This is a genomic window from Bacillus cereus group sp. N31 (assembly GCF_016483245.1).
Classification (GTDB): Bacteria; Bacillota; Bacilli; order Bacillales; family Bacillaceae_G; genus Bacillus_A; species Bacillus_A toyonensis.
Genome location: NZ_JAEHCH010000027.1, coordinates 1 through 57,671 on the forward strand (window position 1 = coordinate 1; position 57,671 = coordinate 57,671).

A 57,671-nucleotide genomic window follows, 5' to 3' on the forward strand; every position below is an offset into this window, starting at 1 on the left:
GTCTCGTGGGCTCGGAGATGTGTATAAGAGACAGGGCTGGGGTGGAGGCGGCTCATGGGGCGGCGGATTTTTCCCAGGAAGTTTTGCGGGAGGTATGTTAGGTGGGCTTACAGCAGGTGCATTAACGGGTGCAGCAAGTGGAGGTTATTATCCAGCACCGTACCCAGTAACATATCCAGCACCATATCCAGCACCATACCCAGGTTATCAGCAAATACCATATCAGTATTAAACAAAAAAGAGGTTATCCTCTTTTTTGTTTAATACTATATTTATTTATGAAATACTTCCAAAATAAAGGTAAAAATATGTTAATATTTTATTATTGTAATTCAAAAACATATATACCAATTTAAACTTTTATATTATTATTCGTGAATAGTTGTATAGTATGTTCTAATGTCTATTTTGCTATTAAAAAGCATAGAGGTTAGACGCGAGTGGAATGAGTAGGAAACAAGGGTTGCATAGAGCAAGTTAAAGGAATGCGGTATAATAAGGCAAGCTAATTAGGGAGATGAGAAGCTACTAATTATAATTGGAACGGTATTATATTGCTTTTTTTTACAAATAATATTATGTTATTTTAATCGGCATAATTCAAAATGTGATGTATGTAAAGGGTTATTATTAGAAAATGAAATATCTCTATTTCTATGAAAAGAAACAAGTTGTGTTTTAGTTAGATAGGAAGCAAGGAGAGATGCGCATGCTAGAACAAAGAGGTCATGCATTATATGACTCTTCATTGCGAGATTTAAAGTTAGCATTAGATGAGTCTTCAATTGTTGCAATTACAGACCGAAAAGGTCTTATTACATATGTAAATGATAAGTTTTGTGAAATCTCCAAATATAAAAGAGAAGAGTTAATAGGAAAAGATCATCGTATTTTAAATTCAGGATATCATCCGAAAACTTTTTTTCAAAACTTATGGAAGCGTATTTTGAATGGAAAAGTATGGAGAGGTGAAATCCAAAATCAAGCAAAAGATGGTACATATTATTGGGTTAAAACCACAATTGTTCCATTTTTAAACGAAAAAGGAGAGCCGTATCAATTTATCGCGATCCGAAATGACATTAGTAGTAGAAAAGAAGCAGAACAGAGATTACGATTGAGTGAAAGCCGTTATAGGGAACTTGCATATCATGATGCTTTAACGAGTTTACCGAACCGATTACAGCTAATAACGACTGTTAATGAGCTGATTGCAGGGAAAAAGGAATTTGGCATAATATACTTTGACTTAGATCGTTTTAAATTAGTAAATGATACGTTAGGTCATATGATAGGAGATTTACTTTTAAGCGAAGTTGCTTCACGGTTGCATTATGTGTTAGGAGAGAAAGATGTTCTGGCCAGGCTAGGTGGCGACGAATTTGTGCTGTTAACAAATGAACATACACAAGATGAGATGCGGCAGTTAGCGACATCGGTATTGTCATGTTTTCAGGCACCATTTATGCTTGAAGGTCATGAAGTATACATTTCAGCTAGTCTAGGACTTTGTTCATATCCACAAGATGGACAAGACGTGGAAACACTATTGAAAAATTCGGATTTAGCTATGTATAGTGCGAAAGAACAGGGAAGAAATGCGGCGTGTTTCTTTACAGATGAGTTACGTGCAAAAATAAATCGTAGAATGAAAATCGAGTTTGCTTTGCAAAAGGCAATTCGTGATGAAGAATTAGATGTAGTATTACAACCTATCATTGATTTGAAAACGAAGAAATATACTGGCATTGAGGCTTTAGTGCGCTGTATGACAGAAGAAGGGCCTATTTCACCAAGCGAATTTATTCCAGTAGCTGAAGAATCTGGACTTATTATAAAATTAGGAGATTGGGTATTAGAAAAATCGTGTCGCCTGTTTAAAACATTACCGGATTACCAAGAAGGATTAAGGTTATCTGTGAATTTATCCATACAACAATTAATGCAGAAGCGTTTTATTTTGTCTGTACGTAGCATCTTAAGGAGAACTGGTTTTCCTCCGAATCGTTTAATTTTAGAAATAACGGAAAGTATTGCTGTTCGCCATTTTGATTATATTATCGCTACATTACAAGAATTAAGAAGTATGGGCGTATTAATTGCTTTAGACGATTTTGGAACTGGCTATTCCTCATTGTATTATTTAAAACAATTGCCACTTGATATCGTAAAAATTGATCGTAATTTTATTCGTGAATTTCATTATGATCATGCACAGCCAGAAAGAACGATTGTAAAATCTGTTATTGAAATTGCCCATAGTTTAAATTTAGCAGTAGTTGCTGAAGGGGTAGAAACGGTAGAACAAGAAAGTTTATTACAATCCTTGGGCTGTGACTATGTACAAGGATTTTATTATGCAAAACCTTTATCCGTAGGAGAGTTAAAAGAAAAGTTAATTACGGATTTTTAAAAGAAAAGAGAAGCTAAAAGCTTCTCTTTTTTTAATTCGTTTTTTGTGAGTTTTTCATTAATACGGGATAAAGAATAAGACCTAATATAAACAATCCAATTCCTAAGAAGAACGTTTTTAAATCAGCAGTTCCCGTTTTGATAACCCAAATAGAGTATACAAATGCTAATGTAGTAATAACCCCGTCTTTTATTCGAGATCCTGGCATTATATCATACGTTTCTCCTGTAATAACCAATTTAAATTGGTACAGAGTAGAAACAAGGTATGGAATTAAATAAGCTAATGTTGCTACAACGATAGCGAAATTATATGCTTCTGAAACAGTGCCAGAAATCGTTGAGAATAAGAAGATTTGTGTCATCACATTTGTAATAAATAATGATTTTGAAGGACTACCCTTTTTATTTGTTTTACTGAAAAACTTAGGGAAAAGTCCATTTTTGGCAGCCTGGTAAGGTACTTCTGAACTAACAACAATCCAGCCAACAGTAGATCCAAATAAAGATACAAGTGCTAGTAACGCCATTATATATGCGCCTTTATTGCCGATTGCTAAATTTAATGCGTCTACTAATGGTTTTTGAGACTCTTTTAAAGCTTCTTGCGAGAGAGCTCCCATTGTAAGTAAAGTAATTGACATGTAAATAATAAGAGCAATAATTAGGCCGGAAATTGTAGCTTTTTTTACATCACGCTGTGATTTTGCGCGGTTAGAAAGCATAACTGCTGATTCGATGCCGATAAACGCCCAAAGTGTTGCAATAGCAGCTGAATTGATTTGTCCACCTAACGAGATAGATTGTCCAGCTTCATTCATAAATGTTTGACCGTCTCCGAAATTAGAGGCGTTGAAAATGAATAATGTAATCACAATAAACATTGTAAATCCGATAATTTTTGCAATGGTAGCAAGAAGATTCATATTTCCAGCTCGATCAATATTTTGAGAAAGAATATATTGAATTCCCCATAACATAAGGCTACATACTAGAAAAGTTAACCCTTTTCCTAGTTCTAGTGAAAATCCATTTATTGAAAAGAGAATTTGCTTACTTTGTAAAACTGGAAAAAATGTTGATAAATATCCAGCAAAGGAAATAATAACAGATGCTGTTGCAGCCCAGTTCGCAGCCCAATATCCCCACGCCATACTATAACCTGCAACTTTACCTGCTTTTTTTGAAGGAAACATCGCTTGAGCGTAACTTTGTGGTCCTGCTTTTAATTCTGGTTTTCGAATTGCTAAATTTCCAAATACGAGTGCAATCATAAATACGCCAAGTCCTGTAATACTCCATGCGAGTGTAGAACCCATTGGACCTGATACTTGTGCTAAATTTGCTGGGAGCATAAATACGCCACCGCCAACCATATTCCCGATAACAAAAGCTGTTAAAACCCATAATCCCCATTTTTTCGTTTCCATTTTTGTTAACTCCTTTGTAGTAAGATTTGCTTAAACATCATTTTTTACTAGCTTTTTGGCAATAAAAAAAGAGCCATGTAGATAAAAAATACCTACATGGCTCTTCGCCAAAGCGTAGGTACAACGGGAATAACCCTTGTACCTACGCGTAAATTTTCCGCTAGGTTTCAAGGGTTACGTATGATGATGATGTTTTTGTGCAAATGTAACTACAATTGTTGTATAAGTAAGCATAGTTCTTTGCTCCCTTTCTCCTCTGATTTTGAAGTTAGTATACTACATGTTTTTTTGAATGAAAAGAAAAATATAAAAATTTTTATAAAAATACGTTTTAGAGATTAAATATTTACCTATATTTTTCTTGGACTGGAAAATAAGTGAGAGATTGGCAGAAGAGTGTAGCATGGTATAATATATATAGAATTAGAAGGTGACAAGGGGCTATTGTAGATGATGAGTAAGTATGAGCAAATTTATATAGAAATCAGTAAGTCTATTGATAATAAGCACTTAAAAGAGGGATGCAAAATCCCATCAGAAACAGAATTAATGAAGCAGTATGAGGCAAGCCGAGGTACTGTAAGAAAAGCAGTAGATTTATTGCAAGAGCGTGGATATGTGCAAAAAATTCATGGAAAAGGTGTTTTTGTATTAAAGCGAAAAAATATTGAGTTTAACTTCGGTGGCATTGTAAGTTTTCAAGAAGAAAATGAGCGTCTAGGACGTCATTGTATTACAGAAGTCGTGGAAATGGAGAAAGAAGAAGCGACAAAAGAGGTTGCAAAATTATTAAACGTGAAAGAAAAAACAGAAATAGATCATATTAAACGTGTACGAAATATTGATGGAGAAAAAGTAATTTTAGATATAAATCATTTTGTATCGGAGTTTATTCCAGGATTAACGAGAGAAATTGCAACGGCATCAATTTATAAATACATTGAGAAAGAATTAGGGCTACATATTAGTTATTCGCAAAGGGTAATTGAAGTGCAGCCGTGTACAGATGATGACCGAAAGTATTTAGATTTAAATGGCACAGATTATGTTGTCGTTGTGAAAAACTTTACTCATTTATATGATGGGAGTCAGTTCGAATATACGGAATCACGTCACCGCTTAGATATTTTTCACTTTTCGGATGTGGCGCGAAGAAAGTAAAGAGGTGAAACGAAATAACGTTTCATCTTTTTTTTATAAAAAAAACAGAAACTCGTATATACGAGTGTTGACTAACTTATATATACGAGTTAATATGTAAGTGTAAACGGTATCAAAAAAAGAAAAGAGGGACGGGAATATGGGGAAAGACTATCGTAAAACAGCAGAGGAAGTGTTGCAGTATATTGGTGGGAAAGACAATATTGAACAAGCTGCGCACTGTGTAACGAGGCTCCGTATCGCTTTAAAAGATGAAAGTAAAATAGATAGTGATAAATTACAGTCTGTTTCATTAGTAAAGGGAGCGTTTCATAATGCTGGGATATTTCAAATTGTAATTGGTCCAGGGGATGTAGATCGTGTTTACGCTGAATTGATAACGCTTGCAGGCATGAAGGAAGCGACAGTGGCTGACGTGAAAGATTCTGGAAATCAAAAGTTAAATCCAGCTCAAAAGTTTGTAAAAGTATTTTCAGATGTATTTATGCCGATATTACCAGCGATCGTAACAGCTGGTTTACTAATGGGGATTAACAATTTATTAGGGGCAAAGGACTTATTTTTTGATGGTAAAAATTTATTAGATGTTTATCCGAATTTAGGTGGGCTTTGGGATTTAATTAATATGATGGCCAATACAGCATTCGTATTCTTACCAGCACTTGTCGGTTGGTCAGCAACGAAGCGTTTTGGTGGTAGTCCAATACTAGGTATTGTTATGGGCTTAATGCTTGTGCATCCGGCCTTATTAAACGCCTGGGATTATGGAAAAGCAGCGACTGGTTTAGAGGGTCAAAAGATTGAGTACTTCAATATTTTAGGATTGTTTCAAATTGAAAAGGTAGGATATCAAGGTCAAATTTTACCGGTGTTAGTAGCAGCATTTGTATTGAGTAAAGTAGAGATTTTCTTAAAGAAACATGTACCAAATGCAATTCAATTATTAGTTGTACCAATTACAACAATCGTTGTAACAGGTGTATTAGCATTAGGAATTATCGGTCCAGTTACACGTCATATCGGAGATTTATTAACAGCTGGATTAGTAGGCGTATATGAAACAGTACCAGTAGTTGGAGCAGTATTATTTGGAGCATTATATGCACCGCTTGTAATTACAGGTATGCATCATATGTTTATTGCAATTGATCTACAATTAATTGCACAACACGGCGGTACATTTATTTGGCCGATGATCGCTCTTTCTAACATTGCGCAAGGTAGTGCGGCACTTGCAATGTTCTGGATTTCTAAAAATCAAAATGATAAAAGTATGGCATCGACATCAGCAATTTCCGCGTACTTCGGTATTACAGAGCCAGCGATGTTTGGTGTTAACTTACGGAATAAATTCCCGTTTTATGCAGCAATTATAGGATCTGCTGTGGCAGCAATATTCATTACATTAAATGGTGTATTAGCACCGGCTATCGGAATTGGCGGATTGCCAGCATTTATTTCGATCATTCCGAAATCGATTCCAATGTTTATTGTAGGAATGATTATCGCAGTTGTAATCCCATTTACGTTAACATGGTTATTTGCGAAAAGAGTTAAACAGAAGTAGGAGGAAGTTAAACATGAAGGATTGGCATAAAAGTGTAGTCTATCAAATTTATCCGAAGAGCTTTAATAGTTATTACAATAAAGAAACCGGTGATATAAAAGGAGTTACAGAGAAACTAGATTATTTAAAAGAACTCGGAGTGGATTATATTTGGTTAACACCGATATACCAATCACCACAAAATGATAATGGGTACGATGTAAGTGATTATTATAGCATTGATCCATCTTACGGAACGATGGAAGAGTTTGAAGAGCTTCTAGAAAAAGCGAAAGAACGTAACATTGAAATTATGCTTGATATCGTTGTAAACCATAGTTCGACGGAGCATAAGTGGTTTAAAGAAGCGAAAGAAGATAAAAATAGTCCATATCGCAATTATTACATTTGGCGTGATGAAAAAAATAATTGGCAGTCTAAGTTTGGTGGATCGGCTTGGAAGTACGATGAAAAGACTAAGCAATATTTTTTACATCTATTTGATGAGACACAAGCAGATTTAAATTGGGAAAATGAAAAGCTTCGTGAAGAAGTGTACGATATGATGCGCTTTTGGCTTGATAAAGGAGTAACTGGATTCCGCCTTGATGTTATTAACTTAATTTCAAAAGACCAACGTTTCTTAAGCGATGACGGAAGTACTGCGACAAGTGATGGACGTAAATATTATACGGATGGTCCGCGTGTTCATGAATATTTACAAGAGATGAATCGAAATGTATTTGAAGGGAAAGAGGTAATTACAGTTGGAGAAATGTCATCGACGACAATTGATAATTGCATTAAATACTCAAACCCTGAGCGCAATGAACTGAGTATGACGTTTAGTTTCCATCATTTGAAAGTAGATTATCCGAATGGTGATAAGTGGACGAAAGCTGATTTTGATTTTATTAAATTAAAAGAAATTATGTCTAACTGGCAAATTGAAATGCAAAAGGGCGGGGGATGGAATGCATTATTCTGGTGTAACCATGACCAGCCTCGCATAGTGTCACGCTTCGGGGATGATGGGAAGTACCGAAATGAATCTGCGAAAATGTTAGCGACAGCTATGCACATGCTGCAAGGAACGCCTTACATTTATCAAGGAGAAGAAATCGGTATGACGAATCCTAAATTCGAGTCCATCGAGCAATATCGTGATGTGGAATCGTTAAATATATATGATATAAAGCAAGAAGAAGGCTTATTAAAAGAAGAGATTATAGGGATTTTAAAACAAAAATCTCGTGACAATTCTCGTACTCCGATGCAGTGGAATGAAGAGGTGAATAGTGGTTTTACAACAAGTACCCCTTGGATTTCAGTAGCTGAAACCTTTAAAGAAATAAACGTAGAGAAAGCATTACAAGATAAGGAGTCTGTATTTTATCATTATAAAAAGTTAATTGAACTTAGAAAAACTTACGATGTTATTACAGAAGGAGAATATGCTATTTTAGATGAAAATCACCCTAAGATTTGGGCGTATACACGTACTGTAAATAATGAAGTATTACTTATTATTAATAACTTCTATGGAGAAGAAATAACGTATTCTGTACCAGCCCATGTTCAATTAGATGGAATGAAACAAGAAGTACTACTGTCGAATTATAAAGATTCCAGCAAGGATATTACAAAACTTAACTTAAGACCATATGAATCAATTATATATCGATATACGAAATAAAAGGTTGTATGCCCACGCGGCATACAACCTTTTATTTTAAGACACCACTATACAAAATACTTACTTCTACTTCAGGTTTGAATTTTACTTTTGCATAATCTTTATTCCAATTTTTTTTCTTCCATAAGTCAGGATGATAAGCGATAAGGTGTCTTCCAATACCGAAAGCATCACAATTTGCTTTTTGTAGTTTGCGTGTTATTTTTTTCGCTTCTTTCGTGAGTTGTTTAGAAAGTTCCTTATTTAGTTTTTCTCTATCGTCCATTGTATACACATTATCTCTCGGAGATTCAAGTGCTATAACTTTTAATTGGAGCTTAATGTGAGCATAAACATTTCCTTTTTTATCTGTTGTTATTTTTAAGTCTCGTTTTAACTTTCGATTGCTAATTTCCATTGTTAAATAATCGGATGTTTTCTCTGATTCATCGCTAGTAAGTTTCTGGGTTATACGGGCATCTGTCCCCATTTTTCCAGTTAATAATACGAATAAAACAGATTGTTTCAAAGGTAAATGCCCAGTTAATTTATCATTGTTAAATAAAGCTAACCCGTTTGTAACTACTTCTTTTCCCTTTATTTTTATAGAAGGGAGGGTAAAGTCTTTACCGGGATCTAACATTTTTGTAGCAGCTGTTTCTAAAGTTTCTTTTGGAAATACACTCATATCTTCTAAGCTTTTCACTTTTTTCTTTAGAAAATCTCCAATTAGTAAATTTCCTATTTTCTTTTTTTCGAGTATCTCCGATGTTTCGCCATCTACTGCAATAAGTTTTACTAAAGCAGTTGGGTTTGTTGGGTCTCGAAAGCTGACATCTAAATAGGGGAGTATACCCTTTTTTAGAATTTTGGTTCCGAGTAATTGAACACCATATTTGAAATAACGAATATTCCCAGTCACATTTTTTTTTAGGGCATCGCTTGTATCCATTATGTTATGCCCGGTTGCTGAATATATTTCATTCTCGAATGAAGATTGCTCTCCGCTTGAACTCTTTACGAGCTCGATTGTTTGCTGGAGTTTATTCTCTTCCGTAATATCAGCTCCAATGCTATAAGCTAAACTTGCCTCCCTTAATGGTTCTTGATCCCAACAGCCAGAAAGGAGGGAACTAGTACATAATATTAAAATTAATTTAACTCTTTTTTTGAACATACTGTTCTCCTTTCTTCTTTCTTATTACAGAATAAAGTAGAAATAAAAGAGGAAGGACAACGATGAAAATATAGGTGAACTTATCAGTGAAATTTGCAATTACTTTTAATTCTTCAGGTGTATCTATAAATAAGGCTACACTAAAAGCAATAATACCAACGATTGGAACAGCCTTTTTATGATTAGCAAGATTGAATATATGTCCAATTCCTATAGAGGCGGCACAGTAATAACTAGCAATAGAAGCTACGACAGTTATCATCCAAATTGGTATGAATAGTAAATCAGTTCGGTCTATAATTCCAATATGAAGAGAGCGTAATAAGTAAGCAACTGGTTCTGGAATAAGCTCAACTTGCTTTGGACTAAATACGATAAAGCAAATCCAAACAGTAAAAGCATAAAAGAGCGTTACAAATCCATTAGCGATAGAAATGGCCTTCAGTTTTGCCATAGAACTTCCGTTTACTTTTGGAAAAGCGATAAGAATAATTTCAAAACCATACATGGCTGTAATTGTTTCCTTGGATGCTTGAATTATATTCCACCATCCGGCTTCTGTAATAGGAAAAATATAAGAGAAATCAGCTCGGGAAAGCCCTAGGGCAATTAAAAGGGCCATTGGAATAATGAGAATAGAGGCCATGACATAAAATCGTACGATGACTTTAAATGTGTTATAAGCTACATAACAACAAGCTACTGTACATAATATGAGAATTGCAGACCACGGAGTTGCGTGTAAAACCCATACTTTAATGACGTTACAAGCATTCAACATAACCGTCATACCGATAAGGGTAAAATAAAAAACATAAGAAAAGCCCAATAGTTTTCCTAACTTATTACCAAATAGCATACAAACACTCTTATACATATCTGCATCAGGAAATCGTTTTAAGAAAAGCCACATAAGTAAAATAATAAGTTGAATCGCAAGCCCCGCGATGAGCGCAGAAATCCAACCACCACCTTTTGCTATCGGATGAAGCCGGTTAGGTAGAGATAGTATACCGACCCCAATTTGGCATTGAATAACGAAAAAGGTAAATTGAACAAGTGAAATTTTACTTTGCGTGTTTGTCACCGTCCTCATCCTCTCTCGTTACATGTTGGCGCTGCATTTTTTTCGGTTTTGGATCATGTGGTCTTTCCCAAAATGACCAAATTGGTAGTCTTACGAAAGAATCTTTCATATCTTTAATCCGCATCGGGGCAACAGGAGAAAGATATGGTGTATGAAATGAATGTAGTTGACATAAGTGAACGAAAGTTATAATGAGACCGAATGATATTCCTACATAACCGAATATAGCAGCAAGGAGCATTAATGGAAAACGAAGAATCCGAACAGCTGAACTCATATCGTTTGATGGAACGAGAAAAGATGAGATTGCAGTTAAAGCTACAACGATGATCATTGTGTAGGAAACGAGTCCAGCTTTTACAATTGCATCCCCAATTACTAACCCCCCAACAATACCGATTGTTTGTCCAACGCGGCTCGGCAAGCGAATACCAGCCTCTCGTAACAATTCAAAGATTAATTCCATTAAGAGAGCTTCAAAAATAGGAGGAAGAGGTACTTTCTCTAATGAAGCTTTAATCGTATACACAAGTTCGAGCGGCAACACATCGGGATGAAAAGCGACAGTTGCAATATATAAAGCTGGTAAGAGAAAGGCAATTAAAAAACTTACTAAGCGAATCATTCGGACGAAAGAACCGACAATCCAGCGGTTATTATAATCATCTGGTGATTGATAAAAAGCGAATAACGTAACCGGTACGATGAGTGCTGTTGGATCTCCGTCAGATAAAATAGCAACGCGTCCTTCCATTAAATTAGCAACAGTTCTATCTGGACGCTCTGTATTTAATTGCTGCGGAAATGGCGAGAAAGACGTATCTTCTATAAATTCTTGTATGTATCCTGGTGACATAAGTGCATCCGTTTTAATAGTTTCTAATCTTCTTTTTACTTCTGTAACTAAATCGTCATTAGCTATATTTTGCATATAAGCAATTGCCACTTTCGTGTGCATTTCTTCACCGATTGTAAAATACTTAACAACTAAATTTGGACTCTTAATGAGTTTACGAATAGAGCTTAAATTAGTTGCTAGATCTTCTACAAAACCAGTATGTGGACCGCGCACAACTCCTTCATTATCAGGCTCTGCTATATCTCTCTTTAAAGATAAAGCTGTTTCGAAAATACAAAAACTGTCGACTTGTTCATGAAAATATAATGATTTTCCTTGTAATAAAAGCTGCACACCATAATTTAAATTCGTTTCTTTTTTCATATTTAATGTGGCAAAAACTTTATTTAAAGACAAATCCGACCGAGTTAATAAAGGCTCAAGAGCTAATTGGTGAATTAAATTTGGGTCTGCTAAAGATTCGATATATAAGATTGTTCCTTTGCCACTTTGAAATGGGACATCTAATTTTTTTATATCATCTGAGTGACATAGCTTATTTTCAATGTAATTAATATTTTCCGGAAGCGATGGAAACATATGCTTTTGATTTTCACTCTTTTGTTGTTCTTTTTGCTCTGTCATAATTTCCACCTCTTTTAGAATAAAGTCGCTTCTGTTAATTTTTGCTTTTTGTGAGAAATTTATGCTTGGATTATTTGAAAATAAGTAGCTTGAAAGTTATGTTACGTCATCTTTTAAACTAAAGAAAATGAGAAGTAGGGGATGGAAAGAAAGTATATATTAGATTAGCGGTGTTGATATAAATCTTTTGTACTATAGAGGATAAGCCTAGCGGTATAAATAATTACATCATTCGATGAATAGGAAATTTATGAAAGGCAATTTATACTATTAGTATTGTGTCTTGCCTTTTTAGGTGCAGTACACAGCCGGTGATTGGCTAGTGGAGGTTCTTCCATTTTGCCAGTGCCGGTTTTTTATTGGATAATAGAGAAAATAAAGTTCTATAAAGAAAGAAGGGGTTGTTTTGAAAGCTGTAAATTCTATCTTTATGAGAGAAAAGATTGCTAGTTCTTATCTTTATTTTATTTCTTTTTTTGGTTTGATTACTATAACTATATCTTTACTTGAAATTAAAATCCCTTCTCATCCAACAATACTAATATTGTTATTAATATTTATGGGGATTGCAGAGTATTTTCCTGTACGATTTTGGAGAGGGACTAGCTCGCTTACTTTTCCGATAATTTACGCTATGAGTTGGCAGTTTGGAATCCATATAACTATTATTTCTATTGTACTCGTTACGCTAATTATTCACCTGCACCGCCGTTCACCGATACAAAGAATGTTATTTAATAGTACTCAGCATGCACTTAGTTTAATCTTGGCCGAATGGTTTTCAAACAAATGTATGTCCTTATTAATTAACAAAATAGATATATCAGTTCTGTATGGAAATTTAATATCTTTGTTATTATTTTGCGTGTTTTTTTGTTTTTTCAACAATCGTTTTTACGATTTGTTAATGATACTCCTTCCGCAGCCATATTCAATCTATCAGTGGTATAAAAAAACTGTAACGGTATTTCTTTGCGAAACTTTTGGTTTCTCTTATGCGGCACTGATGCACGTATTAATTAGTACATATAGTGTGGAAGTAAACGAGATTACAGTACTGTTTTTCTTTTTTCCACTTGTAGCAACTTCCGTTATTAGTTCTTTTTCTGTACGGATAAGGATGGAGAAGGAACGATTATATGAGTTATTTCTTATTACGACCGAAATTAGTCGAGGATTAACCGGAGGAAACTTGAAACATATTAAACAAGCACTTAAAGGTTTTTTTGGCATACAAGCATATGTAATATGGACAAAAGATGATGGGAACTGGAATATTCTATTAAAAGATGGGAAAGTCCGCCTAGATGTATCTGATGATTCAGAAAAGTATGAGGCGTTTGAGGAACTTTCTAAAAATCTTGTATTTAATGATTGGAAAATTGGTACGGCTCCTGGAGATGAAATATTTGATAGTGTTATACGCTCACTTGTATATTTTCCTCTTATAGTAAATGATGAATTAGTCGGAATGTTTGTTGCAGGGAAAAGTAGAAATGCGGGTTTCTTTCCGGAAGATGTACAGTCGTTAGCTACATTTTCTAACCAATTAGCTAACGTTGTTAAAACAAGGATATTGATTTCTGAACAGGAAAAAAGAATGATCTTAGAAGAAAGAAATAGAATCGCCCGTGAAATTCACGATGGTATTGCGCAAACATTAGCCGGGGTGATATTCCAACTAGAATCCGCGCAGAAAAAATACCGTGATAAACCAAAAGATATGCAGCAAATAGTAGAGAAAAGTATAAAAGATTTAAGAGGAAGCTTAGGAGAAGTTCGCTATTCTATTTATGCTTTAAAACCATATCCGACACAACAATTAGGGCTAAAGCAGGCGATAGCAAGTAAAATAAAATTTTTAAAACAAGAATATGAACTAGATATTACATATCATGAAAGAGGTCATGCACGTGCGCTTAGCTTTTCAAAAGAAAGGGTTATTTTTGATACATTACAAGAGAGTTTGCAAAACATTGTAAAACATGCACAAGCAGACAAGACTGATGTTTTACTTAGCTATCAAAGTGAGCACGTGCTTTTAAGGGTTAAGGATAATGGGATTGGCTTTTCACTATTTGAGTCTATGGTTAAAACGAAGAATGAGCCACATTATGGTATATTACATATGAATGAACAAGCTGAACAATTAGGGGCTACTTTACAGATTGATAGTTCTGTAGGGAAAGGGACAAAAATTACACTATTAATTCCAGATTCACAAACAAGGGGTGCGTAAAATGATTAAAATATTAGTAGTGGATGATCATGCTTTTTTACGAGACGCAATTCGGAACATACTAGAGGATGAATCTGATATGGAAGTGGTTGGAGAAGCTAGCTCTGGGGACGGAGTATTGGGAAAAGTAGAAGAATGCAGACCAGATTGTATTTTGATGGATATTAATCTTCCAGGGAAAAATGGGATTGAAGCTACAGAGTTGGTGAAAAAAAATTATCCGAATTGCCGAGTACTTGTGTTTACAATGTATGAGCATGATGAGTATTTAATGGATGCACTCCAGGCTGGTGCTGATGGTTATTTATTGAAAGATTCATCATCGGAGCAGGTAGTAGCAGCAATTCGGATGTTATATCGAGGCGATTCAGTTATTCATCCGCGTATGACTAAAAAATTAATTACATATCATCAGCAAAAAATGAAATTAGAATCAAATGAAAATGAACTGACGGAACGTGAAAAGGAAATTCTTTTTGAATTAGTAAAGGGACTTAGTAATAAAGAAATCGCTGAAGTTCTATATATTAGTGATAAAACAGTTAAAATTCACATCAATAAAATTTTTAAAAAACTAAATGTGAAAAGTCGATCGCAAGCGGTGATTTATGCTGTTCGAAATCAATTGGTTCCGTTGGATTAAATAAGAAATGTTTAAAAGAGCTATCATGTTTATTTATTCTATATTACAAAGAATAAAGAGCAAGATAGTTCTTTTGTACTATGTAGGTATAGAATCATTAGAAAAAAGATACTCCTTTTGTTCAATTTTCAGAAAAGTCAGAACGTGAAATAATAAATATAGAATTATATTTTAATCCTATTAATAATTCATTTTGTGAAAATCTTTTATTGAAAATAAATGATGGGGGGCTTTTATAGAGAGAGTAAAGTAAGTGATTAGCTATATAGGGATGGTAGTAGTGTTGAAAATTCTTAATGATGCAAAATAAAAGTTTAAGATTAATAGAATTTTCAATGCTAAATGGGAGCTTAAGAATCAATTTGGTTAGAAAAATAATTTTAATAGTGGGGAGATGCAATATGAAACGAGGGAAATTTGGAAAGGTTCTTATTGGAACACTAACAGTTGGAATATTATTGTCCCAAGGAATTCCATATAACGTATTAGCTGAAGAGGTAAATACATCTAATTTAACTGGAATTGATGATGTAAATGCTATCTTGAAAGGTCTTACAAAGGAACAACGTAATGCTTTGAAAACGTTAGATACAAAACCGGGTTTTGTTATTTCACCAGGTATCAATACAGCAAGCCCTAATAATGTGAATGTAATTATAGAATTTAAGCAAGCACCTAGCAAAATTGAGGTATTAAAACAAGCGGCTAAAGGAAAAAAGTTAGCTCTTTCAAATGCGGAGCAAAAGGTAGAGGCATCACATAAAGGGTTTAAAGCAGAGCTTGAACAGCTTCAAAAAAATAAAGATAAAGGTATAAATTTAAAATCTGTAAAAATAACAAAAGAATATAAGAATGCTTTTAATGGTGTAGCAATGTCGTTACCAGCAAATATGATTGAAGACTTAGTTCGTACCGGTATTGTTAAGCGTGTATGGGAAGATCGTGAGGTCAAAATTGATTTGCCAAAAGAAACAGCTAAGGCAGGTATCGAGCCAAAAATGGCAGATAGTGTACCACAAATTGGTGTGGACAAGCTACACGATGAAAAAATAACAGGTAAAGGAATTAAGGTGGGGGTATTGGATACAGGCATTGATTATAACCACCCTGATTTAAAAGATGCATATAAAGGATATCGTGCAAAGCAAGGTGAGGACCCAAGCAAAATAGATCCGAACTCCATAAAAGGATGGGACTTTGTTAATAATGATGCTGATCCAATGGAGACAACGTATAAGGATTGGCAAAATTCTGGAGGCTATCCTGAGTTTTATAATGGAAGTGCGTATTATACATCCCATGGTACTCATGTAGCTGGGACAATTTCTGCAGACAAAAAGAATAATGTAGATTATGCGGTTAAGGGCGTTGCCCCAGATGTAGATTTATATTCATACCGCGTATTAGGTCCATATGGAAGTGGGCAAACAAGCGGTATTCTTGCTGCGATTGATAAAGCAGTGAAAGACGATATGGATGTTATCAATTTATCACTAGGTGCGTCTATTAATGATCCTTTATATCCTACTTCTGTCGCAGTGAACAATGCGATGTTGGCTGGTGTTGTTACAGTAGTAGCAGCTGGTAATAGTGGTCCGGAAGAAGGTACTATTGGATCACCTAGTGCAGCAGCACTTCCAATTACAGTTGGAGCCAGTGACGCTGCAATGACTATCCCGACGTTCTCCGTCGATGCAGGTGATTTACATGTGGATAAGATGATGCTACTTGGAAAAAGCTTTACTGATAAGATTGAAGATTTGAAAGGTCAATCCTTATCGGTTGTATATGCAGGACTTGGGAAAACAGATGATTTTACAGGGAAAGATGTAAAAGGAAAGTTAGCTCTTATTCAACGCGGTGAGCTTACATTTGATGAAAAAATTAAAAACGCTAAGGAAGCAGGCGCAAAGGCGGTAATTGTATACAACAATGTAGATGGGGAAATTACAAGTTATCTTGGAGAAAGTACTTCATCTATTCCATCGTTCCGCTTAACAAAAGTAGATGGTGAGAAATTGCAAGCAAAAGCTGTACAAGGAGATGTGTCGTTAGCATTTGGAGAACTTAGTAATATAAAAACAGAGGGAGATCACTTAGCTGATTTCAGCTCCCGCGGTCCTGCAACTAAGACGGATGATATTAAGCCGGATATTGTAGCGCCAGGTGTGTCTATTTTCTCAACTGTTCCTGAATATATTAATGATCCAAAAGATGGAGAAAATTATCCGGTAGCGTATGGGCGTATGTCAGGTACATCTATGGCAACTCCTCATACTGCAGGGGTAGCGGCACTCATTTTACAAGAACATCCAAACTATAATCCATTTGAAGTAAAAGAGGCACTTATGAATACCGCAGTTGACTTAAAAGAAGAGCGTTCTGTATTTGAGGTGGGCTCAGGACGAATTGATGCATATCGTGCAGTTCATGCAGATACATCTATCGAGGTTGTCGATAAAACATCAAACGTTGTAGATGATGAAGAAGTAGAAATTGAAGAAAAAACAGGCTCTATTGCATTTGGGTATAAAAATCAACTTGAAAATGGACCTATTAAAGATAGTCGAAAAGTCTTAATTAAGAACAGCAGTAAAACTGATGGGAAAGAGTTTAAATTAGAAGTAGAGTTTTCACCTACAAGTGTAGGTGTGCAAGATGCAGCGAAGAATGGTGTGAAGCTAAACGTAAAAGATTCTATCAAATTAGCTCCTGGTACATCAGAGGAAATTAGCCCTGAAATTATGATTCCAGAAAACGCTGAATTTGGTAGATATGAGGGATATATTCATATTTCAAATAAAAACAATGAAAAAGAAGTATATCAAGTACCATTTGCAGTTAAATTCACAGAAAAAGGGATTGCGTCTGTGGATTTACTGAGAGATGCAATGGCAACAGATGCATCTAAATTCCATCCATTTATGGAAAGACCTAGTTCGCCTTTGACATTTAAATTAAATAGTCCTCTTGAAACCATTGATGCAGTTGTGAAGGACCGAAAGACAGGGAAGGCACTAGGAGTCGTTGGTACACTTAATGCAAGTAGTCTAACACCAAATATTGAGTATATGATGTTTTCTGGTATGGGAGGGTATGTACTTCCATTCACAGGAGATCCAGCGCATCCAATTGGGGATAAACCTGTTATGTTGCCTGATGGAGATTACGAATTGAACTTCGTTGGATATGATAAAGAAGGGAAATCGTATACAAAAGGCGATAGCATAATCATTGATAATGTAATACCTGAAATGAAATTTAAGGATGTACAACCTGGTATACATGAAGTCAATGATTCCATGTTTAAAGAAGAAGACGGCCAACGTGCATTATGGGTGCATGGTAATATTTATGATTCTACAGTAGATGCATTAAAGGCAAAAGGCTTGCAGTATGATCAAAAAGCGAATCAAATTGTATATTATCAAAACTCAGCCTTCCCATCAGGTTGGTTGAATACAATTCAAGCAAATGGTGATTTTAAATTTGGAGTACTTCCAGAGGAAATAAATGAGCCGTTAAATTTAAAATTATTTGGATATGACCTCGCAACTGCAGGGAATATGGCAACTGGATATAAAGATTATGTCTTTGTAAAAGAAGGGACAGAATACGCTGTTCCAAGTTATGACAAAGATAAAATCAAATTAGGAGAGAAAATTACGTTAACTTTGAGTCTTAATAATGTAAAACAACTTATGTCAGGTACATTTGAAATTCCTTATTACAAGCAGTTATTTAAATTTACAGACGTGAAACCAAATCCAGCACTTACGGAATATGTAAAACAACATGGACTGAACCTTAAATTAGAAGATCCGAAAATAAATGAAGAAGGAACTTGGGAAAACAAGGTGAAAGTTGGCGCGTCATTGGAAGGAAAAGAATTTAAAGGATTAGATGGAGATACACCATTTTTAGATGTTACATTCGAGATGACGAGTGATGAATACTTTAATGATTTAACTGCATTTGGAGTAGATAAGTTCTCTTATACAAAAGTTGGTGCAACAGAAGGCAATGAGATTCCTGTGTTTAAAGATAAACCTTTTGCTATTGTTTCAAAACATTCAACGGTTACAGGATATATTGGTCCGGAAGCTTTCTTGAATGAAGAGGGGTATTTAGGTAAGAAAGACTATACAAAACTAGGAGCAAAAGTGTACGCAGTTGGCAAGGATGGAAAGAAATATACAGGAACGATTAATGAAAATGGACAATTTGAGATTCATAGTGTTCCAGTAAGCGATAAAGAATACGATATTTTCGTAGAAATGCCAGGTCATTTAAATAGTAAACTGGCAACCAAAATAGGGAAAATGCAAGACGGAGAATTAGTGGGACAAAACTTTAGAGCTGATATGGATGATAACCTTGCAGGTGATGTAAACGGCGATAAAATGGTAGATATTCAAGATGCTAGAATAGCAGCTTTATCGTATGGAAAAGGAAAAGTATCTGTAAAAGATGGAGATATAAATCAAGATGGTGTTGTAGATGAAACAGATATTCGTTTTATCGAGAAAAACTTCTTGAAAAAGGGTCCAGATGCTAAAGAAAATCAGAAACCGAAAGAAAATGTAGGGCCAGTGACGTTAGAGAAAATCTTACGCTCGATTGGTTTAGAGCCAAAAAAATAAGGGGATACACTTCTAAGGGAAACTAAACGATAAAGCAATGAACACAGAAAAAATGGTTTTTGCTAACAACGAACCGGTAATGATTCACTGTAACATTACCGGTTATTTAAAAAATAGCTATTTGAGTACATGAAGAAAATAGTTTAAAGCTAGTTTGCTTTCGTTATGGGACAAGGTGGTTGCTTAATTAATATTGTTTGTGGGATGAAAATAAGGTTGTTGTTTGAACTTTAAAATAGGGGGGCTTGTGAAATGAGTATTAAGAAAAAACTTGGTATGGGTGTTGTAACTGCAGCGCTTGGTCTATCTTTAATTGGTGGGGGAACATATGCGTATTTTAGTGATAAAGAAGTATCACAAAGCGCGTTTGCAGCGGGTACTTTAGATTTGAGTGTTAATCCTGAAGTTGTTATTAATGTCGACAATATTAAACCGGGTGATGAAATGGAGCGCGGTTTTCAATTAGTTAACAAAGGAACCTTAGCGATAGGAGACGTGAAACTTCTTACAGATTATAGTGTTATTGATGCTAAAGGAGATAATGGAAATGCTGATTTTGGTGATTATATCCGTGTTGATTTCTTATGGAATTTGGATAAAAATGAGGTTCCAATTTGGTCTACTACATTATCTGAGTTAAAGGTAGCTACGCAAAATGGAAGTATTCCTGATCTTGTACAAAAAGGTGTTGTAGACCGAGAAGGAAATGGACTTGCTCCTGGTGATGATGATACTTTCTATGTAATGTTTACATTTGTAGATAATGATGAAGAACAAAATGTATTTCAAGGAGATTCATTGAAATTAAATTGGACCTTCAATTCAATACAGACAAACGGTGAAGAGAAATAAAGGTAAATGTTATATATAAGAATGAATTGATGAAGAATTAAGAAATAGTATTTTTAATAGTGTAAAGGTTGATTTAGTGAATCAGCCTTTTTTGTTTTTAGATTTCTTTATGTGTAGAGATTGCATTTTTATAGTAGGCATAACGGTACTTTTCACATTCATAGCAGTACTTCTAACATTTATGTCGAATTAAGAAGATATATAGGAGGGATACATATGGAAATATCTGTAGAACGAGTTTTTACAAAAGAGATTTTAACAAGAGCTGCAAGTTTGTTTCATGTGACTGTAGAAGAAAAGCCACTTGGAGATTTTGAAAATTACATTTTTAAGGCGAAGGGTGATAGTGATGAAGATTACGTATTACGTTTAACGCATTCTTCCCATCGTTCTAAAAAAGAGGTAGAGGCTGAACTAGATTTTTTACGATATGTTGCGGAGAACGGTGCAAAGGTAGCGGGACCTCTTTACTCAACATCTCAAAATCTTGTAGAAGAAATTGTAGTAGAGGATGGAACTTTCTTTTTTGCTTCCTTATTTACATACGCAAAAGGTGAGCAAGTAAAAGGAGAAGGATCGCCATATTGGGGAAATGCTTACTTTGAAGCGTGGGGAAAAGCGATTGGACAATTGCACCGCCTTACAATGAATTACCCTAAAACTGACTACCGTGATACGTGGGAAGAGGATGAAAGTAGTATTGTTAATGAATTAGAAGATGAGAACGTGAAAGAAATTGCAGCTGTATTAATGGAGGAAATAAATGCTCTTCCAATTGAAAGAGAAACATTCGGCCTTATGCATGGTGATATTCATCCAGGCAATTTTCACTATGATGGAAAAGAGTTAACAATCTTTGATTTTGATGATGCGGCCTATAATTACTTCATTCATGATTTGGCAATGGTTCTTTATTACTCTGTTCTTTTTACACCGTGGACAGTGGAAGAAAAGACGACATTCGCTCGTAAACAGTTACAAGTGTTAAGAAAAGGGTACGAATATGAGCACAGGCTGGCGGATAGTTGGTATGAATCGTTACCTTTATTTTTACGTTTACGTGATATAGGTTTGTATGGCACGCTCCAAAAGAAATTTAAAGGGAAAGATATGCCAGATCATTTCAGAGAATTAGCTGAACAACTCTATGAAAGAATTATAAAAAGAGAAGCGATTGTGAATATATAATACATTCATGTTAAAACAAAGTATATAAAATAAATATATACTTTGTTTTTTTATACAAAAATATGTTTATTTTATTAAAATAATATTGTTATAGATTCGGTATGCACGTATAATTTTATGTATATTCTGAATATTCTTTATAAATGAGGAGGGGGAATGTTGGAAGCAATCGTAAGTTGGATCAATAATATTGTTTGGAGTCCAGCACTTGTTTATTTATGTTTAGGAGCAGGTTTATATTTTTCTATTCGAACGAGGTTTTTACAAGTAAGGCATGTAGGAGAAATGGTGAAGCTTACATTTCAAGGAGAAAAATCGGATGCTGGTGTTTCTTCGTTCCAGGCGTTAGCACTTTCATTATCAGGGCGCGTTGGAACAGGAAATATTGCGGGTGTTGCAACGGCTGTTGCATTTGGTGGTCCAGGAGCTGTCTTTTGGATGTGGGCGGTAGCTTTTCTAGGAGCAGGTTCTGCTTATGTAGAATCAACGCTTGCACAAATATATAAGACGAAGCATCAAGGACAATTCCGTGGTGGTCCAGCTTATTACATTGAAAAAGGGCTAGGAGTTAAATGGTATGCATTAGTATTCGTTGCAGCAACAATTCTTGCAACGGGGATGCTGTTACCGGGTGTTCAGGCGAATAGTATTGCTGTAAGTTTGGAAACAGCTTTCGGTATTAATACTTCTGTATCTGGAGCGGTATTAGTAGCGGCATTAGCGCTTATTATTTTTGGTGGAGTTAAGCGAATTGTTAACGTAGCACAAGTTGTAGTGCCGTTTATGGCGCTTGGTTATATTTTAGTAGCTTGTGTAATTGTAGCTATGAATATTGAAAAGTTACCAGATGCTTTCATGTTAATTTTAAAAAGTGCATTTGCATTAGAAGCAGCTTTTGGTGGGATTATTGGTTTAGCAATCTCTTGGGGAGTAAAACGTGGTATTTATTCCAATGAAGCAGGGCAAGGAACTGGGGCACATGCGGCGGCAGCTGCTGAAGTATCACACCCAGCTAAACAAGGGTTAGTACAAGCATTTTCCGTTTACATTGATACATTATTCGTCTGTTCAGCAACAGCATTTATGATGATTATTACAGGCATGTATAACGTATTTGATGCAAGCGGAAAAAACTTTATCGTCAATAAATTAAACGGTGCACAGCCGGGTCCTGGTTATACACAGGCAGCAGTAGAATCTGTTTTTCCTGGATTTGGAAACGGTTTCGTCGCAATCTCGTTATTATTCTTTGCATTTACAACAATTATGGCGTATTACTACATTGCAGAAACGAATATTGCATACTTAAATCGTGATAAAGACCGTCCTTGGATGTCCATCGTACTAAAGTTTGTATTCTTAGGAGTCGTATTCTATGGTTGTGTAAAAACAGCTGCAACAGCGTGGGCTTTAGGTGACATCGGTGTAGGGATTATGGCATGGGTCAACATTATCGCGATTTTACTACTACAAAAACCAGCATTGATCGCCTTAAAAGACTATGAAAAGCAGAAAAAAGAAGGGAAAGATCCAGTATTTGATCCGCAGGAATTAGGAATTAAAAATGCTGATTTCTGGGAGCATGAATATGGGAAAGATAAAAAAGAAGAAGTATCTTAATAGGATAGGAACGAAGGAGCAAAGGGAACGACCTTTGCTCTTTTTTTATGGACAAAATGAAGCTGAAAGTTATTTTTTTGCCTATTTTTGAATATAAAAAGAATGTACATGCTTTGTTAGAGGAAGGGGGGAGTATGGTGATTGAGTTTCGTAATGTAAATAAATATTATGGTGACTTTCAAGTTTTAAAAGATATTAATCTGCAAGTACAAAAGGGTGAAGTGGTAGTAGTTGTTGGACCTTCAGGGTCAGGGAAAAGTACATTGCTTCGGTGTATAAATCAATTAGAGACAATTACAGATGGGGAATTAATTGTACAAAATACAGAGGTACACAATAAGAAAACGGATATGAATGAATTACGCCGAGATATCGGGATGGTCTTTCAACATTTTTATTTATATCCACATAAAACGGTTCTTCAAAATATTACACTAGCGCCTATTAAAGTAAATAAAGTTTCAAAAGAGGAAGCTGAGAAAACAGCGATGTTTTATTTAGAGAAAGTAGGAATCCCGGAAAAGGCTAATGTATACCCGCATCAATTATCCGGAGGTCAACAGCAAAGGGTAGCGATTGCTAGGGGACTTGCGATGCAGCCTGAAATTATGCTGTTTGATGAGCCTACGTCTGCTCTTGATCCGGAGATGATTGGAGAAGTGCTTGACGTTATGAAAACGTTAGCTAAAGAAGGGATGACGATGGTTGTCGTTACGCATGAGATGGGATTTGCGCGAGAAGTAGCAGATAGGATTTTATTTATGGATGAGGGCCAAATTATTGAGGATACAACACCAGCAGCATTTTTTGCAAACCCAGAACAAGAAAGAGCGCGTCTATTTTTAAGCCGAGTGTTAAATCATTAGAGGAGGAATTTTATGCTTAAAATGAAAAAGTTGTTTACCTTAATCGTATTCTCATGTTTATTCGTACTTGTCGTTGCCGGGTGCGCAAGTAAAAAAGATGAGGCGAAAGAAACGAATACGAAGCAAGGCGGGGCCATAGAGCAAATTAAGAAGCGCGGGAAATTAGTAGTTGGAGTGAAGAATGATACGAATTTATTTGGATTGAAAAATCCTTCAACAGGGCAAGTAGAAGGATTTGATGTTGATGTCGCAAAGGCACTTGCGAAAAAAATTCTTGGTGATGAAAAGAAACTAGAGCTGAAAGAGGTAACGTCTAAAACACGTATTCCAATGTTGAAGAATGGTGATATTGATGCAATTATTGCGACAATGACAATTACGGAAGAACGCAAAAAAGAAGTAGATTTTTCAGATGTATATTTTAAAGCGGGACAATCGTTACTTGTGAAAAAAGGAAGTAATATTAAGAGCATTGATGATATAAAACAAGGCGTTAAAGTGTTAGCGGTAAAAGGCTCAACATCTACAAATAACATTCGTCAAAAGTCACCAGAAGCGACTGTATTAGAATTTGAAAATTATAGTGAGGCATTTACAGCGTTAAAAGCAGGTAAAGGCGATGTTTTAACGACAGATAATGCGATTCTTTACGGAATGGCAAAACAAGATGCTAATTATGAAGTTGTAGGGAAAATTTTTACGGATGAACCGTACGGAATTGCTGTGCAAAAAGGTGCAGATGATTTAACGAAAGAGATTAATAACTTACTAAAAGATATGAAGACGAGTGGAGAGTACGACAAATTATATGAAAAATGGATCGGTCAAAAACAAGAGAAGTAAAGTGAAACTTTATTTCTCGTGATAAATAGTAAGAGTGAGAGGATGAGAGTACTCATCCTCTTCTTGTAAAGAAAGAGGGGAGAATATGTGCCTGATTTTTCTATATTAACGAATAACATTGATATGTACTTAGAAGGGTTTAAATATACGGTTATGTCTAGTGTAATTGCGTTAATAGGTAGTTTTATTTTAGGGGTAATTTTGGCGGTAATGCGTATTGCACCGATTCGTATTTTAAATTGGGTGGGATCCGCTTTTGTAGAGTTTGTAAGAAATATTCCACTCGTATTAATTGCATTTATATTTTATTTCGCTTTACCTGTAATAGGAATTACTTTAAATGGTTTTGTAGCAGGAACAGTTACGCTTACCGTATATACTGCAGCGTTTATTGCGGAAGTCATTCGAGCTGGCATTTTATCAGTTGCAAAAGGGCAAATGGAGGCTGCGCGCTCTTCAGGGTTAACGTATGTGCAGGGAATGTATTATATCGTCTTACCCCAAGCTATGAAAATTGTAATCCCTCCTTTAGGAAACCAATTTCTCAATTTAGTTAAAAACTCCTCAATACTCGGAATTATTGCTGGTACTGATTTAATGTATCAAGGAGACTTAATTTCAACGAAGACATTTGTTACGTTCGATGTGTATATATTTGTCGGGATGTTTTATTTAATATTAACAATTCCGCTCAGTATGCTAGTGCGTTATTTAGAAAAACGCTTGGCAAAGGAGGCGGTATAAATGGATTTTAAAGGAGCAATAACAGGTGATCATATCCTCTTTTTGTTAAAAGGATTACTTATAACGTTAGAGGTAGCGCTCGTAGCAATTGTACTTAGCTTTATTATTGGTAGTGTAATAGGAATATTGCGCTATACGAAAATACCTGTCGTTTCACAAATATTAGGATTTATCGTGGAAGTGATTCGAAATTTACCGCTACTTTTAATTATATTTTTTACGTATTTTGCACTTCCAGAAGCGGGATTGAAGTTAGAAATTATAACAGCTGCAATTGTTGCTTTAACAATATTTGAAGCGGCAATGATATCTGAAATTGTTCGAAGCGGTCTATTATCTATCGAAAAAGGGCAGATTGAGGCTGCAAGGTCTTCAGGATTAACGTATGTGCAAGCGCTTTGGCATATTATTTTGCCGCAAGCATTAAGAAGAATGGTCCCCCCGCTTGTTAGTCAGTTTATTTCATTGCTAAAAGATACGTCGCTCGCAGTTGTTATATCATTGCCAGAGCTTATGCATAACGCTCAAATTATTAGCGGGCAAAATGTAAATTATATGATTCCGACTTTTATAGTAGTGGCTTGTATGTATTTTATAGTGAATTATAGTTTATCAATTTTATCGAGAAGATTAGAGCTTCGTTAACTCTTACAATATATGTAAGGGTTTTTTCCTTGTTTCTCCTTATTTTCCTCTAAATAGTATCTAAATCTTGCAATAATTCGATTTTTATATTATTTTATCAGAAAAGTGTTAATTTTATATAGAAATTGTAATCGCTTTCGTGTATATTTTTATTATCAGAAAATTTTAAAAAGAGATAGGGGTACTTGTAGGGGGAGGATTAAGATGCAGCAACCAACAAATGAGAAATTACATCGTACGATGAAGAGTAGACATTTATTTATGATCGCACTTGGTGGTGTAATCGGAACTGGTTTTTTTCTAGGTTCAGGTTACACTATTAATCAGGCTGGACCAGGGGGGGCCATCCTTTCATATTTAGTGGGCGGATTTATTATGTATTTAACAATGCTTTGTCTTGGAGAACTAACAGTAGCAATGCCAGTTTCAGGGTCTTTCCAAAAGTATGCGACGAAGTTTATTGGACCAGGAACAGGCTTTATGATCGGCTGGCTATATTGGCTTGGCTGGGCAGTAACAGTAGGACTGGAATTAACATCGATCGGTTTAATGATGAAAAGATGGTTTCCAACTGTTGATGTTTGGGTATGGTGTCTCGTATTCGGAGTTATTTTATATGCTTCAAACGCTATCTCAGCGAAAAGTTACGCTGAATTAGAGTTTTGGTTCTCTAGTATTAAAGTAGTTACAATTATTGCATTCGTTCTACTTGGTGGTAGTGCATTACTAGGATTTTTACCATACGATGGAAAAGAAGCGGCACCTCTTTTCTCTAACTTCGTAAGCGATGGTGGGCTTTTCCCGAATGGACTAGCTGCCGTATTACTTACAATGATTACAGTTAACTTCTCATTCCAAGGAACAGAGTTAATCGGGATTGCAGCAGGAGAAAGTGAAAATCCAGAAAAAACAATTCCACGTGCGATCCGTAATACAGTATGGCGCATTATGTTATTCTTCATTTTAACAATGACGATTTTAGTAGGATTAATTTCTTGGAAAGAAGCAGGGGTAATTGAAAGTCCATTTGTAGTCGTATTTGATAAAATCGGTATTCCATACGCAGCTGATATTATGAACTTCGTTATTATTACAGCGTTACTATCTGTAGCGAATTCAGGATTATATGCGGCAACTCGTATATTATGGTCACTTGCGAATGAAGGAATGGCACCAACATCTTTCCAGAAAGTAAATAAGCGTGGTATTCCAATTACAGCACTAGTCGTAACGATTGCGGTAGCTGGATTATCTCTATTCACAAGTTTCCTTGCAGAAGATACAGTATACATGTACTTATTATCGATAGCTGGTTTATCGGCTGTTTCAAGTTGGATCATTATTGCTCTATCGCAACTTCGCTTTAGAAGTCAGTATATAAAAGGTGGAGGAAAGTTAGAGGACTTAAAGTATAGAACACCACTATACCCGATTGTTCCAATTTTAGCTTTAATTACAAATAGTATCGTTGTTATTAGTTTAGCGTTTATTCCTGAGCAAAGAATGGCGTTATACTGTGGTATTCCATTTATCATTTTCTGCTACATATATTATTATATGAGTAAGAAACGGAAGAAACCGATGAAAGTGGAGATGGAAAAAACAAATGAAACTAACAATCAAACACGATGATATAGAAGCAGATTTATCGTATGGTCAATTAGCGATTGGAAAAGAAAACGGGTATTCACCGTTACAATTACTCATTTCTTCTATCGCAGGATGTAGTGCAATTGTCTTCCGAACAATTTTAGAAAAGAAACGTATTACATACGATACGTTTACAATTGAAGCTGAAATTGAGAGAAGTGAAGCTTTATCAAAACCAGTTGAAAGTGTTCATTTACATTATAAAATTAAAGCAGAAAACATTACAGAAGAGCAGTTGGACAAGGCGCTGCAACTTGCAGTGAAAAATTGTACGATTGTTCAATCTGTAAAAGATAGTATAAAGGTTACGGAAACGATTGAATTAATAGGGTGAAACATAAAAACGTGAGACTACGGCTCTCACGTTTTTATGTTTTTAATAAAATGGAACAGTCAGGAAAATTCGAATAAACAAAAGCCCAATTTCTCAGTTAAAATAGAGAAATCGGGCTTTTGTTTATTCTATTATTAAATTTTATCTATAAAAAGATTTTGCAGTGTCACAAAGTATAGTGCTCATTCGTTATATAGAGTGAGAGGAGGAATTATATGAAAGTTACAAACAACGATTATGAAAAGATGGAAGAGCTATATGAGTTGTACGAACAAAAAATTTATTATGTGGCTTATTCTATTTTAAATAATATTCAGCAGGCTGAAGATGCGGTTCAAGAGACGTTTATTACTCTTTATAAGAACTTGGAAAAGCTCCATAGCTTGGCTACTCAAGAGCTTAAACGCTACATTTTGAGGATCGCGAAAAACAAGGCGATTGATAGTTACCGGAAAAATAAACGACATGAAACATTTTTAGAAGAATATGAAAGAGAATCAATAGAAGCAGTAGATGAAAATATTGAAGAGTGGGAAAAACGTAAAATGTCTGAGGTTCAAATTGATACATTGCTAAAAGAGTTAAATGAATCGAACAGACAGGTGTTTAAGTACAAAGTCTTCTATAACTTAACGTATCAAGAAATTTCAAGTGTCATGGGGATAACGGAGGCCAATGTCCGTAAGCAGTTTGAACGCGCTCGAAAACGAGTTCAAAATATGATAGGAGGTATACAACATGACGAATTCAAAGAACTCCAAAGAAATATATGAACTTGCTGAAAAAATTGCTTTAGATGATTTTGATAAACTCGAAGAACAGCATGAATTTTCACATACATATACGCGCAAAAAGAAATTGTTTATGGAGGAAATGCAGCTGAAAGATGGACAACCGCAGAAAAAGCGTAAAAAACATCGTATGTTAATCGCTGCTGCTTGCTTATTGATTGGCATGCCGACAACAGTTTTTGGGGCAGTGAAAGTCTATAATATGATTGTCCAAAAACAAAATTACGAAGTAAATGTTTCAGTAACAAATAAGGATTCGAAAAAGAGTGATAAGTGGTATAAGTTGAAGATTGGTAAATTGCCAGAAAATATGGAAGCAATTGATGACAGTGCTATGAAATATTCATTTAAAGATAACTACGCAATGGGGGGATTTTCATTCGCTCTTCGGAGGGTAGGGGAAAATACAGATTTTCAAACTCTGTATTCGAAAAGTTACGAAGAAAAAGAGATAAATGGTAGGAAAGCAGTAATTGTCCATAAAGAAACAGGAAACAACAATGTAATGTTTGACAGAAAGGTCTTTCTCTTTTTTGAGAAAGAAGGGATTATGTTAGAAAGTTATATTGGATCCGATGTAAACGAAGAACAAATGATGGAAGTGTTAGGGAGCATTTCACTTGAGCCTACGTCAAAAGAAAAGGCATCACATATAGTAGAATATGATGAAAATCGTTTTAGCAAAGCAGATGAACCTAAAAAAACTAAGGTGATTCCTTTGAAAAAAGATAGCAAACGACTATTTCATATAGGGCAAAAGGCTCCAGTAACTATAATCATGGATAACAGCCAAATTGAATATGTGATAGAAAAAGTTGAAGTCTTCGATTCAATCAAAGATTTTAAACAAGAAAACTTTAATGAACTTGGCTTAGAAATACTAAGCAAGAATAAGGCTTTAAATCAGATAGGAGAATTGCTACCATACAGACGGGATGAATATAAACTCGGAAATGGTAAAGATTCAATTGATAAACTAGTAGAATCAAAATTAGTTAATCCTAAATTTGTTTACTTAATAACAAAAGTGAGAAATATTGGTAAAAAGTCGACGGAAGAAATTTATATGCACCCATCCATAAAGTTGCTTAAATCTGAAGGTAATGCATGGAACTACGCTGAAAGAGATGGAATTGCGGAAAAAAATATTATGACAGGCGAAGTTGATTATTTAGAACCTCACGGAGAAGGGAAAAGCTTTTACAATATTGGCAGTATCCGACCAGGACAAACGGTAAAAGTTAACTTAGGTTATTTTGTAGATGAGGATAAGCTAGATTCAATTTTCCTTGATGCTTTCCGTTACAGTGGGTTTAGTGGGACGGAGAATATGAATGCGAAAAATCGTTGGTGGTTCGATATTCGCCAATAATAAAACAATAGGAATAACTAGACTAAAAAGCTGCTTATATTTAGCAGCTTTTTAATTTTCATACATATTTACAATTTCTTTCGCACGTATACGTAAACCATCTATCAATTCTCTCGGTTCTAAAACTCTTGCATCTTTTCCTAGTCTATAAAATAAAGGCGTAATAAAATGAATTTCACCTTTATCAATTGTTGAATGTATATACCCCGTCCCATCTTCGTTTACTTCAACGAACTCTTCAAGGTAAGGAACGCTTTTACATTGGCGTACGCCTTCTGTTGTGAGTAAAACATGTAACTGAGTAGGAATGTTTATTACGTTAGAGCTAGAGGCAAACCATTCTTCTAAATTCATAAAAGTATCTTCGTTTTCTTCCGTGTATAGTATAGAAAGAATACGATCAATACGATACAGTAATACTTTCTGCCTGCTAAAGTCATAGGATGGCAAATACCATAAACCATCGTGAGCATATACACCGATAGGGTGAACGTGTTTTGTTTTTATCCCTGATTTAGATTCGTATTGAAAGTGTAAATTTTTATTTTCAATAGCCGCTGTTAACACTTCTTTTAAAAGTGGTGTATCAATTGTTCTCTTAGGATTCCAAAAGGCGATATAAGAGCGGATTTTATCAACTTTCGCTTTCGCATCGTTTTGGAGAGAGCTATACAGTTTATGAGTAACAGAATTGATTTCTGTATTGAAAGGCAAGTCTTGATAGTAGCTTAAAGATTGAAAAGCAAAAAAGATGGATACGGCTTCTTCTTCGGTAAATAAAATAGGCGGAATGACCCTATTCGTTAATACTTTATATCCTCCGTTACGACCTTGTTCAGCATAAATAGGTAACCCCATATCACTTAAATCTAAAATGTATCTATGAACAGTACGAACGGAAATATTAAATTCATCAGCTATTTCTTGCGCTGTAAATGTTTTTTTCGCAGAAGCAAATATAAGAATATCTAATAAGCGTTTAGCTTTTGACAAATATACCACCTGTTTCTTTTTAATATGACATTAATTGTCATGTTTTACTGTTAGTATATTGCTTACATCATAATTTTATCAAGATGAAACGTAAGGAGGAAAAAATATGTCACGTGAAATTGTTTTATTTATTGCGGCGAGCTTAGATGGATTTATTGCGAAAGAAGATGATGATTTACAGTGGTTAATGGAAACGGAAGGAGAGGGAGACAACGGTTATACAGAAATGTACGAAACGATTGATACAATAATTATGGGAAAAAGAACGTACGATTATGTAGTAGAGCATACGGAAACATTCCCGTATGTAGATAAAAAATGTTATGTTTTTTCTAACTCGGAAAAAGGTTCAAACGAACACGTGGAGTTTGTAAATGAAGATGTAGCGGAGTTTACGAAAAGGTTGAAAGAGCAGGAAGGATCTAAAATATGGATGGTTGGTGGAGGGAGTTTATTAAGAGAGTTCTTTAAGAATAATCTAATTGATGAATATGTTGTCACGATTACACCGCATATATTAGGTTCTGGAGTTCCGTTATTTCAAGACAAGAACCCGGAAATCAATTTAACTTTAACGGATACGAAACGTTTTGGACAGTTTGTAAATCTATATTATAAAGTGAAATCTTAAAGGATAAAGAAACACGACTACTCATAGTAGTCGTGTTTCTTTATCGATGGCAATGAAATTGTAAAACAAGATCCATGATCAACTTCACTTATGACTGTAATATTCCCGCCGTGTAGTTCTACGATTTCCTTTACGATAGAAAGCCCTAAACCGGTTCCACCTGTAGCTCGTGTTCTTGCTTTATCAACACGATAAAAGCGGTCGAAAATGTGAGGAAGGTCTTCAGGGGGAATACCTTCACCGTCGTCCTCAATGGTGATGGAAATATGCTTATATTCTTCTGTAACAGAAATGTTGATATGAGAATGCTCTTTTGAATGTCTATAAGCGTTATTTAAAATGTTCACTATCACTTGTTCGAATCGCTGTTCATCTAAGTTGACTAACAGTGTAGGAGGACAAGTGAAAGAAACTTTAATGTGTCTTTCTTTATACATTGCATTTACTTTTTCGGCTATGCGAGTAAGGAAGGTGTGTAATTGTACCTCGTTTACATGAATAGAAAAGTTATGTTGTTCCATTTGAGCGAGTGAAAATAAATCTTGAACTAAGTTCGTAATATAATCAGACTCATCTTTTATAATAGATAAATATCGTAAACGTTGTTCAGGAGGTGTGCTGTCTTTTAAGGCAATGTCAGCGTAACCTCTTACGTATGTTAAAGGTGTACGTAATTCGTGAGCAACACTTGCTAGAAATTCACTTCTTTCCGTTTTCATATAATGTAAATCATTTGCGAGCGTTTGAATAGATTGTGCGAGTTCACCAATTTCATCATTTCGAGTAGTCGTTAATGAAACGGATAAATCACCTTTACTCATTTTTTCAGTGGCATGTTTCATGTGTAACAATGGCTTTGTTAATAAACGGGATAATAGAAAAATGGTGATGACTGTTAGTAGAAATGTGATGATACCGGCAATAATGAATTGTTTTGTTAGCCTATTAACCATCTCTTCAATTGATTCAGTTCCAAGAAACATGTACACATAGCCCTCATGTTTTCCACCTACTACAATGGGGCTAACTGTACAAATATAATTAGATGTTTTCCAATGATTTTCTATAATAGCTCCGTTATGGTCGGTTCGAGTTTGCATTCCACTAATATGATTTTTTATAGTCGTGTTTATTTCGTTAGATTTAGCTAGTACTGCTTTATTTGCATTTGTAATAACAACAGTAGTTTCAGCTTCAGACTCCATTAATGCAACGTGAGAGATTGTTTGTTTATCATAATATTTTTCAAGTACATCTCGATGACTATTTCCTCGTTTTAATAGAGCAGTCATTTCTTCATTCACTCTATTGTTTACAAGACTATAATAGAGCAAAACAAAGAGGACGCTTTCGATTAAAAGTGTAACAATTAAAAAATAAAATCCGAATTGAATAGAAATTCGCTTCATCGTTTCGCTCCTAAATATTCGGTATCAACCCACCTGTAACCTACCCCGTACACAGTTTTTAAATGATGATCAATAGGGAAATTTGCTTTTCGCAATTTATCACGCAAATTACGAATATGTGAATCGACTGTGCGATCTTCGGTATTTGTGTTTAATCCCCAAATTCGTTCAATGAGCTGATCACGGCTTAATACATAATTTACATGGCGTAAAAATAATCCGAGTAAAGAGAATTCGATTGGTGTGAGAAGAAGTTCTTCATTATATACAGAAGCAAAGTGCTTCGCCTCATCCCATAGAATGCCGTGATATTGGATTTGTTTATGTTCATTTGTGCGCCTTAAAACAGCTTCAATTCTTGCGAAAAGTTCCTCTTCATGGAAAGGTTTTGTTACGTAATCATCCGCTCCGAGTTTTAATCCTTGGACGACATCTACTGTTTGATCACGAGCGGTAACCATAATAATAGGAATGTTACTAAATGAGCGGATTTTTTTGCACGTGTCCCATCCGTCCATCTTTGGCATCATAATATCGAGTAAAACAAATTTAAAGTTTCGGTTTTCTATATGTAAAATAGCTTCTTCTCCTGACGTCGCACATACGCAGTTATATCCGATTGGAGTAAGATAAAGTGTTAATAATTCAAGCATTCTCGGTTCATCGTCTACGAGTAGTATATCAATCATAGAGAGCCCTCCATATTTATAATCGTTACTTAAAGTGTAATGCAAAATCATGAAGAAATGGTGCAGATTATGATGTGTCTGCATAATTTCTTCAGAATTGCTTGTTATTGTGGAGTTGAAATTACATTTTAGGTAATCATATTGGCTCAAAAATGATTAATACGGAGGCGGTATAGTGAAAAAAATGACCCGAATTTTTGGGATAACAATAATTACAGCAGTTGGTCTTGCTGCATGCGGACAAACGAATACAGACCATAAAAACCATGAATCTACAAAAGAGAAGAAAACAGAGCAAAAGGAAACGAAAATGAATCAAGAGGTAACTGCGCCGAAAGAAATGAATAAAGGGGCATCGAATGATTTATTAACGACAAGTTTAAAAAACGTAACGAGATTAAATACAAATGATCCATTGCAAATGGCAGTACTAACTTCGCAAACGATATGGCCAGCAACGCATAAAGAGAATCAGCCAGGCGCTATTATTTTAGTACCAGTAAATGAGTGGCAATTAGGTATTGCGAGTGCGGATCTTATTCACCATCCGAATAATGGGCCGATTTTATTTATAGAAAAAGAAAAGGTACCTGAAATGACGTTAAAAGAAATAAAACGATTAAATCCGCTCGGAACGAAAGATGGAATACAAATTATGGTGATGGGGGATGTAGGTGCATCTATCCTTGAGCAATTAAAAGAATATAAAGTAAAGCAAATAAAAGAGACGGATCCAGCTATATTTGCTAAAGATGTTGATAAAGAATATGCCGATATAACAGGAAGTTATCCAAATAGCGTTATTGTCGGTTCGTCTGAAGAAGAAGGACGTTTGTATACAACACCAGCTGTAAACTGGATTTCTCATATGCCAGAGCCACTACTCTATACAGAAAAGAATAAAGTGCCAGAAGCGACAATTGAGGCGTTAAAGATGAGAAAAGATAAAGCGAATATATATGTGTTAGGACCAGAGAAAATCGTTTCAAAAGAAGTAGAACGAGAGTTAAGTAAATATGGGAAAGTAACGCGTATTAGTGGAGAGACTCCACTAGAAAATTCTATCGCATTTGCGAAGTTTAAAGATGAAAAAACAAAGTTCGGCTGGGGATTCACAAAACCAGGTCACGGTTTATCATTTGTTTCAAGCGAAACACCAGACTTAGCAATTGCAGGAGCACCGTTTTCACATATGGGTAAACACGCACCTGTTGTCTTGCTAGAGGAAGGTAAAGCTTCACAACCAGTTTATGACTTCCTTGCTAGTATTCAGCCGAAGTTTAAAGATGACCCAACACTGGGACCATATAACCATGGTTTCCTTTTAGGTAGTACGAGTAATATTTCATTTGAAACACAAGGAATATTAGATGAGAGATTAGAGATTGTTCAAGAAAGTGGTCAAGGTCACGGTGGACATTAATGAAACGAGAAAAGACGCTATGAAGATAGCGTCTTTTTTTAGGAAACTTTTACATAGCGTAATATCCTTTACTCGTTATATAATAGCCTTCGTGCAGTCGGCTAGATTTTCTTATGGAGAAAATCAAATTATAAAGGAGTAGAGGAGTGGTATTTTGTTTCAAACGATAAAAAATGACTGGTTTTCTAATGTGAGAGGGGACGTGTTATCAGGAATTGTCGTTGCTTTAGCATTAATCCCTGAAGCGATAGCCTTCTCTGTTATTGCAGGCGTGGATCCGACAGTTGGACTATACGCCGCCTTTTGTATTGCAGTTACCATTTCATTTGTTGGCGGAAGAACTGGAATGATTTCAGCTGCAACAGGTGCAATGGCATTATTAATGGTAACGCTCGTTAAAGATCATGGTTTGCAATATTTATTTGCTACGACAATATTAACAGGTATTGTCCAAATTATTTTTGGCGTGTTCAAACTGAGCTCATTTATGAAGTTTGTTCCGAAATCTGTTATGAGTGGTTTTTTAAATGCACTTGGAATTTTAGTTTTTACAGCGCAATTGCCACATTTTAAAAATGCAACTTGGCAAATGTATGCACTCGTTGTATTAGGACTTGCAATTATATATTTATTTCCACGTATTACAACGGCTGTGCCGTCTACGCTTATTTCAATTATTATTGTGACGAGTATTGCACTTATGAGCGGATTACATTTGAAAACAGTAGGAGATATGGGAAGCCTGCCGAAAGAATTACCGTTCTTTAGTATTCCTGACGTGCCTTTTACACTTGAGACATTAGGGATTATTTTACCTTATGCAGTTATGCTTGCAATTATCGGTTTACTAGAATCAGTATTAACAGCTTCAGTTTTAGATGATATGACGCATACGGAAAGTAATAAACATAAAGAGGCACGTGGACAAGGGATTGCGAACATTGTTGCTGGATTTTTCGGAGGAATGGCAGGATGTGCAATGATTGGCCAATCTGTTATTAACATTAAGTCAGGTGGACGAGGGCGTTTATCAACATTTGTAGCGGGCGGATTTTTAATCGTATTACTATTTGTTTTAGGTGATTATGTTGTTCATATTCCGATGGCAGCTTTAGTTGCAGTTATGATTATGGTTTCAATTGGAACATTTGATTGGAACTCTGTAGCGACGATTCATAAAGTGCCAAAAGGAAATGCGTTCGTCATGATCGTAACGGTTGTCGTTGTTCTTATCACCCACAATCTAGGATTAGGCGTGATTATCGGGACAGTAATTAGTGCTGTTTTATTTGCATTCAACATGGCAAAGATTCACGTGAAACATTTATATATTGAAAATAAGAAAATATACGAAATTCATGGCCAACTATTCTTCGCATCTACGGCAGATTTTATAAATGCTTTTTCATTTAATGAAGATGTAAAAGAAATTGAAATGAACTTTACTCATGCACACGTATGGGATGATTCAGCAGTGGCCGCAATTGATAAAGTTATCATGAAGTATGAACAAAGTGGTGTGAAAGTAAGTATAACGGGATTAAATGAACGTAGCTCAAAACTTGTTGCAAATTTAGCAACTTATAATAAAAGAATTGCTAGTTAAAAGCCTCCTTTTTAGGGGGCTTTATTATATAATACGAGTAGGATAACGAAAAGGGGATTCAGCATATGTACAAACAAATTATATTAGCATGTGATGGTTCTGAACATGCACTTCGGGCAGCGGAGCATGCAATACATATTGCAAAATGTAGTGAAGAAGCAAATGTTGAAATTGTATATGTCGTAGATAATAGAACAGCAAAATCAGATATTATACACGGACAAACAGATTTTGAAACAATATCAGCTAGTCGGAAAGATAAATTAAAAGAGATTGAAGGATTATTAAAGGAAGAGAAGATTTCTTATAAATTTACGATTCTGCATGGTGATCCTGGTGATACGCTCGTTCAATATGTAAATACAGGGGATATAGATCTTGTTATTGCTGGGAGCAGAGGATTAAATACATTACAAGAAATGATGCTTGGTAGCGTAAGTCATAAAATAGCAAAACGAGTGAAATGTCCAGTAATGATTATAAAATAAAATGAAATAGCACGTAACTAAGACTTTGGGATACCCGAGGTCTTTTTTTATGTATAAATGACATCCTTTTGTGGAAATACTAGATATATAAGTTGAAAAGATGTTAACTTACAAATTTGTAAGTTTGTTGTTAGGAAAATCGATGTTATGAAAATTTTCCCATTGGTAAAATAAAAGTATCAAAGGGGAGATAGGGAGGATGGAAGGTATGAAATCATTTCAAAATTTATCATATAGTCAAGGGGTAAGCTTAATTTGTTTAGGGGGATTTGCTGCATCTGTTACGTTAGCTGTATTAATAAAGGTATTTCATCAAATTTTTTAATTTTATAGTAGGGAAGGAATTGATTGTTATAGCTAGTAAGAAAAGTGCTGTAAATAAAGAATAGCTCTTAGCATATAGAATAAACGCTAAGAGCTATTTTTATGTTTGTTTACATATTTATATTTTGTTTAAGCTTGTTTTGACTTTGCAGATCCTGTATTTAAAGTAAGGGCAAGGAAGAACATTGCAAGTACGCAAGATACAAGTAATAAAATGAATCCGCCATCCCATCCGAATGCATCTACAATAAAGCCCATAGCTGCGCTAGCAAAAGTAGCTCCGCCTAGGTAACCAAAGAAACCAGTTAGGCCTGCTGCAGTTCCAGCAGCTTTCTTTGGTGCTAAGTCAAGTGCGTGAAGACCAATTAGCATAACAGGTCCGTAAATTAAAAATCCAATGGAAACAAGTGCGATACTATCAATGATTGGGTGACCAGCAGGATTTAGCCAGTAAACAAGAACGGCAATGAATACACCGACCATAAATAAAATACCAGCAGGTGCGCGGCGTCCTTTAAATAGTTTATCACTCATCCATCCGCAAAGAAGTGTACCTGGAATACCAGCCCATTCATATAGAGCGTAAGCTGTACGTGAGCTACTATGAGTAAAGCTTTTTTCCTCTACTAAATAAGTAGGAGCCCAGTCTACAACGCCGTAACGTACGAAATATACGAAAACGTTCGCGATAGCGATGTACCATAAAAATTTATTGTTTAGTACGTATTTAAATAAAATTTCTTTTACCGAAAGTTCGCGTTCGCGATCTTTCACTTTTTCACCTGATGGATATTCGCCAGTATGTTCCTCAATAGAAGGTAATCCACAAGATTGGGGTGTATCTCTCATCGTAATTAATACATAAATACCAACTAAAATTGAAAGAATACCTGGGAAGTAAAATATACTTTTCCAGTCATTTGCAAAGAAGTATAAGCCTAATGTAACGAGAGAAGGCATAAGTGCGCCGCCGACGTTATGAGCGACGTTCCAAATAGACATTTTTGTACCACGTTCACTAATAGAGAACCAGTGAACCATCGTACGACCACAAGGAGGCCATCCCATCCCTTGTACCCATCCATTTAAAAACTGAAGTACAAACATAAGTATAATGCTTGTTGTAATGAAAGAAAATGAGCCGAAAATAATATTAATGATACCTGATAAAAATAGCCCAGCTGCTAAAAAGTAGCGAGGATTACAACGGTCGGATACGATACCCATAAGAAATTTACTTAATCCGTAAGCGATAGATACTGCTGAAAGGATAACCCCAAGTTCCCCTTTACTAAAGCCTTGTTCAATTAAGTATGGCATTGCTAGTGAAAAGTTCTTTCGAACAAAGTAGTAACCTGCATAACCGATGAAGATACCTAAAAATACTTGTAAACGTAATTTACGGTATTCGCTATCAATGCGATCAGCTGGTAAGCGTTCTGCATGGGGCGCAGGTTTAAATAATTGTGTGAAAAACATAAAATGAAAATCCTCCCCTAATTAATTGGAAGCGTTTAAGACAGAGAGAATATAAAAAGGCCATGAAATATAAAAAAGTTCCCTTTTTTATGATTCATAGCCGTATACTCCGATTCTCCGTGACTGTCAATATTAACTTCGACGAAAATTATACAACTTTGTGACAAAAATGTAAACGTTTTTATGAATAAAAGGTATTGACGGATTTTGTTCGTGGGATTAATATTTAAATACGTTAAATATTTTATTGTTTAAATAAGAGGTGGATAACATGCCAAATGATATGACTCATATTGATAAGATTCAAGCTCTTACATTCGCTATAGGAAAGAAAATGCAAACAGAGCTATTGGAACAAATGCAAGCATCAGGACTTACACCACCGCAATTTTATATTTTAAAGATTTTAGATCATTACGGAGCTTCAAGAGCGACACAATTGGCGGAGAAAATGTACGTAAAACCGAGCGCCATTACAGTAATGATCGACCGTTTAATTGATCATGAGTTAGTAGAGCGTTATCACGATGATAACGATCGCCGTGTTGTTGTCATTGAGCTAACGAAAAAGGGGAAAAATACAGTAAAAGAGGCGATGGCAGCTCGTAATGAGCATATCGCAAAATACTTTTCACAATTAGAATTACAAGAACGAGAAGATTTGTTGCGCCTCTTTGAAAAGTTAGAAACCATTATTTGTGGGACACAAGAGAAAAAAGAGAATAAATAAGAGGAATTGAGGAGATTACATGGAGCAACAAGGCAATACAAATAGAAAGTTGTTGTTAATTGGTTTAGTAATTGCGATGCTATTTGCTGCGTTAGACGGAACAATCGTTGGTACAGCGATGCCGCGTATCGTTGGTGAACTTGGCGGACTAAGCTTAATGACATGGTTAACAACAGCTTATATGTTAACATCAACGACAGTCGTACCAATTGCAGGTAAATTAGCGGATTTACTTGGGCGTCGTAACGTATATATAACAGGGCTAGTTATTTTTATGATTGGTTCAGCGTTATGTGGTATGGCAAATGGTATGACAGAATTAATTATTTTCCGTGGTATTCAAGGTCTTGGTGGCGGTATTATGATGCCGATGGCTATGATTATTATTGGAGACATGTTCACGGGAAAAGAACGTGCGAAATGGCAAGGTATTTTTGGTGCGTTATACGGTCTTGCTTCTGTAATTGGACCACAAGTTGGTGGTTGGATTGTAGACGCAGTGAACTGGAGATGGGTATTCTACATTAATTTACCAGTTGGTATTTTAGCAACAGTCTTTATCGCAATGGGATTAAAATCACATAAACAAACGGGACCAATTAAAATTGATATCGCTGGAATCTTTACGATGATTCTCGGTGTTGTAAGTTTATTACTTGCGTTAACGTTTGGCGGAAAAGATTACGCATGGGATTCTTGGCAAATTATCGGTTTATTTGCACTAGCTGTAATTGGTATCGTTAGTTTCGTTATCGTTGAAACGAAAGCTGAAGAACCAATTTTACCGATGCATTTCTTTAAAAACCGTACGTTTACAATACTTAATGCGATTGGATTCTTTATGAGTATCGGAATGTTCGGTGCGATTATGTTCGTACCATTCTTCATGCAAGGTATTGTAGGAGTAAGTGCTGCTGAATCGGGAACGATTATGACACCGATGATGATTACAATGATTGTTATGAGTATTATTGGTGGGCAACTTGTATTAAAAGTCGGTGTAAAACCACAAATTATCGCAGGTATGCTCATTATGGCTGGTGGTTTCTGGTTATTAACAACGATGGATATGCACACAACTAAACTGACTGCAACTTCTTATATGATGGTTATCGGTTTAGGCATGGGACTTGTAATGCCGACTTTAACATTAGCGTTACAAGAAAGCTTCCCGAAAAAAGACCTTGGTGTCGTAACATCATCAAGTCAGTTTTTCCGTCAAATCGGTGGGACATTCGGTATTACAATTTTAGGATCAATTATGAATAACACGTCAGGTACAACATTAACAAATAAGTTAGTACCTGTATTAGATACATTCCCGAAAGAAGCGGGACAAATGGTAACAAAATTTAAAGATATGATTCATACAGACCCACAAGGTTTATATTCGATGCTATTTAGTCCAGAGGCATTAAAACAAATGCCAGAAGCATTTGCTAACAGTATCGTACCAATTTTGAAAAATTCTTTAGTAGACTCACTTCATACTGTATTCTTAACAGGATTAGTATTTATCATAGTAGGCGCTGTCTTTACGATTTTCTTACAGAAAATTAAACTGTCGGATCGTAAAAAAGATGCTGAAGAGCCTGCTGTAGAAGAACAAGAAAAAACTGTATCATATACGTAATGAAAAAGCATCGCCATTAGGCGATGCTTTTTTGAGTATAACCTTAAAAGCTTTTTTGTGAGAAATGATTGACGTATTTTTATAAATGCGTTATATTATTTTCTGTAAACGGTTACATGAAGTGAGGAGAAAAGAGAATGAGTACGATTAAAGACGTTGCGAAATTAGCGGGAGTATCTGTTGCGACCGTTTCCAGAGTGTTAAATAAAAATGGATATGTTCATGAGGATACGTTAAAGAAGGTAGAACGAGCAATTGAAATGCTAGATTATAAACCTAGTACAGTAGCGCGTTCTTTATATAATAAAAAATCTCGTTTAATTGGGTTAGTAGTTCCAAATATCGTGAATCCATTCTTTCCAGAAGTTGCACGTGCCGTAGAAGATGTAGCACATAAACAAGGTTACACAGTTGTCCTTTGTAACTCTGATGAAAGTTTAGAAAAAGAGAAACAATACATTGATGTACTTAGACAAAATAATGTAGATGGATTTATTGTAGCAACGAATCCACAAAATAGTATAAATTACATGAATTTATCAGTTCCAGTCGTTGCGATTGACCGTATGTTTAATGAGCGTATTCCTACTGTATATGCTGATAACTATGCAGGAAGTCAGGATGCGACAAGGTTGTTAATAGATAAAGGATGCAAACATATTGCACATATTCGTGGACCACGTGATGTAAGTACAGCGAATGAGCGTTTTGAAGGTTTTGTAGATATCATTACGCAAAATAATCTTTCATATATGATTGCAGAGAGTACATTTGACCCAGCAAATAGTGAGCGTGTAGCAATGGAATTATTAGAAGAATACCCGCATATTGATGGTATTGTTGCTGGGAATGATTTAATTGCAATTGGTATTGTAAAAGCTGCACTTCAAAAAGGAATGGCTATTCCTGACGATTTACAAATTATCGGATTCGATGGAATTTCTTTAACAGAAATGATGTATCCATCTATTACAACTGTTGCACAGCCAATATATGAGATGGGGAAAATTGCAACAGAGTTGTTGTTAGAGCAAATGGAAGGAAATGCATTGGAAGAGAAACATTATCGTTTACCGATTAAAATTATAGAAAGAAATACAACGAAGTAAGGAGATGAAACAGATGCCAAATATTGCAGTAGTAGGTAGTATTTCAATGGACTTAGTGGCTGTTTCAAAGAAACGGCCGAAAGCAGGAGAAACAGTAATTGGTGAAGCATTTCATACGATCCCAGGAGGGAAAGGGGCGAACCAAGCAGTTGCTGCAGCTAGATTAGGTGCCAATGTAGCAATGGTTGGAGCAGTAGGAAATGATGATTACGGAACAGTAGTTAGAAAAAATTTAGAGAACGAACGTGTTTTTATCGACTATGTGGTACCGGTTACAGATAGAACGACAGGAATTGCTCATATCGTTTTAGCAGAAGAGGATAACAGTATTGTTGTCGTACAAGGAGCAAATGCTCTTGTGAATGAATCGGTTGTAGATCGTTCAAAAGATCTTCTCGTAAAAGCTGATATGGTTGTTCTACAATTAGAGATTCCGCTTGAAACAGTAAAGTATGTTCTATCTATTTGCGAAGAACATAAAATTCCAGTTATGTTGAATCCAGCGCCAGCACAAGTGTTATCAGAAGACATATTAGAAAAGGCAACGTATATTACGCCAAATGAACATGAGTGCCGCATTGTATTAGATGATTTTACATCACCAATTGAAGATTTACTGGCGAAATATCCAAATAAACTATTGATGACAGAAGGTTCTAACGGTGTTCGTTTCCATAATGGTACGGAGATTCTACATGTTCCTAGCATTGCTGTTGATGTAGTGGATACGACTGGAGCTGGTGATACATTTAATGGTGCGTTAGCAGTTGCACTTTCTGAAGGAGAAACGCTTCAAAAAGCAATTCGTTTTGCGAATATTGCTGGAGGCCTTTCTGTAACAAAACTTGGGGCACAAGGCGGTATGCCAACGAGAGTTAGAGTACGTGAAGTGCAGGTGATTGTCGGATGAAAAAGCACGGTGTATTAAACAGTGAGATTGCGGCAGTCCTGGCTTCACTCGGACATACAGATACGCTTGTAATTGCTGATTGCGGATTACCGACTCCTGATGGAGTAAAGCGAATTGATTTAACTGTTGAACTTGGAAAGCCGAGTTTTTTAGATGTATTACAAGTTGTAGCTGATGATATGGCAATTGAAAAAGTGACGTTAGCAGAAGAAGTCATTATCAATAATGCGGAAGTAAATAAAGAGATTGAGCTGCAATTAAAAGAACCAGCATTTGAATATGTATCACATGAACAATTTAAAGAAAATACAAAAAAAGCGAAGGCAATTATCCGTACAGGAGAGGCTACGCCTTATGCCAATGTAATTTTACATGCAGGCGTGATTTTTTAATAAAGGGAAGTGATGAGAATGCGTATTGAAATGAAAAACATTTCAAAGGCGTTCAGTGGAAATCCTGTTTTGAAGAATGCACAGTTTATGATTGAAGCAGGAGAAGTCCATGCATTGATGGGGGAAAATGGAGCAGGTAAATCGACGCTCATGAAGATTTTAACAGGTGTATATACAAAAGATGGTGGAACAGTCACGATTGATGGGCAAGAACGCACTTTTAAAAATGCGAAAGAAGCGGAAGAGTACGGCATTGCATTTATACATCAAGAACTGAACATATTGCCAAATTTAACAGTAGCTGAAAATATGTTTCTCGGTAAAGAGTTAATGTATGGGAAAACAGGTATTTTACGTACTCGTCAAATGAACGCGATTGCGCAGCAGCAATTGGCGGAGCTAGGATTACATGTAAAAGGTGCTATGTTAGCAGGAGAACTATCAGTTGGACAACAGCAAATTATTGAAATTGCGAAAGCATTGATGACAAGCGCAAGCGTTATTATTATGGATGAACCAACTGCGGCACTGACGGATCGTGAAATTGAAACGCTCTTTACAGTTATAAATAAGTTACGTAAAGAAGGGGTTTCATTCGTTTACATTTCACACCGCATGGAAGAAATATTCTCAATATGTGATGCTATTACAATTTTGCGTGATGGAGAATATGTAGGGAAAAGATTAATTCCGGAAACGTCATTTGATGAAGTAGTGAGTATGATGGTGGGGCGCAGCATTGGTGAACGTTACCCAGAGCGAAATAGTCAAATTGGTGAAGTAATTTTTGAAATGCGTAACGGAACGAAAAAGGGGAAATTTGAAAATGTTTCGTTTCAAGTTAGAAAAGGTGAAATTCTTGGTGTAGCTGGCTTGATGGGAGCTGGTCGCACAGATATTATGAAAGCGATATTTGGATATGAACCTTTAGACTCTGGACAAATTTTTATAAACGGACAAGAAGTAAAGATTGATAGTCCGATAGATGCAATTAGACAAAGAATTGCTTTCATTACAGAGGATAGAAAGTCTGAAGGATTAGTGTTAGATTTCTCAATTCGAGAAAATTTAGCGTTACCGAATTTAGAAAGTCTTTCAAAGGGAAGTGTCCTTAGTAACGAACTAGAACAACAGTTTACAGAGGACATGATGAAACTTCTTAATGTGAAAGCATCTAGTGGAGAGCAAGCGGTGAAATCTCTTTCTGGTGGAAATCAGCAAAAGATTGTAATTGCGAAATGGTTAGGTATTCATCCGCAGTTACTCATTTTAGATGAGCCAACAAGAGGTGTGGATGTTGGAGCGAAAAAAGAAATTTACTCTATTATGAATAAGCTTACTGAACAAGGAGATGCCGTTATTATGGTATCATCTGAGCTTCCCGAAGTTTTAGGGATGAGCGATCGAGTTCTTGTTATTCATGAAGGAAAAGTCGGCGGTATTTTAGGGAAAGATGAGGCATCACAAGAGTCTATAATGGCACTAGCTACAGGGGGAGAGTAAGGATGGCTAAGAAGGGGAATGTATTACAACAACTCGGTTCTTTAATCGGTTTAGTATTAATTATTGTCGTAATTACAGCTTTAAATCCAGCATTTATTGAAATTCCAAATTTATTTAATATACTGCGTCAAGTATCGATTAATGCGCTTATTGCATTCGGAATGACCTTTGTAATTTTAACAGGGGGTATTGACTTATCGGTAGGTTCTATTTTAGCATTATCAAGTGCACTTGTTGCTGGAATGATGGCAAGTGGCATGGACCCGTTCCTTGCAATGGCAGTTGGACTACTTGCTGGTCTTGTAATGGGAATTGTAAACGGTATCATCATTGCGAAAGGAAAAGTAGCTCCATTTATTGCGACTTTAGCAACAATGACTATTTTTCGTGGGTTGACGCTTGTTTATATGGACGGACGTCCGATCACTGGTCTTGGTGATCATTTAATGTTCCAAATGTTTGGCCGCGGTTATTTTCTTGGTATTCCGGTACCAGCTGTTACAATGATGATCGCTTTCGCAGTGCTGTACTTCATTTTGAAGAAAACGACATTTGGTCGCCGTACATTTGCAATTGGTGGAAATGAAGAAGCAGCAGCACTATCAGGTATTAATGTTACGAGAATTAAAGTAATGATTTACGGTCTTTCCGGAATCTTGGCAGCGCTTGCAGGTATTGTCTTAACATCACGATTAGATTCTGCACAGCCGACTGCGGGTACTTCTTACGAATTAGATGCAATTGCAGCAGTTGTATTAGGAGGGACAAGTCTTTCTGGAGGAAGAGGATGGATTGTTGGTACATTCATCGGTGTACTTATTATCGGTGTACTAAATAACGGTTTAAATTTATTAGGTGTATCTTCTTTCTTCCAACAAGTTGTAAAAGGACTTGTAATCTTACTAGCTGTATTAATTGATCGTCGAAAAGAAGCGTAATGGAGGGACAGTTCATGAAGAAATGGTTACTTATACTCGTTGCATGTATTATGGTCATTACTGCTGGTTGTTCAATGGAACCACCAGAATGGGCAAAGGATTCTAACGATAAAGGTCGAAATAAAACTATTAAAGTTGGATTCTCTGTTTCAACTTTAAACAATCCATTTTTCGTGACTTTGAAAAAAGGTGCAGAAAAGAAAGCGAAAGATAGTGGCATTGAATTGATTGCTGTTGATGCACAAAACGATGCAGCAAAGCAAACGAACGATGTTGAAGATTTAATTCAAAAAGGTGTCGACGTAGTTGTTATTAATCCAACCGATTCAGATGCTGTTGCTTCAGCAGTAAGTGCGGCAAATGCAGCGAATGTTCCTGTTATTACAGTAGACCGCGTTGCGAATTCAGGTAAAGTTGTTTCGCACATTGCTTCTAACAATATCGAAGGTGGTCAAATGGCTAGTGATTACATTCGTGAATTAGTTGGCGGGGGAGCGAACGTTGCTGAGTTAGAAGGAATCCCTGGATCCTCTGCTGCTCGTGAGCGTGGGAAAGGATTCCATAACGTAGCTGATAAGTCTTTAAAAGTAGTAGCAAAACAAGCAGCTGATTTCGATCGTGCAAAAGGTTTATCTGTTATGGAAAATATTTTGCAAGCGAATAGCGATATTAAAGCAGTATTTGCTCATAACGATGAAATGGCATTAGGGGCACTTGAGGCATTAAAATCTGCTGGGAAAACGGATGTAGTAGTTGTTGGATTTGATGCAACAGACGATGCTGTGAAAGCGGTTAACGATGGGCGTATGGCTGCAACAGTCGCTCAAAAACCGGAATTAATCGGAGAGAAGGCGATGCAAACAGCAAAAGAAATAACACAAGGTAAAAAAGTGGACAAATCTATTCCGATTGAATTAGAGCTTATTAAAAAAAATAAATAAATATAAAATGAAAATTAGGAAGGAAGAATAACAAATGAAATTCTTTATTGATACAGCAAACATTAACGAAATTAAAGAGGCAAATGCATTAGGCGTAGTAGCTGGAGTAACGACAAACCCATCACTTGTAGCAAAAGAAGGCGTAGATTTCCATGAGCGTATTCGTGAAATTTGCAGCTTTATAGAAGGACCTGTAAGTGCAGAAGTAATTAGCTTAGAAGCTGATAAAATGATTGAAGAAGGAAAAGAATTAGCGAAGATTGCTCCAAACGTTGTTGTAAAAGTACCGATGACAACGGAAGGTTTAAAAGCAGTAAAAGCATTTTCAGATTTAGGAATTCGTACAAACGTTACATTAGTATTCTCAGCAGTTCAAGCATTACTTGCAGCTCGCGCTGGTGCGACATACGTTTCACCATTCTTAGGTCGCCTAGATGATATCGGTCATAACGGTATGGACTTAATTCGCCAAATCGCAGAAATCTTTGCAATTCACGGCATTGAAACAGAAATCATTGCAGCATCTGTACGTCACAGCGTTCACGTAACTGACGCAGCACTAAATGGTGCACATATTGCAACAATCCCAGCAAACGTAATTGCTTCATTAGTGAAGCACCCATTAACAGATCAAGGGATTGAGAAATTCTTAGCTGATTGGGAAAAAACACAAGAGAAATAATATGAAATCGAGAATCCTAGTTTAATTGACTAGGGTTCTTTTTTATTTGAAGGAATTTTCATGCAATTTTGCATATTGTCTTTTAAATTTTTAATATAAGCTATTTAATATATACAAATCACTCTTTATTTTTTATATTTCGATATAAAGTAACACTTTAATCAGTGATGGGGGTTGTTCATCCCCCACCGGATTATTAGCCCTCGCCAATTGGGCTTTTACGGGCAGTTATCTCCCACTTAACTTCCTCGGGTTCGCTGAATTTTGAGGTGGGAGTCTTACTGACTAGCAAATAGTGGGATAAAAAGATAGAGGGTCTGACCAGAAAACTGGAGGGCATGATTCTATAACAGAAAGCTTAACGTTTATAGAATTATGCCTTTTTATATAGGGAGGGCAGAAAGCCGGGATTTCGATTTAAACGCACTTATTTATCTGAATTTTAAGTTTTATAAAAGGAGAGACAGAGGATGAAAAGAAAAGCTCCATTTAAAGTACTATCAACGTTAGCAATTGCGGCAATTATCGGATGTACATCTGTAATGAGTGCTCCGTTAGCATACGCAGAAACGCCAGCGAAAGAAAAAGATAATGTGTCTACAACACCAATTGATTACAATTTAATTCAAGAAGATCGTTTAGCGGAAGCGCTGAAAGAAAGAGGAACAATTAATCCAGCATCTTCTAAAGAAGAGACGAAAAAAGCTGTCGAGCAGTATATTGAAAAGAAGCAAGGAGATCAAGCGAATAAAGAAATTCTTCCAGAGGATACGGCAAAAGAAGCATCTGATTTCGTGAAAAAGGTAAAAGAGAAAAAGATGGAAGAAAAGGAGAACGTAAAGAAGGCTGAAAAAAATGTTAGCCCTGAGCAAAAGCCGGAACCAAATAAAAAGCAATTGAATGGACAAGTTCCAACTTCCAAGGCAAAGCAAGCTCCATATAAGGGATCTGTGCGATCTGATAAAGTATTAGTGCTACTCGTTGAATTTAGTGATTATAAACATAATAATATTGATCAAACACCAGGTTATATGTATTCGAAAGACTTTAGTAGAGAACATTATCAAAAGATGTTGTTTGGTAATGAGCCTTATACATTATTTGATGGTTCGAAAGTAAAAACATTTAAGCAATATTATGAAGAGCAGTCTGGCGGTAGCTATACGACAGACGGATATGTAACGGAGTGGCTAACTGTTCCAGGAAAAGCATCTGATTATGGAGCTGATGGTAGTAGTGGTCACGATAATAAAGGTCCAAAAGGTGCACGTGATTTAGTGAAGGAAGCTTTACATGCAGCTGCTGAGAAAGGGTTAGACTTATCTCAGTTTGATCAATTCGATAGATATGATACAAATGGCGATGGGAATCAAAATGAACCTGATGGTGTAATTGATCATTTAATGGTAATTCATTCTGGTGTTGGTCAAGAAGCTGGTGGCGGTAAATTAGGTGATGATGCAATTTGGTCACATCGTTCAAAATTAGCTACAGATCCAGTAGCGATTGAAGGGACAAAATCAAAGGTAGATTACTTTGGTGGAAAAGTAGCAGCGCATGATTACACAATTGAACCAGAAGATGGCGCTGTAGGTGTGTTTGCACATGAATTTGGACATGACCTTGGTTTACCAGATGAATATGATACGAAATATACTGGAGCTGGGTCACCTGTTGAAGCTTGGTCATTAATGAGTGGAGGCAGTTGGACAGGAAAAATTGCAGGAACAGAGCCGACTAGTTTTTCACCACAAAATAAAGACTTCTTACAAAAGAATATGGGTGGCAACTGGGCAAAAATTTTAGAAGTAGATTACGATAAAATTAAGCGTGGTGTAGGAATTCCTACATATATTGATCAAAGTGTTACGAAATCAAATCGTCCAGGTGTTGTACGTGTTAATTTGCCAGGTAAGAGTGTTGAAACGATTAAACCTGAGTTTGGAAAGCATGCATATTATAGTACAAGAGGAGATGATATGCACACAACACTAGAGACACCATTCTTTGATTTAACAAAAGGAACACATGCAAAATTCGATTATAAAGCAAATTATGAGTTAGAAGCAGAGTGCGATTTTGTTGAAGTACATGCAGTAACAGAAGATGGAACAAAAACATTAATTGATAGACTTGGAGAAAAAGTAGTACAAGGAGATAAAGATACAACAGATGGGAAATGGATTGATAAATCATACGATTTAAGTCAATTTAAAGGGAAGAAAGTGAAACTACAATTCGACTACATTACAGATCCAGCTGTAACATATAAAGGTTTCGCGATGGATAATGTAAGTGTAACTGTTGATGGACAAGGTGTATTTTCTGATGATGCAGAAGGACAGTCAAAAATGCAGTTAAATGGATTCGTTGTTTCTGATGGGACAGAGAAGAAAGCTCATTATTATTATTTAGAGTGGAGAAACTACGCTGGATCAGATAATGGATTAAAAGCAGGAAGAGGTCCGGTATACAATACAGGTCTTGTCGTTTGGTATGCAGATGATAGTTTCAAAGATAACTGGGTTGGAGTGCATCCAGGTGAAGGCTTCCTTGGGGTTGTAGACTCTCATCCAGAAGCGTTTGTTGGTAACTTGAACGGGAAACCAGCGTACGGTAATACAGGCATGCAAATTGCAGACGCTGCATTTTCATTTGATCAAACACCAGCATGGAGTGTAAATTCATTAACACGTGGACAGTTTAATTATGCTGGATTACAAGGTGTTACAACATTTGATGATTCAAAAGTATACAGTAACAAGCAAATTGCTGATGCAGGACGAAAAGTGCCAAATCTTGGTCTTAAATTCCAAGTTGTTGGACAAGCAGAGGATAAGTCTGCAGGTGCGGTTTGGATTAAGCGTTAATAAAATAAAAGCACATTCTTCATATGAAGAATGTGCTTTTTAATTTGTACAGTAAGTTATTATTTTAGCTTATGTAATACAAGTGTCTGTTCATATGTAGTGTATCAAATTATATGGGGAAAGGAAATATTTCCGAGGAAATTGTCGAAGTATCGTCGGTATTTATTCAGTTTCTTTTTTAAAGGGAGAAAGTAGTATTGCTTTTATACATAAGTTTATTTACAGTATTACTTGGTTATACGCAGAAGTAATGTATATTAGGCGAAAAAAGAGCTCTATTCGATAGAGCTTTTTTTTGTGAGTAGAAAGGAGAAGTTATAAATGAAAGAAACAATTGTATGCCCACAGTGTGAAGGAAATATTACTGCACAACATATTATCGACATCCCACATCTTTTTTCATTAAGGTGTCCACATTGTAAGGTGAAGCTGAAAGAAATAAGGATAACGCCATGTTTAATATTAGCGGCAATTTGTATAATCCCACTGTTTATTATGATTGGTGAGAGCATTAAAGAATTGCTAGGAAAATATTTTTCTATTATAGACAATGTACCAACCGTACTTATTTTCTTCTTATTTTGTTATCCGTTGTATTATTTCTATGAAAAATATAATGCTAGCTTATTTATTAAGTATGGTTTATTGAAAGTGAAAAATTGAACAGGAGCTTATCATTATGTTGTGGAAAATTTATTTAGTAATTGTAGCGATATTAGCTATTGCTTCATTAATAAGAGGGATGTTTCAAACACCAATTCAAAAGTTTGATTTTGTAGTATCCATTATTACGTGGATAGGGCTATTTGGTTTTGTCTTCGATGTAGAAATATTAACCTCAATCGTTTGGAAATGCATCTTCGTGTTTAGCATTATTTGGACTTTGAGTGCCGTTTTTGTTTTACGTTTATATGAAGAGAAGGATGAACCGCTACCTTTTATATTCAAATTAATTGGTGTGATTCCAACTTTGCCGTTATATTATGGGTTATATCAATATGCATTTTAAAAAAAGACAATGGTGGAATTAACCCATCATTGTCTTTTTTACTTTGCTTCTTACGTAAATCATACCGGCAAATGTTAATAAGAATGCAGTTCCGATAACGAAGCTGACACTAGGTGATGCCCCGATTGCTCCAACTGTAAAGGAACCAGCAACAACTCCTAATGAGAAGAATGCATAAAATAATCCGAAGGCTTTCCCGCGATTATCATCTGTCGTATTTTCAACAAGTAATGCATTTATCGATGGGAAAAGGATAGCGAATCCAATGCCATAAATCATCATAACGATAAAGAGCATGCCTTTTGTTGCGAATAATCCAAGTAAAGATAACGCTAATGCCATTACTGCAATACCAATTAGCATTAGTTTTGAACGATTAAATCGATCGTAAATACGATTTGTTGGAAGTAAGAAGAAGAGGATAGCGGTAATTCCGAATACACTTAGCATCATACCTGTTGTAGATGCTTTAAGTACTAACGCCTCAACTTTTACTGGTAACATATATGTGACAATTCCTTGTGAAAACATTAGAGTGAAAGCACCAATATATGCCTGTAATAACGGTTCTGATTTCAATAGTTCAAACATATCTTCTTTGTTCATCATTTGTGTTCTTGATGTATCTTTTCTTGACACGTTATTTGGTAAGAAGAAAAGAGATACGATTGTACCAAGAACCATTAAAATAGAAATAGTAATGAAAACCCATTCTATTCCAGCTGTCGCTTTCATAATGCCACTGAAAGCAGGACCTACGATAGCCGCTGTTCCAACAGCAGCACCAGATAGAGCCATTGCCTTACCTTGCTTTGCTGAATTTGTTTGTTTTGATAAAAATGTAAAGGCAGCAGGAATTAAAAATCCGTCACTAAAACCGTGCATAAAGCGCACAACTAATAGTTGTTCACCACTTTGAACAACGGTATATAACAAGACTATGAAACTCGTAAATCCCATGCTTATATAAAGTATTTTTTTTGCACCAAATTTATCGACAGCGGCTCCAGCAATAATATTACCAATCATATTAGCAAATGAATACATACCGACAACTAGCCCAATAATAAGAGGAGTTCCTCCAAGGCTTTGAGCGAACGTACTCATAATAGGTAATTGTGAAAATGTATCTAAAAAAGCTACGATAACAATAAAGTAAATAAAATATTTCAAGCGATATTCACCTCTCCTATGCTATTATGGCATACTGCTAATTTCAACTGCAATGAAATTGAATTAACAGATGTGGAAAAAAGTACAAAGTGACAAAATATTGAACGTTATTTGTTAAAATTTAGTGGAAATGAGATTGTTTTTTTGAAATATATGGATAGAAGTATTATAATAGATTTGTAAACTTCACCAGGTTAAGTATATACATAGAGAGGGATGTTTAAAATGAAAGCATTACTTTGGCATAATCAACGTGATGTACGAGTAGAAGAAGTACCAGAACCAACTGTACGACCAGGAGCAGTAAAAATTAAAGTTAAATGGTGTGGTATTTGCGGGACAGACTTGCATGAATATTTAGCAGGGCCAATTTTTATTCCGACAGAAGAGCACCCATTAACACATGTAAAAGCACCGGTTATTTTAGGTCATGAATTTAGTGGTGAGGTAGTTGAAATTGGTGAAGGTGTTACATCTCATAAAGTGGGAGACCGCGTTGTTGTAGAACCAATTTATTCTTGTGGTAAATGTGAAGCTTGTAAACATGGACATTACAATGTTTGTGAACAGCTTGTTTTCCACGGTCTTGGTGGAGACGGCGGTGGCTTCTCTGAATATACAGTAGTACCAGAAGATATGGTTCATCATATTCCAGATGAAATGACGTATGAACAAGGTGCACTTGTAGAACCAGCAGCAGTAGCAGTTCATGCAGTACGTCAAAGTAAATTAAAAGAAGGGGAAGCTGTAGCAGTATTTGGTTGTGGTCCAATTGGACTTCTTGTTATCCAAGCAGCTAAAGCAGCAGGAGCAACTCCTGTTATCGCAGTTGAACTTTCTAAAGAACGTCAAGAGTTAGCAAAATTAGCAGGTGCGGATTACGTATTAAATCCAGCAACTCAAGATGTATTAGCAGAAATTCGTAACTTAACAAACGGTTTAGGTGTAAATGTTAGCTTCGAAGTAACAGGTGTTGAAGTTGTACTACGTCAAGCAATTGAAAGTACAAGTTTCGAAGGACAAACAGTAATTGTTAGCGTATGGGAAAAAGATGCAACAATTACTCCGAACAACCTTGTATTAAAAGAAAAAGAAGTTATCGGTATTCTTGGATACCGTCACATCTTCCCATCTGTTATTAAATTAATTAGCTCTGGTCAAATTCAAGCAGAGAAATTAATTACGAAAAAAATTACAGTGGATCAAGTTGTTGAAGAAGGATTTGAAGCACTTGTAAAAGATAAAACACAAGTGAAAATTCTTGTTTCACCCAAATAATAAAGAATTGAAAAAAGTAGTCCTTTTCTAGAAATAGAAGAAGGCTACTTTTTTTCTATACGGAAAGGTGATAGACTTTCCTTTGACTAAATGTACTTTTGGTTGGGAGGGAAAGTTGAATGCTTTCATTTTTTTTAACATTGAAACGTATGCTAAGAGCCTGTTTACGAGCGTGGAAGGATAAAGAATTTCAAGTTTTATTCGTATTAACAATTTTGACTTTAATATCGGGTACAATCTTTTATAGCACAGTGGAGGGATTACGTATCCTTGATGCTTTATATTTTAGTGTTGTGACACTGACAACTGTAGGCGATAAAGATTTTAGTCCTCAAACTGATTTTGGAAAGATATTTACGATACTATACATATTTATCGGGATTGGATTAGTGTTTGGATTTATTCATAAGTTGGCGGTTAATGTGCAACTACCAAGTATATTATCGAATAGAAAAAAAGAGTAAAGCATGTAATTGCTTTACTCTTTTTTTACATTAGTTTAGACAAGTATTTGCAGTAGCTTAACAATACTTTATTACAATGTAAGTGCATTCATTCATTATATTCACTATGTATAAAGTTATAATGATATGAACATTTGCATATTTTAATTTAGTAATAGAAATTTTATGAAAGGTGGGATATTCTAGTCATAGGTTAACCAGACGACATCATAGGATCCTAGCAAAATGTTTACAATAATTCAATTATAAAATGGAGGATTTCAGATGAAAAAGAAAGTTCTTGCTTTAGCAGCAGCTATTACGTTAGTAGCACCGTTACAAAGTGTTGCGTTTGCTCATGAAAACGATGGAGGACAGAGAGTAGGCGTTATTCCGCGCTGGTCTGCTGAAGATAAACATAAAGAAGGCGTAAACTCTCATTTATGGATTGTAAACCGTGCAATGGATATTATGTCTCGTAATACAACACTTGTAAAACAAGAGCGAGTTGCACTATTAAATGAATGGCGTACGGAGTTAGAGAATGGTATTTATGCTGCTGACTATGAAAATCCTTATTATGATAATAGCACATTTGCTTCACACTTCTATGACCCTGATAACGGGAAAACGTATATTCCATATGCAAAGCAGGCGAAGGAAACTGGAGCTAAATATTTTAAATTAGCTGGTGAGTCATACAAAAATAAAGATATGAAACAAGCATTCTTCTATTTAGGATTATCACTTCATTATTTAGGGGATGTAAACCAACCGATGCATGCGGCAAACTTTACAAATCTTTCGTATCCACAAGGGTTCCATTCTAAATATGAAAACTTTGTAGATACGATAAAAGATAATTACAAAGTAACGGATGGAAATGGATATTGGAACTGGAAAGGTACAAATCCAGAAGATTGGATTCATGGAGCGGCAGTAGTTGCGAAACAGGATTACGCTGGCATTGTAAATGATAATACGAAAGATTGGTTCGTGAGAGCTGCTGTATCGCAAGATTATGCAGATAAATGGCGCGCTGAAGTTACACCAATGACAGGTAAGCGTTTAATGGATGCACAACGTGTTACTGCTGGATACATCCAGCTTTGGTTTGATACGTACGGAAATCGTTAAGTATTTAAAAAAGGTCAAATCTCAGAATAGAGTATTTGGCCTTTTTATCACTACACACATGGAGGTATGAAACGTGAAAAGTAAATTGCTAAAAGGTGTACTTAGCTTTGGAATTGGTTTAGGAGCTTTATATAGTGGATCTTCAGCTCAAGCAGAAACGCCTACAAATCAAAATAATACATTAAAAGTAATGACGCATAACGTGTACATGCTATCAACAAACTTATATCCGAATTGGGGACAAAGTGAGCGTGCTGATTTAATTGGAGCGGCAGATTATATAAAGAATCAGGACGTTGTTATATTAAATGAAGTGTTTGATAATAGCGCCTCAGATCGTTTGTTAGGAAATTTGAAGAGAGAATATCCAAATCAAACGGCGGTATTAGGTCGTAGTAGTGGAAACGAATGGGATAAAACATTAGGGAACTATTCATCTTCGACTCCTGAAGATGGGGGCGTTGCGATTGTGAGTAAATGGCCAATCGTTGAAAAAATTCAATATGTATTCGAAAAAGGCTGCGGACCAGATAATTTATCAAATAAAGGATTTGTATACACGAAAATTAAGAAAAATGATAGTTTTGTTCATGTAATTGGGACTCATTTACAAGCTGAAGATAGTATGTGTGGAAAAACTTCACCTGCATCTGTACGTACAAAACAGCTACAAGAAATTCAAGATTTTATTAAAAATAAAAATATACCAAATAACGAGTATGTGTTAATTGGTGGAGATATGAACGTAAATAAAATAAACGCTGAGAATAATAGTGATTCAGAGTATGCATCTATGTTTAAAACATTACATGCTTCTATTCCATCTTATACTGGACATACAGCGACTTGGGATGCGACGACAAACAGTATTGCGAAATACAATTTCCCCGATAGCCCTGCCGAGCATTTAGATTATATTATTGCAAGTAAAGATCATGCAAACCCATCGCATATAGAAAATAAAGTGTTACAGCCGAAATCTCCACAATGGACTGTTACATCATGGTTTAAAAAATATACGTATAATGATTACTCTGATCATTATCCAGTAGAGGCTACTATTTCTATGAAGTAGTCAAAAAAGTTTCTTCGTAAAGAAGAAACTTTTTTTATTTGCAAACAGGAAAATCACTCTTTCTTTCCAATATGTATAAGACATATATAGAAGAGGAGCGAAAAATGTGGATCGAGGAATTTTTAAAGAAGTTCCATTACCGTGTGCATTTTTAGATGAAGTAGCTTTAGAAAGAAATATTCAATCGGTTATTGAACTAAGTGGCGATAAAAAGATTCGAATAGCGAGTAAATCATTACGATCCGTTCCAATTATGAAACGGATTTTAGCTGCAAACAACCGATTTCAAGGTATTATGTGTTTTTCACCTAGAGAGGCTTTGTTTTTAATTGAACAAGGATTTAATGATTTATTATTAGGATATCCAGCTTATGATGACAGGGCTTTATATGAAATTAGTTTGCT

General features: G+C 35.7%; 49 protein-coding genes and 1 pseudogene (1 of these 50 running past the window's edge). 41 read left to right on the plus strand and 9 right to left on the minus strand.

Annotated elements, in window-relative coordinates; translation table 11 throughout:
• Positions 1-232, plus strand: a pseudogene (locus JDS81_RS24735) (hypothetical protein); the annotation flags it as partial.
• Between the two features lie 477 nt (positions 233-709).
• A complete protein-coding gene (locus JDS81_RS24740; protein ID WP_097954869.1) occupies positions 710-2,413 on the plus strand; it encodes a putative bifunctional diguanylate cyclase/phosphodiesterase in 1,704 nt (567 codons plus the stop codon).
• Between the two features lie 31 nt (positions 2,414-2,444).
• Here JDS81_RS24740 and JDS81_RS24745 read toward each other — a convergent pair whose 3' ends face one another.
• Positions 2,445-3,842: an amino acid permease gene (locus JDS81_RS24745; RefSeq protein WP_053446381.1), complete on the minus strand. Its 1,398-nt coding sequence runs from the start codon at positions 3,840-3,842 to the stop codon at positions 2,445-2,447.
• Between the two features lie 450 nt (positions 3,843-4,292).
• Here JDS81_RS24745 and treR point away from each other — a divergent pair, with 450 nt between their 5' ends.
• The 3 genes from treR to treC all read left to right on the plus strand — a co-directional run bounded on the left by treR (position 4,293) and on the right by treC (position 8,245).
• Entirely contained in the window at positions 4,293-5,003 is a 711-nt protein-coding gene (gene treR, locus JDS81_RS24750) for a trehalose operon repressor (protein ID WP_097872809.1), read from the plus strand.
• Between the two features lie 139 nt (positions 5,004-5,142).
• Complete coding sequence (treP, locus tag JDS81_RS24755; protein WP_097954870.1) at positions 5,143-6,570, plus strand: PTS system trehalose-specific EIIBC component; 1,428 nt, start codon at positions 5,143-5,145, stop codon at positions 6,568-6,570.
• Between the two features lie 13 nt (positions 6,571-6,583).
• Positions 6,584-8,245, plus strand: coding sequence for an alpha,alpha-phosphotrehalase (treC, locus tag JDS81_RS24760; protein ID WP_097954871.1), 1,662 nt, complete (start codon positions 6,584-6,586; stop codon positions 8,243-8,245).
• 31 nt (positions 8,246-8,276) lie between these two features.
• Here the strand turns inward: treC and JDS81_RS24765 are convergent, their stop codons facing one another.
• The 3 genes from JDS81_RS24765 to gerKA are packed head-to-tail and all read right to left on the minus strand — an operon-like array spanning position 8,277 to position 11,971.
• A complete protein-coding gene (locus tag JDS81_RS24765) occupies positions 8,277-9,401 on the minus strand; it encodes a Ger(x)C family spore germination protein (RefSeq protein ID WP_097954872.1) in 1,125 nt (374 codons plus the stop codon).
• Entirely contained in the window at positions 9,382-10,488 is a 1,107-nt protein-coding gene (locus JDS81_RS24770; RefSeq protein WP_097954873.1) for a GerAB/ArcD/ProY family transporter, read from the minus strand. Before JDS81_RS24770 ends, JDS81_RS24765 begins: the two co-directional genes overlap by 20 nt.
• Positions 10,469-11,971: a spore germination protein GerKA gene (gene gerKA, locus JDS81_RS24775; RefSeq protein WP_097954874.1), complete on the minus strand. Its 1,503-nt coding sequence runs from the start codon at positions 11,969-11,971 to the stop codon at positions 10,469-10,471. Before gerKA ends, JDS81_RS24770 begins: the two co-directional genes overlap by 20 nt.
• A gap of 406 nt (positions 11,972-12,377) precedes the next feature.
• Between gerKA and JDS81_RS24780 the strand changes: the two genes are divergently transcribed.
• The 14 genes from JDS81_RS24780 (at position 12,378) to JDS81_RS24845 (ending at position 30,401) form a co-directional block, all read left to right on the plus strand.
• Entirely contained in the window at positions 12,378-14,210 is a 1,833-nt protein-coding gene (locus JDS81_RS24780) for a GAF domain-containing sensor histidine kinase (protein ID WP_097954875.1), read from the plus strand.
• A gap of 1 nt (position 14,211) precedes the next feature.
• Complete coding sequence (locus tag JDS81_RS24785) at positions 14,212-14,853, plus strand: response regulator (protein WP_097954876.1); 642 nt, start codon at positions 14,212-14,214, stop codon at positions 14,851-14,853.
• 401 nt (positions 14,854-15,254) lie between these two features.
• On the plus strand, positions 15,255-19,496 hold the full coding sequence (locus tag JDS81_RS24790) for a S8 family serine peptidase (RefSeq protein WP_097954877.1): 4,242 nt from the start codon (positions 15,255-15,257) through the stop codon (positions 19,494-19,496).
• 252 nt (positions 19,497-19,748) lie between these two features.
• Positions 19,749-20,348, plus strand: coding sequence for a TasA family protein (locus tag JDS81_RS24795; protein WP_097954878.1), 600 nt, complete (start codon positions 19,749-19,751; stop codon positions 20,346-20,348).
• Positions 20,349-20,564: 216 nt separating this feature from the next.
• The gene (locus JDS81_RS24800) at positions 20,565-21,536 is read left to right on the plus strand and encodes a phosphotransferase enzyme family protein (RefSeq protein ID WP_087969021.1); all 972 of its coding nucleotides are present in this window, start codon (positions 20,565-20,567) and stop codon (positions 21,534-21,536) included.
• Positions 21,537-21,695: 159 nt separating this feature from the next.
• Positions 21,696-23,156 (plus strand): alanine/glycine:cation symporter family protein, encoded by a 1,461-nt coding sequence (locus tag JDS81_RS24805; protein ID WP_000387486.1) that lies wholly within the window; start codon positions 21,696-21,698, stop codon positions 23,154-23,156.
• A gap of 137 nt (positions 23,157-23,293) precedes the next feature.
• Entirely contained in the window at positions 23,294-24,022 is a 729-nt protein-coding gene (locus JDS81_RS24810) for an amino acid ABC transporter ATP-binding protein (protein ID WP_175282532.1), read from the plus strand.
• Between the two features lie 12 nt (positions 24,023-24,034).
• Positions 24,035-24,865, plus strand: coding sequence for a glutamine ABC transporter substrate-binding protein GlnH (gene glnH, locus JDS81_RS24815; RefSeq protein ID WP_097954879.1), 831 nt, complete (start codon positions 24,035-24,037; stop codon positions 24,863-24,865).
• A gap of 87 nt (positions 24,866-24,952) precedes the next feature.
• A complete protein-coding gene (locus JDS81_RS24820; protein WP_001112684.1) occupies positions 24,953-25,609 on the plus strand; it encodes an amino acid ABC transporter permease in 657 nt (218 codons plus the stop codon).
• Positions 25,610-26,254: an amino acid ABC transporter permease gene (locus tag JDS81_RS24825; RefSeq protein ID WP_000345977.1), complete on the plus strand. Its 645-nt coding sequence runs from the start codon at positions 25,610-25,612 to the stop codon at positions 26,252-26,254.
• 204 nt (positions 26,255-26,458) lie between these two features.
• A complete protein-coding gene (locus JDS81_RS24830) occupies positions 26,459-27,886 on the plus strand; it encodes an amino acid permease (RefSeq protein WP_097954880.1) in 1,428 nt (475 codons plus the stop codon).
• Positions 27,861-28,238: an OsmC family protein gene (locus JDS81_RS24835; protein ID WP_097954881.1), complete on the plus strand. Its 378-nt coding sequence runs from the start codon at positions 27,861-27,863 to the stop codon at positions 28,236-28,238. The genes JDS81_RS24830 and JDS81_RS24835 overlap by 26 nt, the downstream gene beginning before the upstream one ends.
• A 215-nt stretch (positions 28,239-28,453) precedes the next feature.
• On the plus strand, positions 28,454-29,011 hold the full coding sequence (locus JDS81_RS24840) for an RNA polymerase sigma factor (protein WP_000869268.1): 558 nt from the start codon (positions 28,454-28,456) through the stop codon (positions 29,009-29,011).
• Positions 28,977-30,401 carry a DUF4367 domain-containing protein gene (locus tag JDS81_RS24845; protein WP_097954882.1) on the plus strand — a complete coding sequence of 475 codons (1,425 nt, stop codon included), beginning with the start codon at positions 28,977-28,979 and terminating at the stop codon, positions 30,399-30,401. The genes JDS81_RS24840 and JDS81_RS24845 overlap by 35 nt, the downstream gene beginning before the upstream one ends.
• Positions 30,402-30,452: 51 nt before the next feature.
• On the opposite strand, the gene JDS81_RS24850 is transcribed toward JDS81_RS24845, so the two are convergent.
• Positions 30,453-31,394 carry a helix-turn-helix transcriptional regulator gene (locus JDS81_RS24850; RefSeq protein WP_097954883.1) on the minus strand — a complete coding sequence of 314 codons (942 nt, stop codon included), beginning with the start codon at positions 31,392-31,394 and terminating at the stop codon, positions 30,453-30,455.
• A gap of 106 nt (positions 31,395-31,500) precedes the next feature.
• Between JDS81_RS24850 and JDS81_RS24855 the strand changes: the two genes are divergently transcribed.
• Complete coding sequence (locus JDS81_RS24855; protein WP_097954884.1) at positions 31,501-32,025, plus strand: dihydrofolate reductase family protein; 525 nt, start codon at positions 31,501-31,503, stop codon at positions 32,023-32,025.
• 17 nt (positions 32,026-32,042) lie between these two features.
• Here JDS81_RS24855 and JDS81_RS24860 read toward each other — a convergent pair whose 3' ends face one another.
• Together JDS81_RS24860 and JDS81_RS24865 are read right to left on the minus strand one after the other, a co-directional pair.
• Positions 32,043-33,434 carry a sensor histidine kinase gene (locus tag JDS81_RS24860; protein ID WP_097954885.1) on the minus strand — a complete coding sequence of 464 codons (1,392 nt, stop codon included), beginning with the start codon at positions 33,432-33,434 and terminating at the stop codon, positions 32,043-32,045.
• A complete protein-coding gene (locus tag JDS81_RS24865) occupies positions 33,431-34,123 on the minus strand; it encodes a response regulator transcription factor (RefSeq protein WP_097954886.1) in 693 nt (230 codons plus the stop codon). Before JDS81_RS24865 ends, JDS81_RS24860 begins: the two co-directional genes overlap by 4 nt.
• Before the next feature lie 175 nt (positions 34,124-34,298).
• Between JDS81_RS24865 and JDS81_RS24870 the strand changes: the two genes are divergently transcribed.
• The 4 genes from JDS81_RS24870 to JDS81_RS24885 all read left to right on the plus strand — a co-directional run bounded on the left by JDS81_RS24870 (position 34,299) and on the right by JDS81_RS24885 (position 37,965).
• Positions 34,299-35,546 (plus strand): cell wall-binding repeat-containing protein, encoded by a 1,248-nt coding sequence (locus tag JDS81_RS24870; RefSeq protein WP_097954887.1) that lies wholly within the window; start codon positions 34,299-34,301, stop codon positions 35,544-35,546.
• A 154-nt stretch (positions 35,547-35,700) separates the two neighbouring features.
• Entirely contained in the window at positions 35,701-37,152 is a 1,452-nt protein-coding gene (locus tag JDS81_RS24875) for a SulP family inorganic anion transporter (protein ID WP_097954888.1), read from the plus strand.
• 65 nt (positions 37,153-37,217) lie between these two features.
• The gene (locus tag JDS81_RS24880; RefSeq protein ID WP_000277986.1) at positions 37,218-37,640 is read left to right on the plus strand and encodes a universal stress protein; all 423 of its coding nucleotides are present in this window, start codon (positions 37,218-37,220) and stop codon (positions 37,638-37,640) included.
• A 208-nt stretch (positions 37,641-37,848) separates the two neighbouring features.
• Complete coding sequence (locus tag JDS81_RS24885; RefSeq protein ID WP_000834733.1) at positions 37,849-37,965, plus strand: DUF4027 family protein; 117 nt, start codon at positions 37,849-37,851, stop codon at positions 37,963-37,965.
• A 128-nt stretch (positions 37,966-38,093) separates the two neighbouring features.
• Here the strand turns inward: JDS81_RS24885 and glpT are convergent, their stop codons facing one another.
• On the minus strand, positions 38,094-39,443 hold the full coding sequence (glpT, locus tag JDS81_RS24890; RefSeq protein ID WP_000466380.1) for a glycerol-3-phosphate transporter: 1,350 nt from the start codon (positions 39,441-39,443) through the stop codon (positions 38,094-38,096).
• A gap of 271 nt (positions 39,444-39,714) precedes the next feature.
• Here glpT and JDS81_RS24895 point away from each other — a divergent pair, with 271 nt between their 5' ends.
• The 12 genes from JDS81_RS24895 to JDS81_RS24950 all read left to right on the plus strand — a co-directional run bounded on the left by JDS81_RS24895 (position 39,715) and on the right by JDS81_RS24950 (position 52,160).
• A complete protein-coding gene (locus JDS81_RS24895; protein WP_001132370.1) occupies positions 39,715-40,173 on the plus strand; it encodes a MarR family winged helix-turn-helix transcriptional regulator in 459 nt (152 codons plus the stop codon).
• Positions 40,174-40,192: 19 nt separating this feature from the next.
• Positions 40,193-41,806, plus strand: coding sequence for an MDR family MFS transporter (locus JDS81_RS24900; protein ID WP_097954889.1), 1,614 nt, complete (start codon positions 40,193-40,195; stop codon positions 41,804-41,806).
• A gap of 137 nt (positions 41,807-41,943) precedes the next feature.
• Positions 41,944-42,915: a ribose operon transcriptional repressor RbsR gene (gene rbsR / locus JDS81_RS24905; RefSeq protein WP_000104025.1), complete on the plus strand. Its 972-nt coding sequence runs from the start codon at positions 41,944-41,946 to the stop codon at positions 42,913-42,915.
• Between the two features lie 13 nt (positions 42,916-42,928).
• Positions 42,929-43,825 (plus strand): ribokinase, encoded by an 897-nt coding sequence (gene rbsK / locus JDS81_RS24910; RefSeq protein ID WP_097954890.1) that lies wholly within the window; start codon positions 42,929-42,931, stop codon positions 43,823-43,825.
• The gene (gene rbsD / locus JDS81_RS24915; RefSeq protein WP_097954891.1) at positions 43,822-44,217 is read left to right on the plus strand and encodes a D-ribose pyranase; all 396 of its coding nucleotides are present in this window, start codon (positions 43,822-43,824) and stop codon (positions 44,215-44,217) included. The genes rbsK and rbsD overlap by 4 nt, the downstream gene beginning before the upstream one ends.
• An 18-nt stretch (positions 44,218-44,235) precedes the next feature.
• The gene (rbsA, locus tag JDS81_RS24920) at positions 44,236-45,720 is read left to right on the plus strand and encodes a ribose ABC transporter ATP-binding protein RbsA (RefSeq protein ID WP_016107544.1); all 1,485 of its coding nucleotides are present in this window, start codon (positions 44,236-44,238) and stop codon (positions 45,718-45,720) included.
• Between the two features lie 2 nt (positions 45,721-45,722).
• Positions 45,723-46,658, plus strand: coding sequence for an ABC transporter permease subunit (locus JDS81_RS24925; protein WP_001074641.1), 936 nt, complete (start codon positions 45,723-45,725; stop codon positions 46,656-46,658).
• Between the two features lie 14 nt (positions 46,659-46,672).
• A complete protein-coding gene (rbsB, locus tag JDS81_RS24930; protein ID WP_097954892.1) occupies positions 46,673-47,599 on the plus strand; it encodes a ribose ABC transporter substrate-binding protein RbsB in 927 nt (308 codons plus the stop codon).
• 34 nt (positions 47,600-47,633) lie between these two features.
• The gene (gene fsa / locus JDS81_RS24935) at positions 47,634-48,281 is read left to right on the plus strand and encodes a fructose-6-phosphate aldolase (RefSeq protein ID WP_000667666.1); all 648 of its coding nucleotides are present in this window, start codon (positions 47,634-47,636) and stop codon (positions 48,279-48,281) included.
• A gap of 470 nt (positions 48,282-48,751) precedes the next feature.
• Entirely contained in the window at positions 48,752-51,151 is a 2,400-nt protein-coding gene (gene inhA2, locus JDS81_RS24940; protein WP_097954893.1) for a M6 family metalloprotease immune inhibitor InhA2, read from the plus strand.
• A gap of 321 nt (positions 51,152-51,472) precedes the next feature.
• Positions 51,473-51,814 carry a hypothetical protein gene (locus JDS81_RS24945; protein WP_000665293.1) on the plus strand — a complete coding sequence of 114 codons (342 nt, stop codon included), beginning with the start codon at positions 51,473-51,475 and terminating at the stop codon, positions 51,812-51,814.
• Between the two features lie 16 nt (positions 51,815-51,830).
• A complete protein-coding gene (locus JDS81_RS24950; protein WP_000964458.1) occupies positions 51,831-52,160 on the plus strand; it encodes a hypothetical protein in 330 nt (109 codons plus the stop codon).
• Positions 52,161-52,178: 18 nt separating this feature from the next.
• Here JDS81_RS24950 and JDS81_RS24955 read toward each other — a convergent pair whose 3' ends face one another.
• Positions 52,179-53,333 carry an MFS transporter gene (locus JDS81_RS24955; RefSeq protein WP_097954894.1) on the minus strand — a complete coding sequence of 385 codons (1,155 nt, stop codon included), beginning with the start codon at positions 53,331-53,333 and terminating at the stop codon, positions 52,179-52,181.
• A gap of 225 nt (positions 53,334-53,558) precedes the next feature.
• Here JDS81_RS24955 and bdhA point away from each other — a divergent pair, with 225 nt between their 5' ends.
• From bdhA to JDS81_RS24980, 5 genes are all read left to right on the plus strand, one after another.
• Entirely contained in the window at positions 53,559-54,611 is a 1,053-nt protein-coding gene (gene bdhA / locus JDS81_RS24960) for a (R,R)-butanediol dehydrogenase (RefSeq protein WP_000645833.1), read from the plus strand.
• Between the two features lie 119 nt (positions 54,612-54,730).
• A complete protein-coding gene (locus JDS81_RS24965; RefSeq protein ID WP_000947913.1) occupies positions 54,731-55,075 on the plus strand; it encodes a potassium channel family protein in 345 nt (114 codons plus the stop codon).
• Positions 55,076-55,339: 264 nt separating this feature from the next.
• A complete protein-coding gene (gene cerA / locus JDS81_RS24970; protein WP_000731003.1) occupies positions 55,340-56,191 on the plus strand; it encodes a phospholipase CerA in 852 nt (283 codons plus the stop codon).
• 73 nt (positions 56,192-56,264) lie between these two features.
• Complete coding sequence (gene sph, locus JDS81_RS24975; RefSeq protein ID WP_097954895.1) at positions 56,265-57,266, plus strand: sphingomyelinase C; 1,002 nt, start codon at positions 56,265-56,267, stop codon at positions 57,264-57,266.
• 106 nt (positions 57,267-57,372) lie between these two features.
• Positions 57,373-57,671, plus strand: the start of a protein-coding gene (locus tag JDS81_RS24980; protein ID WP_097954896.1) for an amino acid deaminase/aldolase. It continues 874 nt past the right edge of the window; only the first 299 of its 1,173 coding nucleotides appear in the window; it begins with the start codon at positions 57,373-57,375; its stop codon lies off the right edge, out of view.

What these genes read in the sequence shown, in the direction of transcription:
- JDS81_RS24800 (WP_087969021.1), top strand. Translation starts at nt 20,565, where the DNA reads ATGGAAATATCTGTAGAACGAGTTTTTACAAAAGAGATTTTAACAAGA.
- JDS81_RS24785 (WP_097954876.1), top strand. Translation starts at nt 14,212, where the DNA reads ATGATTAAAATATTAGTAGTGGATGATCATGCTTTTTTACGAGACGCA.
- JDS81_RS24900 (WP_097954889.1), top strand. Translation starts at nt 40,193, where the DNA reads ATGGAGCAACAAGGCAATACAAATAGAAAGTTGTTGTTAATTGGTTTA.
- rbsB (WP_097954892.1), top strand. Translation starts at nt 46,673, where the DNA reads ATGAAGAAATGGTTACTTATACTCGTTGCATGTATTATGGTCATTACT.
- cerA (WP_000731003.1), top strand. Translation starts at nt 55,340, where the DNA reads ATGAAAAAGAAAGTTCTTGCTTTAGCAGCAGCTATTACGTTAGTAGCA.
- JDS81_RS24740 (WP_097954869.1), top strand. Translation starts at nt 710, where the DNA reads ATGCTAGAACAAAGAGGTCATGCATTATATGACTCTTCATTGCGAGAT.
- inhA2 (WP_097954893.1), top strand. Translation starts at nt 48,752, where the DNA reads ATGAAAAGAAAAGCTCCATTTAAAGTACTATCAACGTTAGCAATTGCG.
- rbsK (WP_097954890.1), top strand. Translation starts at nt 42,929, where the DNA reads ATGCCAAATATTGCAGTAGTAGGTAGTATTTCAATGGACTTAGTGGCT.
- JDS81_RS24825 (WP_000345977.1), top strand. Translation starts at nt 25,610, where the DNA reads ATGGATTTTAAAGGAGCAATAACAGGTGATCATATCCTCTTTTTGTTA.
- JDS81_RS24950 (WP_000964458.1), top strand. Translation starts at nt 51,831, where the DNA reads ATGTTGTGGAAAATTTATTTAGTAATTGTAGCGATATTAGCTATTGCT.
- rbsD (WP_097954891.1), top strand. Translation starts at nt 43,822, where the DNA reads ATGAAAAAGCACGGTGTATTAAACAGTGAGATTGCGGCAGTCCTGGCT.
- JDS81_RS24880 (WP_000277986.1), top strand. Translation starts at nt 37,218, where the DNA reads ATGTACAAACAAATTATATTAGCATGTGATGGTTCTGAACATGCACTT.
- JDS81_RS24835 (WP_097954881.1), top strand. Translation starts at nt 27,861, where the DNA reads ATGAAACTAACAATCAAACACGATGATATAGAAGCAGATTTATCGTAT.
- JDS81_RS24925 (WP_001074641.1), top strand. Translation starts at nt 45,723, where the DNA reads ATGGCTAAGAAGGGGAATGTATTACAACAACTCGGTTCTTTAATCGGT.
- JDS81_RS24965 (WP_000947913.1), top strand. Translation starts at nt 54,731, where the DNA reads ATGCTTTCATTTTTTTTAACATTGAAACGTATGCTAAGAGCCTGTTTA.
- fsa (WP_000667666.1), top strand. Translation starts at nt 47,634, where the DNA reads ATGAAATTCTTTATTGATACAGCAAACATTAACGAAATTAAAGAGGCA.
- JDS81_RS24885 (WP_000834733.1), top strand. Translation starts at nt 37,849, where the DNA reads ATGAAATCATTTCAAAATTTATCATATAGTCAAGGGGTAAGCTTAATT.
- JDS81_RS24865 (WP_097954886.1), bottom strand. Translation starts at nt 34,123, where the DNA reads ATGATTGATATACTACTCGTAGACGATGAACCGAGAATGCTTGAATTA.
- JDS81_RS24745 (WP_053446381.1), bottom strand. Translation starts at nt 3,842, where the DNA reads ATGGAAACGAAAAAATGGGGATTATGGGTTTTAACAGCTTTTGTTATC.
- treC (WP_097954871.1), top strand. Translation starts at nt 6,584, where the DNA reads ATGAAGGATTGGCATAAAAGTGTAGTCTATCAAATTTATCCGAAGAGC.
- JDS81_RS24840 (WP_000869268.1), top strand. Translation starts at nt 28,454, where the DNA reads ATGAAAGTTACAAACAACGATTATGAAAAGATGGAAGAGCTATATGAG.
- JDS81_RS24830 (WP_097954880.1), top strand. Translation starts at nt 26,459, where the DNA reads ATGCAGCAACCAACAAATGAGAAATTACATCGTACGATGAAGAGTAGA.
- JDS81_RS24790 (WP_097954877.1), top strand. Translation starts at nt 15,255, where the DNA reads ATGAAACGAGGGAAATTTGGAAAGGTTCTTATTGGAACACTAACAGTT.
- rbsR (WP_000104025.1), top strand. Translation starts at nt 41,944, where the DNA reads ATGAGTACGATTAAAGACGTTGCGAAATTAGCGGGAGTATCTGTTGCG.
- treP (WP_097954870.1), top strand. Translation starts at nt 5,143, where the DNA reads ATGGGGAAAGACTATCGTAAAACAGCAGAGGAAGTGTTGCAGTATATT.
- JDS81_RS24845 (WP_097954882.1), top strand. Translation starts at nt 28,977, where the DNA reads ATGACGAATTCAAAGAACTCCAAAGAAATATATGAACTTGCTGAAAAA.
- gerKA (WP_097954874.1), bottom strand. Translation starts at nt 11,971, where the DNA reads ATGACAGAGCAAAAAGAACAACAAAAGAGTGAAAATCAAAAGCATATG.
- treR (WP_097872809.1), top strand. Translation starts at nt 4,293, where the DNA reads ATGATGAGTAAGTATGAGCAAATTTATATAGAAATCAGTAAGTCTATT.
- JDS81_RS24860 (WP_097954885.1), bottom strand. Translation starts at nt 33,434, where the DNA reads ATGAAGCGAATTTCTATTCAATTCGGATTTTATTTTTTAATTGTTACA.
- JDS81_RS24855 (WP_097954884.1), top strand. Translation starts at nt 31,501, where the DNA reads ATGTCACGTGAAATTGTTTTATTTATTGCGGCGAGCTTAGATGGATTT.
- glnH (WP_097954879.1), top strand. Translation starts at nt 24,035, where the DNA reads ATGCTTAAAATGAAAAAGTTGTTTACCTTAATCGTATTCTCATGTTTA.
- JDS81_RS24765 (WP_097954872.1), bottom strand. Translation starts at nt 9,401, where the DNA reads ATGTTCAAAAAAAGAGTTAAATTAATTTTAATATTATGTACTAGTTCC.
- rbsA (WP_016107544.1), top strand. Translation starts at nt 44,236, where the DNA reads ATGCGTATTGAAATGAAAAACATTTCAAAGGCGTTCAGTGGAAATCCT.
- JDS81_RS24795 (WP_097954878.1), top strand. Translation starts at nt 19,749, where the DNA reads ATGAGTATTAAGAAAAAACTTGGTATGGGTGTTGTAACTGCAGCGCTT.
- JDS81_RS24945 (WP_000665293.1), top strand. Translation starts at nt 51,473, where the DNA reads ATGAAAGAAACAATTGTATGCCCACAGTGTGAAGGAAATATTACTGCA.
- glpT (WP_000466380.1), bottom strand. Translation starts at nt 39,443, where the DNA reads ATGTTTTTCACACAATTATTTAAACCTGCGCCCCATGCAGAACGCTTA.
- JDS81_RS24895 (WP_001132370.1), top strand. Translation starts at nt 39,715, where the DNA reads ATGCCAAATGATATGACTCATATTGATAAGATTCAAGCTCTTACATTC.
- bdhA (WP_000645833.1), top strand. Translation starts at nt 53,559, where the DNA reads ATGAAAGCATTACTTTGGCATAATCAACGTGATGTACGAGTAGAAGAA.